55 protein-coding genes and 1 pseudogene (2 of these 56 running past the window's edge) are annotated in these 57671 nt (G+C 54.6%); 7 read left to right on the top strand and 49 right to left on the bottom strand.

Annotated features, from left to right (window positions below):
• From tssM to GIV26_RS04985, 19 genes are all read right to left on the bottom strand, one after another.
• On the bottom strand, nucleotides 1-1240 hold the 5' portion of the coding sequence (gene tssM / locus GIV26_RS05075) for a type VI secretion system membrane subunit TssM (protein WP_236279617.1). Its footprint begins 1970 nt before the window's first position; 1240 of the gene's 3210 nt are visible here — the first part of the coding sequence; the start codon lies at nucleotides 1238-1240; its stop codon lies beyond the left edge, outside the window.
• 45 nt (nucleotides 1241-1285) lie between these two features.
• The gene (gene icmH / locus GIV26_RS05070) at nucleotides 1286-2473 is read right to left on the bottom strand and encodes a type IVB secretion system protein IcmH/DotU (protein WP_236279616.1); all 1188 of its coding nucleotides are present in this window, start codon (nucleotides 2471-2473) and stop codon (nucleotides 1286-1288) included.
• Nucleotides 2474-2505: 32 nt separating this feature from the next.
• Entirely contained in the window at nucleotides 2506-3846 is a 1341-nt protein-coding gene (gene tssK / locus GIV26_RS05065) for a type VI secretion system baseplate subunit TssK (RefSeq protein ID WP_236279615.1), read from the bottom strand.
• The gene (tssJ, locus tag GIV26_RS05060; protein ID WP_236279614.1) at nucleotides 3839-4357 is read right to left on the bottom strand and encodes a type VI secretion system lipoprotein TssJ; all 519 of its coding nucleotides are present in this window, start codon (nucleotides 4355-4357) and stop codon (nucleotides 3839-3841) included. Before tssJ ends, tssK begins: the two co-directional genes overlap by 8 nt.
• Nucleotides 4344-6299: a type VI secretion system Vgr family protein gene (locus tag GIV26_RS05055; protein ID WP_236279613.1), complete on the bottom strand. Its 1956-nt coding sequence runs from the start codon at nucleotides 6297-6299 to the stop codon at nucleotides 4344-4346. The genes tssJ and GIV26_RS05055 overlap by 14 nt, the downstream gene beginning before the upstream one ends.
• A 16-nt stretch (nucleotides 6300-6315) precedes the next feature.
• A complete protein-coding gene (locus GIV26_RS05050) occupies nucleotides 6316-6705 on the bottom strand; it encodes a DUF4280 domain-containing protein (protein WP_178116058.1) in 390 nt (129 codons plus the stop codon).
• Nucleotides 6706-6726: 21 nt separating this feature from the next.
• Nucleotides 6727-7713 carry a type VI secretion system baseplate subunit TssG gene (tssG, locus tag GIV26_RS05045; protein ID WP_268941959.1) on the bottom strand — a complete coding sequence of 329 codons (987 nt, stop codon included), beginning with the start codon at nucleotides 7711-7713 and terminating at the stop codon, nucleotides 6727-6729.
• Nucleotides 7698-9575, bottom strand: coding sequence for a type VI secretion system baseplate subunit TssF (gene tssF / locus GIV26_RS05040; RefSeq protein ID WP_236279611.1), 1878 nt, complete (start codon nucleotides 9573-9575; stop codon nucleotides 7698-7700). The genes tssG and tssF overlap by 16 nt, the downstream gene beginning before the upstream one ends.
• Nucleotides 9568-10041 carry a GPW/gp25 family protein gene (locus tag GIV26_RS05035; RefSeq protein ID WP_082642599.1) on the bottom strand — a complete coding sequence of 158 codons (474 nt, stop codon included), beginning with the start codon at nucleotides 10039-10041 and terminating at the stop codon, nucleotides 9568-9570. Before GIV26_RS05035 ends, tssF begins: the two co-directional genes overlap by 8 nt.
• Before the next feature lie 52 nt (nucleotides 10042-10093).
• Complete coding sequence (locus GIV26_RS05030) at nucleotides 10094-10567, bottom strand: Hcp family type VI secretion system effector (RefSeq protein WP_047710936.1); 474 nt, start codon at nucleotides 10565-10567, stop codon at nucleotides 10094-10096.
• A gap of 65 nt (nucleotides 10568-10632) precedes the next feature.
• A complete protein-coding gene (tssC, locus tag GIV26_RS05025; protein ID WP_236279610.1) occupies nucleotides 10633-12111 on the bottom strand; it encodes a type VI secretion system contractile sheath large subunit in 1479 nt (492 codons plus the stop codon).
• Nucleotides 12112-12148: 37 nt separating this feature from the next.
• Nucleotides 12149-12670, bottom strand: a complete 522-nt coding sequence (gene tssB, locus GIV26_RS05020) for a type VI secretion system contractile sheath small subunit (RefSeq protein ID WP_148854298.1) — start codon at nucleotides 12668-12670, stop codon at nucleotides 12149-12151.
• A gap of 24 nt (nucleotides 12671-12694) precedes the next feature.
• Nucleotides 12695-13705, bottom strand: coding sequence for a type VI secretion system protein TssA (tssA, locus tag GIV26_RS05015; protein ID WP_236279609.1), 1011 nt, complete (start codon nucleotides 13703-13705; stop codon nucleotides 12695-12697).
• Nucleotides 13706-13802: 97 nt separating this feature from the next.
• A complete protein-coding gene (locus tag GIV26_RS05010) occupies nucleotides 13803-14414 on the bottom strand; it encodes a hypothetical protein (RefSeq protein WP_236279608.1) in 612 nt (203 codons plus the stop codon).
• A 266-nt stretch (nucleotides 14415-14680) separates the two neighbouring features.
• On the bottom strand, nucleotides 14681-15886 hold the full coding sequence (locus tag GIV26_RS05005; RefSeq protein ID WP_236279607.1) for an MFS transporter: 1206 nt from the start codon (nucleotides 15884-15886) through the stop codon (nucleotides 14681-14683).
• On the bottom strand, nucleotides 15883-16599 hold the full coding sequence (locus GIV26_RS05000) for a 2OG-Fe dioxygenase family protein (RefSeq protein WP_236279606.1): 717 nt from the start codon (nucleotides 16597-16599) through the stop codon (nucleotides 15883-15885). The genes GIV26_RS05005 and GIV26_RS05000 overlap by 4 nt, the downstream gene beginning before the upstream one ends.
• A 4-nt stretch (nucleotides 16600-16603) precedes the next feature.
• Nucleotides 16604-17974 (bottom strand): ATP-grasp domain-containing protein, encoded by a 1371-nt coding sequence (locus tag GIV26_RS04995; RefSeq protein ID WP_236279605.1) that lies wholly within the window; start codon nucleotides 17972-17974, stop codon nucleotides 16604-16606.
• A gap of 27 nt (nucleotides 17975-18001) precedes the next feature.
• The gene (locus tag GIV26_RS04990; RefSeq protein ID WP_236265649.1) at nucleotides 18002-19156 is read right to left on the bottom strand and encodes a KamA family radical SAM protein; all 1155 of its coding nucleotides are present in this window, start codon (nucleotides 19154-19156) and stop codon (nucleotides 18002-18004) included.
• 203 nt (nucleotides 19157-19359) lie between these two features.
• Nucleotides 19360-19989 (bottom strand): response regulator transcription factor, encoded by a 630-nt coding sequence (locus GIV26_RS04985; RefSeq protein WP_047710944.1) that lies wholly within the window; start codon nucleotides 19987-19989, stop codon nucleotides 19360-19362.
• A 349-nt stretch (nucleotides 19990-20338) separates the two neighbouring features.
• On the opposite strand from GIV26_RS04985, the gene blaPFM reads away from it, so the two are divergent.
• Nucleotides 20339-21100: a PFM family subclass B2 metallo-beta-lactamase gene (gene blaPFM / locus GIV26_RS04980; RefSeq protein WP_236279604.1), complete on the top strand. Its 762-nt coding sequence runs from the start codon at nucleotides 20339-20341 to the stop codon at nucleotides 21098-21100.
• A gap of 32 nt (nucleotides 21101-21132) precedes the next feature.
• Here the strand turns inward: blaPFM and GIV26_RS04975 are convergent, their stop codons facing one another.
• The 11 genes from GIV26_RS04975 to GIV26_RS04930 all read right to left on the bottom strand — a co-directional run bounded on the left by GIV26_RS04975 (nucleotide 21133) and on the right by GIV26_RS04930 (nucleotide 32126).
• Nucleotides 21133-21615, bottom strand: a complete 483-nt coding sequence (locus GIV26_RS04975) for a hypothetical protein (protein ID WP_236279603.1) — start codon at nucleotides 21613-21615, stop codon at nucleotides 21133-21135.
• Nucleotides 21612-22466, bottom strand: coding sequence for a winged helix-turn-helix domain-containing protein (locus GIV26_RS04970; protein WP_236279602.1), 855 nt, complete (start codon nucleotides 22464-22466; stop codon nucleotides 21612-21614). Before GIV26_RS04970 ends, GIV26_RS04975 begins: the two co-directional genes overlap by 4 nt.
• A gap of 40 nt (nucleotides 22467-22506) precedes the next feature.
• Complete coding sequence (locus GIV26_RS27215; protein ID WP_236279601.1) at nucleotides 22507-23703, bottom strand: EAL domain-containing protein; 1197 nt, start codon at nucleotides 23701-23703, stop codon at nucleotides 22507-22509.
• Between the two features lie 367 nt (nucleotides 23704-24070).
• Nucleotides 24071-24406, bottom strand: coding sequence for a hypothetical protein (locus tag GIV26_RS04960; protein ID WP_236279600.1), 336 nt, complete (start codon nucleotides 24404-24406; stop codon nucleotides 24071-24073).
• A gap of 134 nt (nucleotides 24407-24540) precedes the next feature.
• Entirely contained in the window at nucleotides 24541-25407 is an 867-nt protein-coding gene (locus GIV26_RS04955) for a winged helix-turn-helix domain-containing protein (RefSeq protein WP_236279599.1), read from the bottom strand.
• A gap of 127 nt (nucleotides 25408-25534) precedes the next feature.
• Nucleotides 25535-26617 (bottom strand): fimbrial protein, encoded by a 1083-nt coding sequence (locus GIV26_RS04950; protein WP_236279598.1) that lies wholly within the window; start codon nucleotides 26615-26617, stop codon nucleotides 25535-25537.
• Nucleotides 26618-26643: 26 nt separating this feature from the next.
• Nucleotides 26644-29169 (bottom strand): fimbria/pilus outer membrane usher protein, encoded by a 2526-nt coding sequence (locus GIV26_RS04945; protein ID WP_236279597.1) that lies wholly within the window; start codon nucleotides 29167-29169, stop codon nucleotides 26644-26646.
• 44 nt (nucleotides 29170-29213) lie between these two features.
• On the bottom strand, nucleotides 29214-29957 hold the full coding sequence (locus GIV26_RS04940) for a fimbrial biogenesis chaperone (protein WP_236279596.1): 744 nt from the start codon (nucleotides 29955-29957) through the stop codon (nucleotides 29214-29216).
• Nucleotides 29958-30037: 80 nt separating this feature from the next.
• On the bottom strand, nucleotides 30038-30592 hold the full coding sequence (locus GIV26_RS04935) for a fimbrial protein (protein ID WP_223023551.1): 555 nt from the start codon (nucleotides 30590-30592) through the stop codon (nucleotides 30038-30040).
• A gap of 229 nt (nucleotides 30593-30821) precedes the next feature.
• Entirely contained in the window at nucleotides 30822-31349 is a 528-nt protein-coding gene (locus GIV26_RS27315; RefSeq protein ID WP_442962897.1) for a fimbrial protein, read from the bottom strand.
• Between the two features lie 144 nt (nucleotides 31350-31493).
• Nucleotides 31494-32126, bottom strand: coding sequence for a response regulator transcription factor (locus GIV26_RS04930; protein WP_236279595.1), 633 nt, complete (start codon nucleotides 32124-32126; stop codon nucleotides 31494-31496).
• A 288-nt stretch (nucleotides 32127-32414) separates the two neighbouring features.
• On the opposite strand from GIV26_RS04930, the gene GIV26_RS04925 reads away from it, so the two are divergent.
• Nucleotides 32415-32618 carry a carbon storage regulator gene (locus tag GIV26_RS04925; RefSeq protein ID WP_236279594.1) on the top strand — a complete coding sequence of 68 codons (204 nt, stop codon included), beginning with the start codon at nucleotides 32415-32417 and terminating at the stop codon, nucleotides 32616-32618.
• Nucleotides 32619-32818: 200 nt separating this feature from the next.
• Here the strand turns inward: GIV26_RS04925 and GIV26_RS04920 are convergent, their stop codons facing one another.
• From GIV26_RS04920 to GIV26_RS04890, 7 genes are all read right to left on the bottom strand, one after another.
• The gene (locus tag GIV26_RS04920) at nucleotides 32819-33901 is read right to left on the bottom strand and encodes a fimbrial protein (RefSeq protein ID WP_236279593.1); all 1083 of its coding nucleotides are present in this window, start codon (nucleotides 33899-33901) and stop codon (nucleotides 32819-32821) included.
• On the bottom strand, nucleotides 33901-34419 hold the full coding sequence (locus GIV26_RS04915) for a fimbrial protein (protein ID WP_236279592.1): 519 nt from the start codon (nucleotides 34417-34419) through the stop codon (nucleotides 33901-33903). Before GIV26_RS04915 ends, GIV26_RS04920 begins: the two co-directional genes overlap by 1 nt.
• The gene (locus tag GIV26_RS04910; RefSeq protein WP_236279591.1) at nucleotides 34419-37001 is read right to left on the bottom strand and encodes a fimbria/pilus outer membrane usher protein; all 2583 of its coding nucleotides are present in this window, start codon (nucleotides 36999-37001) and stop codon (nucleotides 34419-34421) included. Before GIV26_RS04910 ends, GIV26_RS04915 begins: the two co-directional genes overlap by 1 nt.
• Before the next feature lie 272 nt (nucleotides 37002-37273).
• Nucleotides 37274-37978 (bottom strand): fimbria/pilus periplasmic chaperone, encoded by a 705-nt coding sequence (locus GIV26_RS04905; protein ID WP_223023546.1) that lies wholly within the window; start codon nucleotides 37976-37978, stop codon nucleotides 37274-37276.
• A gap of 47 nt (nucleotides 37979-38025) precedes the next feature.
• Nucleotides 38026-38595, bottom strand: a complete 570-nt coding sequence (locus tag GIV26_RS04900) for a fimbrial protein (protein ID WP_236279590.1) — start codon at nucleotides 38593-38595, stop codon at nucleotides 38026-38028.
• Between the two features lie 79 nt (nucleotides 38596-38674).
• The gene (locus tag GIV26_RS04895) at nucleotides 38675-39208 is read right to left on the bottom strand and encodes a fimbrial protein (protein ID WP_236279589.1); all 534 of its coding nucleotides are present in this window, start codon (nucleotides 39206-39208) and stop codon (nucleotides 38675-38677) included.
• A 256-nt stretch (nucleotides 39209-39464) separates the two neighbouring features.
• The gene (locus GIV26_RS04890; RefSeq protein ID WP_236279588.1) at nucleotides 39465-40820 is read right to left on the bottom strand and encodes an MATE family efflux transporter; all 1356 of its coding nucleotides are present in this window, start codon (nucleotides 40818-40820) and stop codon (nucleotides 39465-39467) included.
• A gap of 1029 nt (nucleotides 40821-41849) precedes the next feature.
• Here GIV26_RS04890 and GIV26_RS04885 point away from each other — a divergent pair.
• Together GIV26_RS04885 and GIV26_RS04880 are read left to right on the top strand one after the other, a co-directional pair.
• Nucleotides 41850-42671 carry an MBL fold metallo-hydrolase gene (locus tag GIV26_RS04885; protein WP_236279587.1) on the top strand — a complete coding sequence of 274 codons (822 nt, stop codon included), beginning with the start codon at nucleotides 41850-41852 and terminating at the stop codon, nucleotides 42669-42671.
• 111 nt (nucleotides 42672-42782) lie between these two features.
• Nucleotides 42783-43160 carry an SGNH/GDSL hydrolase family protein gene (locus GIV26_RS04880; RefSeq protein ID WP_236279586.1) on the top strand — a complete coding sequence of 126 codons (378 nt, stop codon included), beginning with the start codon at nucleotides 42783-42785 and terminating at the stop codon, nucleotides 43158-43160.
• Between the two features lie 346 nt (nucleotides 43161-43506).
• On the opposite strand, the gene GIV26_RS04875 is transcribed toward GIV26_RS04880, so the two are convergent.
• On the bottom strand, nucleotides 43507-44145 hold the full coding sequence (locus tag GIV26_RS04875; protein WP_236279585.1) for an NAD(P)H-dependent oxidoreductase: 639 nt from the start codon (nucleotides 44143-44145) through the stop codon (nucleotides 43507-43509).
• Between the two features lie 112 nt (nucleotides 44146-44257).
• On the opposite strand from GIV26_RS04875, the gene GIV26_RS04870 reads away from it, so the two are divergent.
• On the top strand, nucleotides 44258-44707 hold the full coding sequence (locus GIV26_RS04870; protein ID WP_054898177.1) for a MerR family transcriptional regulator: 450 nt from the start codon (nucleotides 44258-44260) through the stop codon (nucleotides 44705-44707).
• Between the two features lie 154 nt (nucleotides 44708-44861).
• Here the strand turns inward: GIV26_RS04870 and GIV26_RS04865 are convergent, their stop codons facing one another.
• The 9 genes and pseudogenes from GIV26_RS04865 to GIV26_RS04825 all read right to left on the bottom strand — a co-directional run.
• Entirely contained in the window at nucleotides 44862-46721 is a 1860-nt protein-coding gene (locus GIV26_RS04865) for a calcium-binding protein (protein WP_236279584.1), read from the bottom strand.
• Nucleotides 46722-47090: 369 nt separating this feature from the next.
• The gene (locus GIV26_RS04860; protein WP_056783349.1) at nucleotides 47091-47708 is read right to left on the bottom strand and encodes a hypothetical protein; all 618 of its coding nucleotides are present in this window, start codon (nucleotides 47706-47708) and stop codon (nucleotides 47091-47093) included.
• On the bottom strand, nucleotides 47708-48406 hold the full coding sequence (locus GIV26_RS04855; RefSeq protein WP_034127520.1) for a hypothetical protein: 699 nt from the start codon (nucleotides 48404-48406) through the stop codon (nucleotides 47708-47710). Before GIV26_RS04855 ends, GIV26_RS04860 begins: the two co-directional genes overlap by 1 nt.
• 56 nt (nucleotides 48407-48462) lie before the next feature.
• Complete coding sequence (gene pstB / locus GIV26_RS04850) at nucleotides 48463-49224, bottom strand: phosphate ABC transporter ATP-binding protein PstB (RefSeq protein ID WP_019817112.1); 762 nt, start codon at nucleotides 49222-49224, stop codon at nucleotides 48463-48465.
• A 76-nt stretch (nucleotides 49225-49300) separates the two neighbouring features.
• Nucleotides 49301-50194 carry a phosphate ABC transporter permease PstA gene (pstA, locus tag GIV26_RS04845; RefSeq protein ID WP_014718563.1) on the bottom strand — a complete coding sequence of 298 codons (894 nt, stop codon included), beginning with the start codon at nucleotides 50192-50194 and terminating at the stop codon, nucleotides 49301-49303.
• A complete protein-coding gene (pstC, locus tag GIV26_RS04840; RefSeq protein ID WP_003191517.1) occupies nucleotides 50194-51159 on the bottom strand; it encodes a phosphate ABC transporter permease subunit PstC in 966 nt (321 codons plus the stop codon). Before pstC ends, pstA begins: the two co-directional genes overlap by 1 nt.
• Nucleotides 51160-51234: 75 nt before the next feature.
• The gene (pstS, locus tag GIV26_RS04835) at nucleotides 51235-52266 is read right to left on the bottom strand and encodes a phosphate ABC transporter substrate-binding protein PstS (protein WP_054898128.1); all 1032 of its coding nucleotides are present in this window, start codon (nucleotides 52264-52266) and stop codon (nucleotides 51235-51237) included.
• 423 nt (nucleotides 52267-52689) lie between these two features.
• The gene (ycaC, locus tag GIV26_RS04830) at nucleotides 52690-53316 is read right to left on the bottom strand and encodes an isochorismate family cysteine hydrolase YcaC (RefSeq protein WP_003191542.1); all 627 of its coding nucleotides are present in this window, start codon (nucleotides 53314-53316) and stop codon (nucleotides 52690-52692) included.
• A 63-nt stretch (nucleotides 53317-53379) separates the two neighbouring features.
• Nucleotides 53380-53472, bottom strand: a pseudogene (locus GIV26_RS04825) (hydrolase); the annotation flags it as partial.
• 236 nt (nucleotides 53473-53708) lie between these two features.
• Between GIV26_RS04825 and GIV26_RS04820 the strand changes: the two are divergent.
• Complete coding sequence (locus tag GIV26_RS04820) at nucleotides 53709-54605, top strand: LysR family transcriptional regulator (RefSeq protein WP_096144607.1); 897 nt, start codon at nucleotides 53709-53711, stop codon at nucleotides 54603-54605.
• Between the two features lie 66 nt (nucleotides 54606-54671).
• On the opposite strand, the gene GIV26_RS04815 is transcribed toward GIV26_RS04820, so the two are convergent.
• Nucleotides 54672-55130: an Hsp20 family protein gene (locus tag GIV26_RS04815; RefSeq protein ID WP_003191546.1), complete on the bottom strand. Its 459-nt coding sequence runs from the start codon at nucleotides 55128-55130 to the stop codon at nucleotides 54672-54674.
• Between the two features lie 225 nt (nucleotides 55131-55355).
• On the opposite strand from GIV26_RS04815, the gene GIV26_RS04810 reads away from it, so the two are divergent.
• On the top strand, nucleotides 55356-55784 hold the full coding sequence (locus GIV26_RS04810) for a glycine zipper domain-containing protein (protein ID WP_236279583.1): 429 nt from the start codon (nucleotides 55356-55358) through the stop codon (nucleotides 55782-55784).
• Between the two features lie 163 nt (nucleotides 55785-55947).
• On the opposite strand, the gene treS is transcribed toward GIV26_RS04810, so the two are convergent.
• A protein-coding gene (treS, locus tag GIV26_RS04805) for a maltose alpha-D-glucosyltransferase (RefSeq protein WP_186527363.1) crosses the window boundary here: on the bottom strand, nucleotides 55948-57671 show its 3' portion. The gene runs 340 nt beyond the window's last position; 1724 of the gene's 2064 nt are visible here — the last part of the coding sequence; its start codon lies beyond the right edge, outside the window; its stop codon occupies nucleotides 55948-55950.

Raw genomic sequence — 57671 nt, 5'->3', positions numbered from 1 at the left:
CAAGTCCACCCTGGCGAAGGTTAAATAGCGCTTCCCGCTGCTCGGCCAGCTTATCGAGCATGCGCGCCTGATGATGATAATGATGGGCCAGAAACGCACACACACCCGCCACGATCAATATCAAACACACCCGAGCATGCGAGCGCACCCAACCTGCAGAATGCTTGAGAAACATACGCCAGGCGCCATGACGCTCACACTGCTGCAAGGTCCGCAGTAACAGCGTCGAACTCGTAGCCCCTTGAACGTCTTCAGCCAAATCCCCCGCCGTGAAGCGCAGCGACTGCAAACGCGCCTGATCATGAAAGACCGCCTGCAAAAAAACCTGTACGTGCCCACTGAACAGTCGCCACAACGGTGAAAACCCATAAAGCTGAGTCCGCAGCAGGGTCAGCGGCTCCCTCTGCAATCGATCAAGCAGGCTGTCATCAAGGGTCTCAAGTCGATTACCCATGCGTTCGGTCAATCGCAAGAGGTTGGATTGGTTAGTCCCCAAAGGAAAGCTAATCGCCAAATCACGCTCCTCGCCCTGCAATCCCATAATCGAGGGCACATAGCCCGGCAGGCTGGAGCAGTGGCTCACAATAGCCTGGATCGGCAAGCCCTTACCGATCGCGCGCGCCAGCTCCTCCAGGCGCTCGCGCAGGCTCAACGCTTGTAACTCCTGGCCGTCATCGGCTCCCAGCAGCTTCTGAGCATTCAATAACAACAGGCCGCCCACCAAAGCGCATCGGTCACGTTTAGCGCCTTTGAGCCCATCCAACAAACATTGCCAGCGTCGCGACTCAGCCTCGGACAGCAAGCGGCCACTCACCGTCAGCACGCTGTAACGCCCTACCCGCTCAATACGCAGGTCAACGTTCGAGGTGGTATGTAAATCGAAGAGCAAAAATGCTGGCCTGACACCCTCAACCTGTGTCTCCAAGCGCCACTGTGTAAGCTGCTCACGCAATTGCAACTCACGCTCACAGGGAGCTATCCGTTTCTCCAAGTCGACTTGAACCTCCAGAGCGCGGTGTTTGGCGCGCTGCGCATCAACGCTCCATCTCCAGCAAAACCAGATCAGCCCGCCAACGTATAACGGTAACAATACCCCCCATTGCTGCCATGTCTCAGTGAACAGCATGCTGCCATCTATCGACAAGCGAGGGCCATAGTCACGCACCAGCACCGTCACCCAGTACAACATCGCGACCATCACGGCCGCCCGTGACAGCGTTTTAAAGAATCGCAAAAGCATGACGCCAATCATCCACACATAGGAGGGGGAAATTTCATTAGCCCATCAGGGGGTCGCCACAGGCTCTGGGGCATAGATCAAGATCTCGACCCGCCGGTTGCGTGCACGGTGCTCCACACTGTCGTTTGGGAACAGCGGCTCGGCAGCACCACGACCTTCGGCCTTGAAGCGCAGAGGGTCACGCTTGTCGCCCACCAACACCTTCAGGATTGACTGGGCGCGTGCGAGCGACAGCGCTTCATTGGACCCCAGTCGTCCAGCCACGGGGGTGTCGTCACTGTGGCCAATAACCTGAATCCGGCCCTGCCACTCGCCCAATGCCTGCGCAATTCGCAACAGCAGCGAACGCGTCTGTTCGGCAATCTCGCTGCCACCGCTGGCAAACAAACCAGTGGAACTGAGCACGATGCGCACGCTCCGCCCATCATCAATAAGCGTCAGGCGATTGGCCTCGATGTCGGTGGCCAATTTTTCGGCCAGTGTTTGTGCAACCGTGGTCGACTGTGCCGGGCGCAGCGCTTGCAGAGCTTGCAGTTGTTGATAGGAGCGCTTCTCGAAGTAAAGTACTCCGGCCCCCGCCAGCACCAGCAAGCAAAAACAAAAGCTCCACCAGAACAGGCGTTCGCGGCGACTGAAATAGTCGTGGTTCAAGGTGAGCAAGTGCTCATTCAAACGCACCTTCGGATGATGGCCCCGCTGCAACCGAATGGTTTCGTAAAGCTGACGCCTGCGCAACGCCAAGGCCGCACGCCCCTCGCTCTGAATGCGATAGCGCCCTTCCAGTCCGAGTGCCAAACACAAGTACATCAATTCCAGCAGCGCCAGATTCTCCGCAGGTCTGAGTTCAGCTGCATCAAGGTGAACGAAGAAGCCTTCCCCACCGGCTGTCTCGTTGTGAAAGATCATCAACAGGCTTTGCTTGGACCACGCGCCCTGCCCCCAGTCACAGTTGGCAATCACCTCGTCGAGCAGCGTGCAGAGCGCATACTTGGCATGCTCCTGGGTATGCTGATCGATCCCCGCTTCCAGCGCATTGCGCTGAAAACTACGCACTTGGGTAATCAACCGGGCGCGTAGCTCATCGATATCCGGAGCATGATTCAAGCCACGCAACGGCACGACTTCGTAGAGCAGATCGCCTGCCAACTGCACCAGCACTTCATTTGCCGAAACCGAAACGGTACGTGCCGGCTCATCATAGCCATCATCGAGTGGCCGTTTGCGTCGGGACACCCAGCGGCGCCAGTAACCTGGCTTAGCGGTACTCATTGGCCAGCCTTAATAGCCCAGAAAGCCAACTGCAACCCTGGAAAATCCCCGGCAAGGTGCAAACCAAACCCGGCGCTGCTGCTCAAGCCAGCCCACAAGGGATGTTCACTTTCCAGTTCGAAATAACTGAAGCCTGCGTAATACGGCAGCTCACGTGGCGCGGCAGGCAATACATGCACCTTCAGACCGGGTAACTGCAGGTCAACCAGGTCACGCATACACTCGATCGGGCCAATCTTCAGGTTGTGCGGGAAACGTTTACGCAGCTCATCGTCAGGCAGTTGCGCGCGTACAGCCAGCACGAAACGCGCCGATCGATACAGCTGCGAGTCGGGCACCGACGCAAAGCGTACCCCCAACTCTCTGTCACTCAACGCCAGCGGAACCACATCGGAGCCGGCTTCAGCACTCAGGGCATGACGAAGGTCCTGAATCACTGGTGTAAAGCAATCGGCCAGTTGATCGTGGCGGTAGATTGGGTATTGCTTGGGCCGCTTATCCTCTTCAACAAAAATGGCCAGATCACCCGCCAACGTTACCAGCGAACGATAGAGCTGCTCGGGGTGCAATCCCTCACGACTGGCCAGTTGTACCAGCAAGGGTTGAGCGCGATTGAGCGTTTGCAGCATCAAAAAGTCCTGTACTTCGGAAACCCCGCCCAGCCCCTGCACGCCAAGGTTCGCCGCCAGCGTAAAGGCGCGCTGGCGAACACGCCCGATGATGTCATCGACAAACTCCGCAAGCTTTGGCGAACGCCGCCAGGCCATGACCGGCGCAATAAACTCCTCATCCAATAACACTTGCCCCCCGGGTGAACGCTCAAGCACCCTGGCGACTGGTAAAAACACATGGGAGACCACCACATCCTGCTCACGCGCCAACTTCATGTTCAGTTGACCCAACTGCAACGTCGCCGCCTCACTGCCCTGTACGTTGCTATCAGGGACGCACGCCTCAACCACCCGATAGCGTGCGAGGCTGTCGGCAGAAGGCGCTGTTTCCGTGTCCACACCGTGACCGCGTTGCAGCGCCAGCGCTAATACCACTGGCTGGTCCCGCTCCCCTTCCACCACTGTGTAGCGCAACAACGCCAGTTCATCGTCGCCAAGCACAAAAAAACTGCCATCCGGCAGCACGCCTGCGCACTCGGTCAATACTATGGACCCTAGCGCCAACTGCCCCTTGTCAATTTTAAGCGCGGTAAACCCCCAGGCATCGACTTGCAGTGCACGCAGTGCTTGAACCAGTTGAGCTTGAATGTAGCGTTCGTGTTGTTGGAAGTGTTGAGGCTGAAGGAACATGCCTTCGGACCACACGACTTTAGGTTGGTTAATCATTCGTTTGTAGCTCTATCATTGAGGGGGGGGCCATGAACTCGATGGCATGCCGTCCGATCTGGACGGATAGCTCTGGGGTCTTGCGTTGATCCAGCAAGGTGATGGCTCGCCAGCGCGCCTGATCAATATCGCGGTACTCGGCAATGATGCCGATGTAGCGCATGCGTGATTCGGGGATGAAGTGGTAGCGATAACGTTCGCCGGGGCGCAGCACAACCACCTCCTGCCCCAGCCAGTCAGCGCGTAAAACCTGCTCGGCCGCCGAACTCAATTGAGCCAGGCTGGCTTGCTCGAAGGCTTGACGACGCAGCAGTTGAAACACCTGCACCCGCACCGGCGATGGCCTGCCGTAAAGGTTGCGATTGGCGTCCAGAGACGTCTGCAAGGCAAGGGTCAGGTGAGGGTCCGCGACGGGCTCAGGTACGGGCTCGGCCAAGAAGCTGCAACCGGTCATGCACGCCAGCAATCCGCTCGCTAGCCACCACCGCGACAACGACTCAAGCCTGACCATTGTCGGCTTCCTCCGGCAGTGTTGCAGCGACAGGTTGAGCTGCATCAGCACCGGTAGCAGCACCACCGCCACCGCCGTTGATATCGACCTTTGCAGAGCCGTCAATCGTGACTTGGACGCCATTGATCGCCACGCCCGAAGCGCTGAGTACCAAGGAGCTTGAACCGACCTTGAGCACCAACTCACTGCCGGCTTCAAGGGTGATCGTTTGCTGACCTTTGAGGTCCACACTGCCTGCGGTCAAATACTGTTTGCCCTCAACTTGTGAGTGGCTGTCCCCGTCAATACTCAACGAGCAGTCCTTGCTTACCTTGACATTGCGACTGCCTTCCACCGACTCGTGCAGGTCCTTGGCAACCTTGACGAACTGGTTGGCTCCCGTGCTGATATGCCAATCGTTGCCCACACTGACGAACGCGTCATTGCCCACCGTGACATCCTGGTTGCGCCCCGCATAAATCAGCAGTTGTTCTGCGTCCTTCTTGTCTTCAAAACGCAGCTCGTTGTACATCTGCTGGTCGCCAAGCGATTGCGATTTGAAGCCAGAGCGTGAAGCCTGGTCGGGTAAATCCCAAGGTGGCCGGGTTCCAGCGTTATAAACGCCGCCGACCACCAGAGGTCGGTCCGGGCTGCCGTCCAGAAACTGCACCACCACCTCCTGCCCTACGCGCGGCAAGAACATTGCGCCCCAGCGTTTGCCAGCCATCGGCTGGGCGACACGTACCCAGCAGGAACAGTTTTCGTTTTCCTTGCCGCTGCTGTCCCAATGAAATTGCACCTTGACCCGGCCATGCTTATCCACCCACTGTGGCTCGCCGGATTTACCCACCACAAAGGCGGTCTGCGGCCCGCTAATGACCGGCGTTGGCGTGCGAATGGGCGCACGGAATATCTGGCTGGTTTTGATCACCTCAACCGAGCCTTCAAAGCGAAGCTCGCCAAGCCCGCCCGTCGACTCCGGGCAACTGCCTGTCAGGGTTGATCGCACCACCAGGTATTTGGCGTTATGAGCCGACTGCGGATGATCGGTGAGTTCGAAGCGGTGACCAGGCGTCAGGTAGGGTGTCGAGTGGGTCGCGTGCGCCACGCATTGGCGGGTGAGCAGAGCCTGCGCCTGTACCTTGGCGAATGCATCGCCGGCACGCTGATCGGCAAAAAAACCGGGGTACGACGACCGCTCATAATCGTCCAGCTCATAACCAGCAGCGACAGCGCTCTCGCCGCGTTGAACGCTAGCCTCACGGCTATTGGCCTTGCTGAAATCGTAGTCATGCAGCGAGACCTTTCCCGTCGTCATTTCAGACCGCGATACCCAACTGAAAACGCTGGCGATGAAGTGGGGCTGGTGCGGTCTGTAGCTCATTTTGTCGCAGTGAGCTGCCGTTTTGTGGGCGCTCATGGCATCGACGATAACCAACTCGTGGCTACCGTCCTTAAAAGTGAAAAAATAATAGAGCCCTGCACGTTCCATCAGTCGGCTGAAAAAATCGAAATCGCTTTCGCAGTACTGCACGCAGTATTCCATGGCGTCATAGCGCCCCGTCACTTGCCAATCCACCGTACCCGGGTACTCGTCCAGCACCGCCGTCAGCACCTCGACTACCGTTTTTTCCTCAAAAAAACGATTGTGGCTCGCCAGCGTCAACAACCATAGCCACGGGCGCAACGTCAGCGTGTAGCGCCCCTGCTGGCCAAATCGATCATCCTGGGCTACCGCGCTGATATGCCCGTGTACCCAGCGCACACCGCCATCGGAAGCACTCAAGCCGACACCCAGTGTCTGGCCGAGCAACCGATTGGCGTCCAACTCGGTTTTGCTGCCCTGTACCTCGAGGGTGTACTGCGCGAGCATGCTCAGCCCCTCGCTCGCTTCAAAATGAATCAGCGATAACGTGCCGGCCGCTGAAGGCGCCTTGATCTGACTAGCCTTGAAACTGCTCATCATGCGACTCGCTTAATCATGAGATCAGTGTTTTCCGGGTGCCTGGATCCGCAACCTGAATCAGGCCTGCCCAGGTGCAGGAGCAGGTTGCGGTACTGCCCAAAGCTGGGAGTTTGCCAATCAAGGTCTTTGTAACGTCGGGAATCCATGGCGTGACCGTTACCGGCAAACACGGCATCGGCGTCAATGCCCCCATCGCTGCCGATGTCGCCGCCGCGACCTGTGGGTTGGCCAGGGAACTGCACATTCCAAACGAGCAGATGTTGACCATCGGCAGGTGATCCATGATGGTCGCCGCCAATTGCCCCTCGGCAAACACCCGATTGATGGGCAGTACAATCAACTTGGCTTGCGTATTGCCGAAGGAGCAACGCAACGAAGCCCCCATGACCACTTGTGCCGGCATATGCCTTTGCTCCTGAATCAGTCACTGAAAAAAGCGTGCCGCTGTGAAACGCCAATGCCGATACCTGCGCGGCTCGCCGCCAGCCGCCAACCAGGTTGCCTGGCCCAGCGGCAATTGGCTTCCCAGGCGCAACTGCACGACCTGTGCAGGATCGAGCTGTAATTGAAGGTCCCATTGAAAAGTGCGGCCGACATAACGCTCGACCAACTGATAGAGCGGCAAGAGGAACGCTGCGCCGGGTAAAAGCCTCTGGTAATCGCACCACGACAGTGGCCCCAGTTGCAGCGTAAAACTGTGTTGGACATTCCAGGCATGCTTGCCCACTAGCGTTGCCACGCCCAGTTGGCTGGACTCCCGCTGACGTCCGAGCCTGAGGCATTGCTCAGGCTCTAAGGCTGCACGCCGTCCCACCAAGGTTTGCGCACTGACCGGCACCTGCAAAAAGTCCCTGACCATCGCAAGTAAACCGCGAGCACTGCGTCGCTGGTCGACCATCTGGTTGACGTAATAAGTTCCAGCGCCGGGCAATGCGCTCATTCGTGCGGGTGAGAAAGCCGATACGTAGTCGCGAAAGCGATCGTGTGCTGGCCGATCAGCCGACACCACCGGGCGAGCCATGGCCCAACTGCGGTAGAGCAGACTCAACAATCGATGATGAAAGACATCTAGAAAATGCGCGGCGCCAGGGTCGTTATGATTGACCTGCAACGACAATAGCCTTTCACTGAAATGTAATGGCATCGGCCCATTAACGCCGGTCAAACCAAAGAAATTGACCATCAGGCAGGCCGCTTGCCCTTCACGCAAGCGCCAACCGGCAATCATCGCCGGCTGAAACGCCAGGGACACTTGCTGCGCCAGACGCACAGGGTCGTCGCGCAGATGGTCAGCGGTCCCCCAGCGTGGCATCTGCGGGTAGGCAGACTCAATACAGCGCATGGCACTGAAAAATTCATAGCGCCATGGCCAGTGACCTAAAGAGGGTCGGCGAGTCACAAGGTCATGCATTGAGTCGCCCTCGCCCGCCATGTTTTGATATGACCGCGTGTCACACTGTGCAGCTCGGTCTCGGTAAACGAGTTAAGTGCGGAGTAATGTGCGAAGAACGCCTCCAGTATCGAGCCGAACGCGTAGGTTCCTGTGCTCTCACAAGCACCGTCGTCCAGCGTCAATATGAGTTTTAACCCTCGGCCAAACGTCACCGGGCCGGGCCCCGGAAGCCGTCGTGTGGTCACCTGTGCACGCAACGAATGGATAGCCTGTAACAGCCTGCTGCTCACGCTATCGTCGGCGATGTATAAGGACAGCAGATCGCACAGCGCCCGCGCGCCCGCCTTGCCATCCTCTTCGGCCAACGGCAAAAAGTTGCGCGAAAGATGGCGTATCGCTTGCCATTGCCGCTCCCCCTGAAGCGGCGCGGGTACCGGCTTGGAGGGGCCGGCGACACAGCGCACGGACAAAACTGGCGCACTGACATCGAGTGCAAAATCCGTGTTGCCCTGCCCCAGTGGCATCCTCAACGGTAAATCACGATTGGAGCACCGTACTTTCAGCGCCAGTTGCTGAAGGTCACTCTCGCCCTCGGGAAGCGAAGCGATAACCAACGACAGGCTGACATCGCTGCCTTGATAGTTGGACTCACGGTTCATCGCCCTGTCGGGCCTGCGGCTCAGACCGCGATGCAACTGATAGAAACCCGCCGGTTGCACACCGCTGCCAGCCAGTGCCTGAGGCGCATAGAGAGGCAAAAACACCAGCCGTTCCCTGGACCCAGCGCAATAACCATGCACCGAGAGAACGTCCAGCACCTCGTGGGCCAGACGATTGGACTTGTCGACAACCACCGGCAACTCTTGGCGGTGCGGGTCGTACGCAACGTGATCGGTATACTTGGCAAACAGGTTGATCGCCGGCGCACAGAACAGCGCAAAACTGCTGACATCCAAACGTGCGGGGAGCGGTAACGTGAGTGGCCGAAATAGAATTACCAACTCCAGCTGATCAGTGCGACATGCGCGCACCGCCGGCCCTAATCCGCCTAAAGTCACAAATCTTTGGGCAGGCGCGAACGCCAAAAACTGTCTCAGCTGGGCAAACGCTGAATTGCTCAACGATAAGGGTACTTGCCGCCCCTCCTCGCCTGGCTCCCGATAGGTTTGCGTTATCTGGTGCGGTTCGATCAAATGTTCCCATGGTGCATCACTTTCGGCCGGTCGCACGAGTACGCCACACGCATGTGCCAGCAACGCCTCCTGTAAAACCATCGGCAATGAATCGCTGCCAGGCAGAAACAATGTCAGCGCCTCAAGTGCCAATTGCTCGAAGCGTAGGCCCGAGGTCGTGCGTACATTCAAGCGCAACGCAGACACGGCTTGATCGGCCAACGCCGACGGCAAGCCTTTAAGCAATCGGGAGCTGGGAAGGTAGCCCACAGATTCCAGACGAATCGGCCACAACGTGACCGGCGCAAGGGTTCTGAACTCGCAACGAGGCACTTGCCCCTCGCGATCCAGGCTTGACCGCAGGGCCGTATCGCTGGGGAGGGTATAGCCCGACGCCAAGCTGCCCTCTTGCAGGTCCGGAGCAAACTGGACCACCGCCATCGAGGGCACCGGCAGCAAAAACTGTGGTTGAATCAACGCCAACAGGTTCTGTGTGAACGTTGGAAACTCTGCCTCCATTTGCAATTGCACGCGGGCGGTGAGAAAACTCAAGCCTTCGAGCAAGCGCTCCACCGACGGGTCCGTGACCTCGTCATGGCCCAACCCCAAAGCGCTGGCCACCTTCGGGTAATCCTTGGCGAACTCACTGCCCGCCTCGCGCAAAAAACTCAGCTCGCGCTCATACAAACGTAATAGGCGATCATCCATGGTGCTTGCCGTATGGCTGGACGCTCACTTCACCGCTCTCGGTATTCCACGAAGCCTGCAACCGAAACGACCACTGCGAGGCGCGGTGGCGGGTTTCGCCTTGTAACAAAAACTTGAAATAGCTAGAGCTACCAGAACCAGGCAACAGTTGTACCTGCAAAGTATGGCTGAGCACCCGGGGTTCAAAATCCCGAATCAAGGTACGGATACGAAGTTCCAGTGCTTTGAGGTCAACGCTCGACAACAGCACACCCGCAAAATTACCGAGACCACAATTGAGTACCGAGCGGGCAACCCGCGGCTGCCCGCTCAGTTCATAAAAGCAGCCCAACCCTGTTGAATTGAACAACTGTGCCAACTCATGACATAACCGCCCTACACCGTCTGGAGGCGCCGTCAGGTCATTGCCATAGGCACCGGTAGAGCTGGTCAAACGATCCAGCAGTGATGCTGTGGCAATAGACATACAGAAACCTCAACAGACTATTGGGCGGTTATCAAACAACCGAAGAAACCTATCAACCCGCTTTTTTGGCCAGCAAATCGTAGGTTTTTTCAACATCGCCGTTCTTGGTATTGCCGTTGAACTCAACGTATTTGAATTTGATTTTGGTGAAGCTCAAATGAAGGCGCTCGGTCGGGCGACTCTTGGAACCTTCAATGACATAGCTGGTGAGCAGCGCATCACTCAAGGTAATAATCAAATACGGCTGCGTATCTTCCGTACTGCCGCCGGTCTGCAGCACCGTGAGCGTGGCCACGCCCAAGGACTTGCCGTTGGTCGATTGCAGAAACAGATCGGGGGAAGAAATATCGGTGGACTTCGTCAGGCTCATTTCCGAAATATTCGAAACGCCGGTTTGACGCTCGCCGTCATTAATCGCTACATAACGGGAAGAACCAAAAGAATACGAGTCAATAACGATCTCGCCCTTATGGTTCGCTTCGGTGCAGGTGCCTTTAATCTCGGTTTCAAACTTGAGAGCAATCATGATGAGCCTTCTGGTTCAGGAAAATAGTGCGTTAAATAACAGTTCGAGCGCTAAACTCGTCGGCCTCAGTTCTTGACGGAGGGCAGTTGAGAAACCAGGCGCAGCGAGACGGTCAGGCCTTCCAATTGGTAATGCGGGCGCAAATAAAATTTGGCTTGGTAAAACCCTGGATTCTCCACAATGTCCTCGACCACAACCTCGGCACTGGCCAATGGTTTGCGTGCCTTATCGGCATCCGTCGCGGTACTTGGGTTGCGCTCGACGTAACGGATAATCCAGTTGTTAAGCCAGGTCTCCATTTCGGCGCGTGATTTGAACGAACCGATCTTGTCGCGCACGATGCACTTGAGGTAATGCGCGAAACGGCACGTGGCAAACAAGTAAGGCAGGCGCGCAGACAGCTTGGCGTTAGCTGTCGCGTCGGGATCACTGTATTCCTGGGGCTGGTGCAGCGACTGCGCACCGATAAAGGCCGCCAGCGTCGAATTTTTGCAATGCACCAAAGGCATAAAACCGTTCTTCGCCAACTCCAACTCACGTCGGTCGCTGATCGCGATTTCCGTGGGGCACGTCATGTCCACGCCGCCGTCTTCAGTTGGGTAGGTGTGCAGGGGCAAATCACTGATCGCGCCGCCCGATTCAATCCCGCGAATACGTGAGCACCAGCCATATTCTTTGAACGATCGGTTAATACTGACGCCCATGGCGTAAGCCGCGTTGGTCCACAGATAATTGTCGGCCTGCCCATCGGTCACTTCCTCGAAAGCGAATTCGTCCACCGGGGCCGTTTTAGCGCCGTACGGAATTCGCCCAAGAAATCTCGGCATTGTCAGCCCCACATAGCGCGAGTCTTCACTAGTGCGCAGGTTGCGCCACGCCGCATAATCAGCGGTTTGAAAGATCTTCGTCAGATCACGTGGGTTGGCCAGTTCACGCCAGGAATCCATCATCAGCACGCTTGGCATGGCCGCACTGATCAACGGCGCATGGGCCGCCGCTGCAATCTTGGCCATAGAGGCGAGCAACGCCATATCCGGCGGGCTGTGATCAAAATAGTAATCGGCAATCAACACTCCAAACGGTTCACCACCAAACTGCCCGTATTCATGCTCATAAATTTTCTTGAACAGCGGGCTTTGGTCCCACGCCGCGCCTTTGAATTTTTTCAACTCATGAGCGACTTCAGCCTTCGATGCATTGAAAAACCTGATTTTCAATTGCTCGTCGGTTTCCGTGTTGCTGACCAGATATTCCAGGCCCCGCCAGGCCGATTCAACGGTTTGAAAATTGGGGTGATGCAACACAACATTGACTTGCTCGGCGAGTTTTTGATCAATCTCGGCGATTAACGCTGAAATGGTACTTAACGTGTCATCGGCAATCAGCTGAGTATTGCGCAATGCATGCTTGGCCAGCGTATGCACGGCCGACTGAATCAGGCCCCGGGCCTGCTCACTGCGAGGTTTGAATTCGCGTTGCAACAGATCATTAAACTCACTGTTGGAAACGACGACTGGAATGGACTGCTGAACAACACCAGACATGGATTACACCTGTTCAAATAAGAATGGAAAACATGCGTCAAACATCCACTGCCGCATCGGCAGGCGGATTGCTCTGTGCCAGTAACGAGGCCATTAACACCGGGTCTTCCAGCAATTGAGCCAGCAATTGCTCAGCACCGCTTTTACCATCCATATACGTCAACAAGTTTGCCAGTTGATTGCGCGCTTCAAGCAACTCGCGCAACGGCTCGACATTGCGTGCGACCGCACCTGGGGAAAAATCTTCCATCGTGCTCATGCTCAGGGAAATCGCCAGGTGGCCGTCACCGCTGAGTTTATTCGGCACCGTCATTTTTACTTGAGGGTTGATCGCACCCATGCGGTCATCAAAGTTATCAATATCAATATCCAGAAACTTACGTTCAGAGAAAATTGGCAACAGACTGCGGTTCGCCCCTGACAAATCAGCAAACACACCGTTAACAAACGGAATGGCGACGGTTTTTTCTGCGCCGTACAGTTCAACTTCATACTCAATTTGCACGCGTGGCGCACGGTTGCGGCCAATGAATTTTTGACCGCTGTTATTACTCGACATACGACTCGACCTGGTAAAGTTTAATTAATCCGCGACGCGGCCGCCCAAGCGGCGCAAGTCGGTAACAGAGTTAGGTGCCAGTTCCTCGATAATATCGATGAAACTCATGGTGGTAACTCGGCGAACCCTGGCGATCAAAAAGGGAACCGGGCTTGAAGGTTCATGCCGTTGGTAGTACGAGCAGATCGCATCCAAGGCGCGAACCACGTCCTCCCGAGACTCACAAGTGGAGCCAGTGCGTTCGTGGTTTTGGGCCCTTGAGACCGAAGATGCACGTTCTGAGGGTTGTACCGATGGCCGTTTCGTCACTACTAAACGTAAACGGTCTTCGACCACCCGCCCCCACTTTTGCAACGATTTGCTTAAGCCAAGAAAAGGTGAAATCCCCTGCACAGCGGTTTTTTCGTCCAGATCCGCCGTCATTTCATCAAGCACAGTACGCAAAGCATTTATCAGCCCAAGACTGCGCATTAATTCAGTCGAGCAGTTGGGTTCTATCAACTGGGTCAACAGTGCCAACTGCTCGTTATGCTGCGCGCCCTCAGTGCTACTAATAGTATCCAGGTCCCCAAGGCAGAGGGTTTGGCCGTCCTCGGTGCGTGCCAATACCTGACGCTTGAGCACGCCAATCACGGTGGACGGTACCACCAGCTCTGCCAGGGTATTAATCCGAATCAATGGATCGAACTGATCCTCGGCGACTAATTGCGGGTGCACGCTTTCCCAGCGTTGCCGCACCAGCCAGGCCACCAGGCGCAAACCGCCCAGATAACCATTCAAGCCACAGCGGTCAAGCAACGCACGCGCCAGAATCACCATCACCCGCAGGTCCAGTGTCTGCTCATACAAACCTCGACATAGGGCCTCAACGTGCGGCCAATCTATAGCCTGGGTGACATACACATGCTCGCCGTATTCAACAGTTTCGGCTGTGCGTGAAGCTTGCTCCAGCTCGACGAATTCGGCCGTATACTCAAGGTCGCGACCACAGGAGCGATTACTGAGCGCGCTAACATATTCATCTACATAATTCATAAGCGCAGAGCGATCTCAGTGTTTACTTATTACAAAGCTTAAAGTTGCTTGAAGCAGCGTTCAGTACAATATCAACTTGTGCCAATATTGAATGGGATTAACCCATAGTCTTTCGACGCGTCGATAGTATGCGAATAATGGCAGACATACCAAACAGTGAAATATTCGAGACCACGGCCTTCGCTCCACTCGAGTCATCAAGAGACTCCCCTAGCGTTGTGTCATTGCGATATTCAATATACCAAATGGGAGTGGTCAAACAGCCGCCATCAAACTCACTCGGAAAATCGTAAAAAAACCTTAAATCGCGCTGGGCCTGACAAGGGTTGTCGTATTCTTTCAGCTTGATCAACTTTTGCCCCAGCGCCGTGCCTTCTATCAACTGACACCGCCAGTCATGAAAGTACTCAAACAGAGGGCCGCACTCCAAAAACTGCGCGGAGGTAGGATCGACAATGAATGGCTCATCCGGATTATCGCGCTTACGTGAATCATCCAGATCATAGACAGCCACGACAAAGTGCGTATCGGTCGCTCGGGATAAAGTTTCCCAGATCAACATGCCTACTATGCGGTGTCGTACATTGTTCGCGCGTAATATACGCGCCACGTTAACCGCGCAGTCGAAACATTCATCTTGAGGATTCAGCATGCACTTGGCGATTTCAGGATCTCCCGTGATCAGCTCCTTTAACCGTTTAGATTCCATCATCCAGACCCTGTACAGCTGCCTGCTTGCCGCTCACCTGAGTAGCCACCGTCCGTATGGCTACAGGTCTTAATAGTCAGCTGCGCAAAGAAAGCAATAACGTTTACGTTTCCTTATCCAATCATCATAAACAGCCGACACAACGGCAAGTGAATAGCTGTGATTGTGCTCAATTCAGCCTGCCGTGTCTTTGCAAATCAAGTAGTTAGCGTTATTGCCTAGCCTGTCGGTAGCATCTAACACACGCACCGAGCCGGCTCACGCAACTAAGCTCGCCTTCTCATCCATAGCGCCATAATGACCAGCGCAGTTAAAGGCAAACCATGGAATAAAATTATCACCTGGGCCGGCGTCCAGGCCAAATAGAACGGCCCAGCCACCAGCATCCCCACGCCGAAGCCCGCCATCTGAATCAGCGTCAATAAGCTGAATAACGGCAAACGCAGACTATCAGGCTCGCTTTGCGCACGAGAGATCAGCGCCACCTCGGATAGCCCATCCCCTAACCCCGCCCACACTACCAGCAGCAGTGCCAGCCATAGCTCGGTTTGCTGAAAGGTAAGGACAAAACCGCTGGACATCAGCGCTACGCCGAGCATGAATAAACGCTCCATGCTGTGGGTGCTACGGCCTCTCAATACGACGCTGGCCAGTCGTGCCCCAACGAACTTGCCACAAGCCCAGACCGCCAGCAGATAGCCCATGACCGTTTTCGCGGTGTCAGGCGAAATCAGCTGGGACAGTACCGGCCAGCCGACGTTATGCGCCGCGCTGCCGAGGGTGTCGAGCATGCTGATCAGCAACATGGCGGCCAGCACCGGCGCGCCACGTAGCCCCTTGGTCAACTCCCGCCATTCGGCGGCGAGCCCGCGATGGGCGGCAACGGTCGAGCGGTACAGCGCGCGCAAAGGCAAAACCAGGCAAGCGGCGATCACATAGGTACCGATGTTGGCGGCAAACACCGCTTCAAATCCTCCCGTGGCGATCAGCAAGCCGGAGAGCAAACTGCCGAAAACCGCACCGGTGGCCGCCGCCGAGGTGATCCAGGCATTGGTATTCACCCGTTGCTCTGGCGCGACCCAGGTGGGCAATTGGCTATTGAGGCCGATGGCGAACAGCGAATTGCACAGTCCGATACCAAAGGCGATAAAAGGCAACAGGTTAAGTTGATGGGCCGGTATCAGCACCAACAACGGCATCAGTAACAACGCCCTCGCCAAGTCCAGCCCAGCCAAGGTGCCACGGCCGGCGAAGCGGCGAAAAAACGGGATGCCAAACAGGCTGGCGACAATTCCGCCGGTGACCCGGCACGCCAGGAAAATGCTGACAAACACCACGCTTTGACTAAGCCAGTACACATAGGTGGAGAGCGCTACCAGGTTGAGGAATGCACCGAAATCCGAAACACCGCGGGCAAAGATGATCAGGCGTGCGTTGCGGATCGATAGGTACAACTGTCGATCATCGCTCATGTCGGCTGCGCCTCTTCGACCCTACGTAGACTGACCAGAAGTACATCGCGCCAGGCGGGCCCGGTGTCTACCAGCGCTCTCACGTCACCGGCGCGGTGGTAGTAAGCACGATCATTGATCACGATGGTTTCGAGAAACTGCTCCATTGCCACGTCGAGCATGCAGCGTTGCTCCGTCTCGTCAGCAAACACCTGCGATACCACCGGCACTGTATTGCGCTCGCCTATAAAGTGCATGAACACCCAATCCAAACCGTCCTGATGAATCCCTGAGGTCGTCGGGCTCCTCGACTGCCCATCCGCCCGTACCCGGAACTGATGAATATCAATCGTGCAGGCCTGATCGCCAAGATGCGGTGCAATCACCGCAAGGTCGGTGGCCAACAACTTCCGCATGAGTGGATGCTCGATAAAGCCCTCCTCGCAATAGCTTAGGTGGTTCACGCCCTGGCGGTAATTAACGGCATAGGTGACCGTCGATTTGAACGCGGCATCCCTGTCGATCTGTAACTGGCGGGACGGCGACAAGCGATAGCGCAAAATGCGCCGCTCGCGATGGGTGTACGCCCTGAACGCCTCGTCGCGCACCAGATTGTTCCAGTACGCGCGAAAGCTTTGCTCGTCGCCGGGCTGAGCATCGATCAACTCGCGAAAGTCTCGGCGATGGCAGTACTGATGCTCGCGCAGGTGCGCTGAAATCTGTGAGATGTCCATAGCGCTATCCTGCGTCCGGCATATCGATGATTACACGTAAGTGTTGTTTTATCGCATCATGCAAGGCATGGGCGTCTGCGGCATCGTCAACCTTGGCCCAGCATTTGAGCAAGTAGTGTTCCTCGATATCTGCATCGATACAAACGCCGGCCTCTTGCTGGGCATATTCGAGTACCTGCTCGTTTTCAGCCAGATAGCCCGTACCTTCAATACCTTTAAAGTGACCACTGTGATCCGGATAGATCGCCAACATCGCGTAACGTTGCGGGGCGTCGGCGACCTTTTGCACTGCGGCACCCAGCTGCACATCTATCCCCTGCTCGCCCAGCAGTAGCGAGAGATACACGTGGTAAGGGTTGATTGCCGCAATGTCACGGAATGCCGCGTTGACATAGAGGCCGCCCAGGCGCGGGTTGATCTCAATGGCCACAGGCCCCGCCTCAGTCATCCGGAACTCGAAATGCACCACGGCGTTGGTCAACCCTGTAGCGTTCAAGCAGTCAACGGCATACTGACGGATCTGTGCGCACTGAGCCTGGTTGAACGACGTCGGTGGAGAAATCAGCAGGTTCTCGAGGACCGTGCCGCTGCGCTCGGTCAGCAGTAATTTTTCATTGATCAGCAGCGGGTAGACCCGTTCGCCCGCAATCACACATTCCACACTGCCTTCAATGCCGGGAATATAGCCTTCCAGCAAGATGCTACGCCCTGGCACATAGTCACGCCCAAGCCCATCCTCAGACGGCAAGGCGTGCGCGCAGCCGTAGAAGTCCGCATAAGCCGCGGCGCCATGATCACTTACAAAATGCGCGTAGTGGCTGCATAGCTCCGCCCAGTTGGAACACTTCTTGATAAACGCCGAGGCACCGCCAAAGGGAGGTTTGGCGATCAGTGGATAGCCCACGTGCGCAGCACCTTGCTGGAGTTCCTGTTCGTCGTTGCACAGCGCGGACGGCACCGAACGCAGCCCATGCTGTTTCAACACACCGCGCATCAGGAACTTGTTATTGCACGCTGCTATCGCTTCCGGGCGGCTGTACACCAGACCGAGCTGCTTGCAGACGCGCGCGACTATGCAACCCACCTCACCTTGAGCAGACGGGTGACCTGCCTGGCAGAAGATCGCGCGCACGTTGTATCGCCCATCCAGTTCACCGATTAACTCAAGAATGGCCGTTTCACTGAGCGTTTCCAGCAAGAACACTTGATCACTGTCATCACACAGCCGTTGCAAATGACGACGTCCCAATAATCCGGCCGTCAAACATTTCAGCCCTTGCTCACGGGCGACGGCAAAGTGTGGTTCACGGTAGCGGTAACGAGTAGAAGCACTGTCATCGATATCAATAAAAAGAATAGCGTCTTGGTTCATCATGGGTACTGTCTCAATCCGTAAGTCCGTTCAGGCGTCATGCCAACTGCACCATTGATTTTCCCAGTTACGAAAGCAGTAATAGCGCTGCCCGTCGCGGATTTCGAAGTGCGGCAGATCTTCAGGTTTCTCAAAATCCAGCAGCGGGACGGTGAACTTGCCTTGTGCGTGCGGCAGCACATATTCGGGCATTGCGATGTTGGAGACCCGTCGTTTGAGACGTCCCATGATGGCGATGGCGTGGCTGATAGAGGCCTTATACTCGGATGCGCCCGGGGAAAACGGCATGAAGTGGTACAGGTAATACGGTTTTACACCCAAGCGATAAAGATCGATGAACAGCTTATGCAACGTGGCTTCATCATCATTGACACCCCGCAACAATGGCATATTGGAGAAGACAATCGGCACCACACTCTGGATACGTTTAACCGCCGCGGCAAAATCGTCGCTGAGCTCCAGCGGGTGACACACATGCACGCCGAAGGCATTGACCTTGTACTTCTCCAGCATCGCGATCAACGCATCGGTAACGCGAAAGGGGTTGAAGCTCAAGGCACGTGAATGAATTCGGATCAACAGGTCGTCACTGATCGAGCGTAACGCTGCCAGGTTCTCTTCCAATCGGCGGTCAGCCAGCATCAGCGGGTCACCACCGCTGAGGATGACCTCTTCAATGGCCGGGTTGTTGCGTACGTACTCCACCGAGTCCAGGAACGAGTTGGTGTTGGCATTGGCCTTTTCGGTATCGACCTGCAAGGTACGCAGGGCTTCGAAGCAGAACTGACAGTACGCGTTGCAGGTGTTGGTCATCCGCAAGATAACGCGGTTATCGTACTTGTGCTGGCAGATGGGGGTTTTCATCTCATGATGCAACTCCCAGTTCTCCGACGTGCCGTCATAGTCACCCGGCACGTTTTCATTCCAGTAAGGCACAACCTGTCGCCACAGCGGATGGTCCGTCACCTGACCGCTATCGAGCGAACGCATAATCAAATCAATATAGTACGGCGTAATTTGCATCTTGCGATCTTGCAAATTGCGTTCAATATGAGCGGTCACCTCTTCACTCCAACCGCCGCAAGCCTTGCGAAGCGAGGGCTCATCGCGCACGGCACTTTTCTGCTGCCAACGCCAATCAGTCCACTGAATCGAACGATGGGATATCTGATCCAAAATCGACATTTTCTCTGAAGCCTCTAGTAAGTGGCGCGTGTGCAGGGAAAGGTAGGATGAGCATGAACGGTTACGTCGAACCTGTATTACTCTTGAATTCAACTCGCGCCTGGGCAAGGTCAACGCTAAATTAACGCTCAGTATGTCACTAATCATAAGTTGCGAAAAAACAGGACGGGGTTGATATCAGTGTCGACATTTCGTAAAGCAACCTAGTCCGCGAAGCCATTACGCTTGGCAACTTCGAACAAATGAACGAGAGAAAAGACATTGAGCTTTTCCAGTAGCCGTGCCTTGTAGGTGCTGATTGTCTTGTTACTTAGCTGCAAATGGTTGGCTATCTCCTTATTACTCATCCCCCGCACAAGCAGCTCAAATGTCATTAACTCGCGGTTGGAAAGCGTATTGATAAGTAGCGCCTCATTGGCGAAACTGTCACTAACCGCAGGCAGTCGATCAATGCCATGAGGCACATAAGCCCCGCCTTTCATTAACAGGTTGACGGTCCTTTGCAACTCTTCAACCGTGCATGTTTTCGACAAAAACGCCGACGCGCGCGCCGCACGGCAACGATTGTAATAATGGCGCGCCGCACAGGATGTCAGCACCAGGATTTCAATACTCTTATCGAAGCTGTAAATCTTCTGCATCACCTCCAACCCCGCGATTCCGGAGAGCTGGATATCCAAAATCACTAAATCAGGTTTATGCTCACGTACCAAGGCAAGGCCATCGGTACCATTACTAGCCTCTGCTACCCAGGCGAAGTCATCCTGACTTAGAATGGATTTAATAGCCGCTCGCACAAGCGGTTGCCCATCAATAACAATGACTTTGAACATCAGTACCCCAGCGTTTCAGTCAGATAAACTATAGGAAACTTTTTATCAGACAATCCTACACACGCGGCGGCTGCTACTTAACTAAAATACTAATCAACCAAAGAAATTAACAACTTATCACCCCCCTTGTGCAGCCAGAACCCTCAAGCAGCTCAGATTAATAGCACGCCTGCACTGACGCCCGGAATTCGCAGTCGAGCCAGCCACGTGCTGGCCCCGCATTAATTCTTAATTCACGGTTATTCACTTTGCAAGGGGTGGAACATGCCTGAGTCTAGTCGCGCCCTCACTGCTGATCAGAACATGTGAGGCATGCTTCCGTGTTGTATAACTCTTCTCTGAGAAACTTATGAAGCTTATTAATATCCTGTCAGCCATCAGCCTGGCCTGCATCACCTCCCAGGTCTTCGCTAACCAGAGTGACTTGACCCTTACCCACTTCAAAGGCCCGCTCTACATCGTTGAAGACAAGGAGTATGTGCAGGAGAACTCAATGGTCTACATTGGCGCGCAACACATTACGGTTATCGGCGCAACCTGGACTCCCGCCACCGCTGAAAAGCTGGAGCAGGAAATCAGAAAAATCAGCCCCCTGCCCATCAAGGAGGTAATCAACACCAACTACCACACCGACCGGGCGGGAGGTAACGCCTACTGGAAGGAGCTCGGCGCCAGTATTGTCTCCACACAGATGACCTATGACCTGGAAAAAAGCCAGTGGCGCAGTATTGTCGACTTTACCCGGCAAGGGATGAAACATTATCCGGTCCTGGAACAAAGCCTTCCGGATCAGGTTTACCCGGGCGACTTCGCCTTGCAAAGCGGTCATGTTCGAGCGCTGTATTTAGGCGCGTCTCACACGGAAGATGGGATTTTTGTGTACTTTCCAGAAGAACGTGTCTTGTATGGAAACTGCATCCTCAAGGAAAAGTTGGGTAACATGACGTTCGCCAATCGCAGTGAGTACCCGAAAACCCTGAAGAAATTGCAAGTGCTGATCAGCAGCGGTGAATTACCCGTTGAAACGATTATCGCAGGGCATAACTCACCGATACAAAGCGTTGAGTTGATTGACCATTATCTGAACCTGCTCGAACACGGCGAGCAGTAACACCTGCGGGGATTTTGCCAGTGTGGGTGAGCTCAGCGTGATGAAATATCGCGACTGCGCTCACTCCCCAGACACAATACGCGCTCCAGCTCTTTGATATAGAAACATGGCGTGTCAGGGTTCAGGTCTAACTTATAAAAGGTCAATTGTGACGCATAACTGGATAAATAAGCGTAATTAAAGGCGACATCTCGATCCCGCATTGACATGCTTCTAAGCAGCTCATTACCGCCTGTTGGGTTAGTCATAAATCGTGCACTACCGAAGAAGTTATTAACCAGCTCAAACGAAAACTTCTGGCTATCATAGTTGATTTTCTCAAAATCATGAATTTGATTTCCATGCGACTGAAGCCTGATCAGCACATTTAAGACTTCACCACTGCTCATGATCATCGAGCCGGTGGTGAAACAAGCGCCTTTAAGTAAATCTTTATGCGATGCTGATGAATACATCAAATGCAAGGCCACGAGTACCACGATGCCCACCAGCAGTCCAATGCTGCGCTTGCTCACTTCAGGCACCTGTCTAACTGTTCGTCGGTCAAGAGGGCTAACTTCGAATTATGCACTGAAACAAACTCCACCGTACTGCCACTGATGCAAAGGATTTCGTAAAAGCTGTGCATCGTATTTAAAATCACTGTGCCAGGCACTTCCAACAAACTTTCCATGCGCCGTAGCACCGGTGCCATGCTGACTTTTAGCCTCTCGACTTCCGGCGTAGTTGCACCGGTGTACCACACGGTCAGCAAACCTTGCGTGTCTGTTTCTTTGACAAAGTCCGGCTGCAGCCAAAGGTTCCAATCAATCCGCCAAAGAAAACTCATCGCCAATATCAGCGTCGCGCCCATCAAAATACTCTCAGTGCTTAGCCGGCTTCTCAGCCATGAGAGCCTACCCTGCGGCACTTGCGGGCTTGGTACGACGCCCAATGTTAAAGGAACCGGAGCGCTCATGTCGCTAACTTGCCCAGGCGCAACCAAGAACTCGGAGTTGAACTGGTAACCCCTTCGCGGAATGGTCTGGATGATCTCACGATGCTCATCATCGGCCAGCAGCTCGCGAATGGTTGAAATAGCCTGGTTCAGGCTGTTCTGCCCAACGATACGGTCAGGCCAGCCAAAGGCAAAGATTTCATCGCGACTGACAATGGTGTCTGCCCGGTCAATCAGAATTTCCAGGATGCGACTGGAACTGTACCCCAGCTCAACTTTGCGCTGGTTATTATGTTCATGAATAACCAACGTATTGTGCGAGGGCCAAAATATAACTTGCCGCCCTTCAGAAGCACACAGGATTAATACTTTTTTAGCTTCCGCTTGAATACCCTTATCGCTCGACGTCGGGTCAATCGATGACTGCATGCTCATTTCCTTGCAATGATAACGGTGAGTACCTATGTCTTTAGATCACTCGGTTCATATCCGGATGAACTAACGAGAAATACCCATGCACCAAGTCTTCTGCAGTCAAGTCCTTTGAATAAAACCAACCTTGGGCGGTGACTGCCCCTAAGGCAAGCAGACGCTCCACTTGCTCGGGTGTTTCGACCCCTTCGACGATTACGTTGAGTTTCAGGTGCCTGGCCATATTCAGCAAATGGACCAAAATCGTATTGGCGCGGCCTTGATCTTTTTTGCTCACAAAGCAACGGTCAATCTTAAGAATATCCAGAGGCAGGAAATCCAGATAAGACAAATTGGAATAGCCTGTACCGAAGTCATCCAGGGCAATCTTATGACCTTGGTCGCGCAATTGGTTCAAATGCATGATGGCTTCGCGTTTATCAAGTACGACACCTTCAGTGACCTCAAATACAATGCGTGACGCCGGGAGGCGATATTGACTCAATAATTGTTGAATAAACGCAGGAAACGTGGGGTCGGATACATCTTGAGAGGACAAGTTTATATTGATATAAAACTCATCACATGCCCACAGCAGGCACGAGTAATCTTCAATAACGCGCTGACAAATCCAACGGGTTGTCAACGGCATGATGCCGGAACGTTCGATCAACGGTATAAATACCGCAGGACTTATCACCTGTCCTTTATGGGTCCAGCGTAGTAATGCCTCAGCGCCTACCCAAAGCCCAGTGTTCATATTCACTATCGGCTGATAGTGCACGCTCAACTCACCGTTAACCAAGCCTCTGCAAAACCTTGCTTGCATCGAAAAATAATACGTATAGACCGAGGTGAAAACCTTATAAAGGCCAATAATGGTACATGCCCCAGTGACCGACACAAACAATAAAATACAATACTCTATAAAGGCATATGTTTTAGCCAATAGCGAAGGCCACTCCTCACCTGTGGCCTCATAGTTACCCAAGGTTTTCAACTCACTCAACATGCCGGGCTCAAAACCAGAGAAGTTACCATTACTCAAATCGACAATACTGCTCAGGCGCTCAAAAACATAGATTTGCGCCAAATGTTCCACCGAGTATAGCGACGCCCAGACCATCAGTAACGCGACGATCAACCAAAGCACGACTTGCGCGACTACTGCCTGAGGCCACATTGAAGACATAGAGTTTGCCCATGAGCGCTCAACAGAACGCCCACGCTTAAGAACGCGCTTGATTGCTTTCACGTATCAACCTGTTAGGTAAAGTCGTTTCTAGAACTGCGGGGCTAAATCTGAATAACGCTCACAAGCAGGTGAATGAAGTGACCCGGTCGCTTCATGGCTACGATAATGATTTATTGACTGCCCGATTTGGACGCTAAGGATAAGCCAGATTGGCGTAGAGGCGGGGTGATGAGTGGTGAATTCATAGTTATTCACCTCTCAAGCTTACTATAGACGCCGCGTAGAGGCCGCGGCGGCGTGCCAAGGCCGCCCATCCCAGCACTGTAATGCCTAGGTTCTCAGCAACATCGAACAATGAGGACATAACTCAAACAGGTTCCGACAGCTATCGATTAGCACCCGGAAAGTACGTTTCAATCTAAAAAGGTTAGCGTTCGGCACCAAAGCAACGTACCGTCTCCAACTCTTTCACATAAAAACACTGACTGCCTATACGCGCCTTTATTTTATACAGGCTCAATCTGGAAAATTCGTTCGAATAGTAAGCGTAATTAAAGGCAATATCCCGGTCTATGTTGATTTTATCTTTAATCCATTCGCCATCCCGCTCTTGATTCGTCACAAACCGAGCATTACCGAATAGACTACTCACTTGGGTCAGAGAGAAATCCTGGCTATTTTTATTAATCGCTTCGAAGTCGTGCAATTTATAGCCATGGGACTGTAAGCGCTGGCTGCTTTCATACACAACGCCGCTGCTCATGATCAGTACTCCAGAAGCAAAAAACGTCCCCTGCAATATCTGCCTACTCGACTGAGCCGAATAAACAATATGCAAAATCACTAATATCACGACTAACCCAGACCAAGTGATCATCCATCGAATATTTAATGATTTCAATTGACGCACCTGTTCAGTTGTTCATCTGTCAACTGGGACAATTTGGTTTTATGTACTGTCACAAACTGCACCGATCGCCCCTGATCAATACAGACAATCTCATAAAAACCATGCATTTTATTGAAAATGATTGTTTCCGGTTGTTTGACAACCCCCCTCAGGCGATCACGCAAAGGTTTGGTATCGGCCTGCAACTGCGTCAGCTCTTCTGGGCTTTCCGAGACATACTGAACGTCTAACTCGCCCAATGTTTCACTTGCACTGAACAAGCCGTGCTGCAACCAAAGCGCCCAGTCGATACGCCAGACTAACGTTGCTGCCAGTGCAATCGTCAGCACTGCGAGTAGCAGATTGGTAGAGCGTGTTAGACGGCCCAATGCAAAAAACGCTTGCGGCTGAGTGATACCCTCAGCAGCATCTGCTGCTACCGGAGGCGCTGGGGCAGTGTCATCACTGACGTTAAACTCTTCACGGTTCTCGCTCAGGTATGCCGAGTTAAATCGATACCCACGCCGGGGGACCGTCTGGATGATCGTTCGCTGCACATCATCGCCCAGCAGATCACGAATATTGGAGATCGCCTGGTTCAGGCTGTTCTGCCCCACCACCCTGCTCGGCCAACCGTAGGCAAACATTTCCTCGCGCCCGACGATCAGGTCGGCGCGGCTGATCAGCAGTTCAAGCAGTCGGCTTGAGCTATAACTCAACTCGTGTCCAGTGATAACGCCCCCCTCACTTACCCTCAACAGGTGTTGGCTGGGGGAAAACTCTGCATACCGCGAAACCTCATGAAGCCTGAGTATGACCTTTGTGGGCACCACCGACGGAAGACCACTGCCATCGGCACTTTCAATGGGTTGCATTACTGTCAATACCCCGCGTCTGTCTTTCAATCACGTCCATGAACTACGCTTGCCCAGGAGCATTCGATAGTCGACGTATCAGCGGGAGTATAGACAGGTTTAAACGGGCCTCTAAGTGCTGTTTCGTTTATTGATAGTTGATTGTAAAAATCGCCGTCGCATTCGCCGGACCACTGTGAATCGCTGAGTCCGGCAGCCTGAGGTAACGCGCCTTGAGCGCAATGAAATAGCTGCCGCCCTCTTTGGGCTGGAGTGGAATGCCACTGTCAAGCAACGTCGAAAGCCTGATCGGCTGGGCATTTTCCAGTGCAAGCTGTACGCCGATACCTTGCGCCGCCCTCACACCCCCTGGGCCCTGCGCTGTGAGGCTCAAGACTCCCTCTTCAGTGGATACCGCCCGCTGGGTGGGGTCGATACGGAATGCAATTTTATTGGTTTTGAATATTACACCTGGCTCAAGTAGGTTGGCCCCGGCGGAGTAGTACCCGTAAAACCCTGGGCACTGATTGAGCACGATAGAAAAGTCCTGCCAGGGCGTGTAGCCGGTTTTCTCGAGAGTGCCTACAGCGTGTTGGCCCAGATTGACCTGAATGCTCGGCGCCTGGCAGGTTTGCGCCACCACCCTCAGTTGGCCCGACAGTCGCACCTTGCGCACCGGCAACTCCCGCCCTCGAATGTCGTAGCTAATGCTTACAATTGGCAACGACGCGCTTGAGACAGGCCCCGCTTCGACATGGGCGCTGACCTTGACAAACGAAAGGATGAATTTGTCCAGGTTCGGCTCACGAAACATGCAGGCTTGCGGCCCTGGGCAGTCAGGTAATTTTGCAGTGAATGGAAAGGCGCGGTTATCGGCGTCCAAAAAACGCAATCCGATGCCTGCAAGGTTGGTGGGATAGGTATTGCCGTTCGCACCGGATTGATAACCGGGGATAGGCCCAGAGACCATCTCCAGGTTGCGCTTGAGGCTAATATCCCGGGTTCCGGGTGTACATCGGATAGATGTGACACCACCTGGAGTGAAGACTTGACGGTAAACCTCGGTGCCGACGGGGATATCGCGGCCGACGGTAATCTGACTGATGCGCAGCGGCATTGTCGAATCAATTGCCCCGCCCGCCTCGACACGTTCGCAGTCCGCCAGCGCGTTACCGGCTATCCATAGGAGGCTCCACACCAAAAGCGATTGAGCCCCGACGTTGCCAACCATATTTCATCTCCTCAGGCCAAACCGGATTAGGGTTGAACCGCTGTGCATAGGCTGTTTCGACTTTGCAAGCCAGACCCGCCAACGTCGGGCGCCGGCAGCAGCATCAGGCACTGCTGAGTGGCCTCTCGCCCCCAACTGACCCTTACTTGGTCCACCCCTTCTGGTACCCGCGCGTAAAGCTGCCCCCCCTGCCCGACCAAACCTAACGACGGACCGGCGGCAAGGCTCACGGTGGCACCAAAAGGTACGGGGCTGCCGTCGGCTAAATGCACTGTGAGCAACAGCGCGCGTCCCGAATTGGTTGCAAAATCCACCGCTAAAACAGCCCCGGCAGTGGGCACCACTTTGCGGCTTGATTCGTTCAGATCCACACTCGAGGATGCGCCGCGAGGATCGATGCCCACCTCGTTGAGTTCATAAGGGCGCAGGTAAGGCACCACAGCATTGCCCTGACCATCCAGCTTGATGCCCGGGAAGCCCACTACTTCAGCCCCTTGGGCGCCCTTGGCACTGATTAACGCAATGGTGTCGCTGCGAAAAGGACTCAGCGTAAGCCCCTTGGGATGCCCAACCAGACTGCCGCCTACACTGACACCCAAGGTGGCATAGTCATCGCCCTGACTCAGCGAGCCGCCGAGGGAGGTTTTGGCGCCTTGGTACTGGCCGTTCCACGAAGTGCCCGACGTGCCACTTGCACCATCACGCTGGAGCCCAACGCCGTAACTGTATTGATTGCCCTCGCCGGCGCTACCGCTGAGGTATAGATCTTCGCTGAGTTGCCCTTGGGCATCGCGTGCCAAGCGCGCCGACAGTTGAGCGTAATTACGCGTTGAGCCAAATGCCAATGGCAGGTTAGCGGTGAGCAGGTAGGTGGTGTCCATTGCCCCGAGCGCCTGGCGGCTGCGGTTGGCATTAAGACTCAACCCCACACGCCCCAGTCGGGTGCTGTAGCTGAGTTGATACTGCAAGTCACTTCCCGCCGTGTTCCTGTACCACTGGGATGACGCGCTGACCCCTAGCTGCCCCCACTCTCCGATCTGCTGATTGGCGCTAAGTGTCACACGGCGGCTCATCCGCGAAGCCAGGTCCATGGACGAGAGCACGTTCTTCTCAAACTGTAAGCGCTGCGACGCATCGTTGAGATTGTGAGCGCCAGTGGCCGAATACCAATAGGATGCTGCCGTGAAGTAACTGCCGGTCTCCAGCACACTCTTGCTGTACAACAAGCGCAGGGTATTGCCGTGTTCTGTGCCACTGAGGAAGCGGGTCTTGGACTGCGTCAGGTCAAGCGCCAGTGCGCCCAACTGGGTATTCATGGCCACGCCGGTCAACAACGCGGTGTATTTGTCGCTCGCCTGCAGGCCGCCTTCTCCAGTGAACATATTGCTCAAGCCATGCTGGAAGGTGGCCTGGGTAAAGTTGGGCGGATCGTCAAGGTACTGATTGCGTAACTGCCCCGCCGTCAAGTTATATCGCGATACGCCGGGGCGTAACAGTTGACTGACCGAAGCGTAGGGTACGGTGAAGCGTTGCTGGCTTCCATCGGCCTCGATAACGGTCACGCTCAGGTCGCCGCCATAGCCACTGGAGTAGAGGTCGTCGATCACAAACGCTCCAGGCGCGATAAGCGTTTCGCGCAAAATGTTGCCCTCCTGACGGATGATCACGCGCGCGCTGGTGCGTGCGATACCACGAATCACCGGCGCATAGCCGCGTAGCGATTGCGGCAGCATCCGATCATCCGAGGCCAGTTGCACGCCTCGGTAGAGCAAACCGTCAAATAACTCGCCCGTGGTATGGGTCTCCCCAAGCGTGAGTTGGCTTTTAAGACCCGCCAGATCACGTTGCAGGTAGGTGTTCAGCGCCTGGTAAGCGGCCCCATCTGTCGGTTGCCAACTCACTGAACCATTATGGCGAGCACGCCAATGGCTCAGGTTTATTCCGGCGTCAAAGCTCAAGTAGGCTGAATCTTGGCCATTCCCTTTGAGATTGCGGGTTGCGTTAGCGGAGTAGCCGAAAATTGCTGCGGTGGTGCCGCGGCTCCATAACTCAGGGCTGACATACCCGTGGGCATCACGGCGCAATGCGACTTGGGGAACACTCACGCGCAGCATCAGGTCTTGCAGGTTGAACGTCGCACTGGCGCCCTTCACTGTTTCAGGTAAGACCAGACAGGTCGGATCTCCTAAAGGCGTCAGGTAGGCTTTCGGGCTGACTCCCAATTCATCCAGCAATTGCGGGGTGAAGCAGGGCAGCACGCTCCCGCTCGTTGCAGAGAACAAGACATTTTTACGCCCGATGGGCTGCTCATTAACAAACACGTCTGCCCTGTATTGACCCGGCAACATCGCATTGCCCTTCTGAAAAGGCGCCAGGTCCAGGCTCTCTGAGCCTTCAGGCAGGAAAGCACGGTTAAAAAGCACCTCCTCCGCCACAACCTTTTGCCCACACGACATGCCCAGCGCTAACAGCCAACCAACAACAGGTTTGGATAAACGCGAGGCACAGAAAAACCGAGCCTCTTCAGCCCAGGAGTCAAAAAAAATGTTCATGGATTACTCGTATGCACTGTTCGCAGCGATCGCCACTACCGCGACTAAGGCGTTAGCGGCCGCTTGATCAACACATCCGCGCCATAGTCATTGATAGCGCTGAGTTCCACTTGAGCCTGAGGCCCCGGCAGGTTTTTTAGCGTGGGCAAAGCAAAGGAGTGCCTGGACCCCGGCGCGAGCATTTCACTGCCGGCCATAAACCGCTGTTTGCCATCCACCACACCCACTTTGGCTACGGTTACATAAAACGCCGTGGGGTTATGCCCTTCCAGTGCCAGACCACCGGCCTGGTGGACGATGCGCCATTGAACCTGATCAATAGCGTCGGATGCGTTGCCGCTCAACGTTTCAGGACGATAGAAAATCTTGATTCGCGAGCGAAAAGCCATCTGTAACAAATTAACCGGCCTGTCAGTCGCCGCGGGCGCGGTGGGCACTTCGAGCAGGTTGAAATAATAAACCGACTCTTTATCTTCGGGCAGGCTGGCACCGGTAAACATTAACCGTACAGTTTGGCCTTGGTTTGGGTCCATGCGAAAGACGGGGGGGGTTAACAAAAAAGGCGCCGTTGAATGGGTGGGGCTAGAGTTAGGGTCTCCGCTGTCGACCCAAGTCTGCACCAGTACCGGGAGCGCTCCGTTATTGTCCAGGGTCACGGTGATTTCTGCTTCTTGTGCCGGGTAGATCAAGCGTGTGCCGGTAATGACCACGCTGGCACTCACCTGAGAACACACCATTGACATCAACACCGCGGCCATTGCGAAGCGTATCGATATAAGGTAAGCCATAGAATCCCTTGCTTGGCTGATCAAGTTCCCAGTGCTGTCTTAATTACAAAGACAGCATTGGGAGTTCGAGCGGTTACAGCTTATAGATAGCTGATCGAGTAGGTGACAGCACCCGCAAAACTACCCGCTTGCACCGGGATACTGGTCGTTAGATATTGAACAGTATATGACTTAGTCATGCCGCTGCTAGCAAGAGGGCTGTAGTCAGAGGAGATTGGTGCATTACCTATAACCACTGCCTCGTTATTGGAATTTTTAATTTGCAGAGCAATACCTTTCGCAGCAGAAGCAAATGGTGTGTATGTATTAAGCACATTACCGCCTGCAATGCCGTCCCCGCCCTGGAAGGCGATTGCGGCACTCCCTGCTGTTGCTCCCGTTGTAGACGAGCAATTCGTCAGGGCAAAATTCAGTGCCGTAGCGCCTTTGGTAGCATTTACGGTCTCCATTCCTGTCGAACTTATCGTCGGCAATGTAACGGTTGTTGTACCCGCAGCAGCACCATTCACTGTGATGGTGCAGGTGGTAGAACTGATACCCCCGCTAAAATTAATAGTACCGTCAGAGGCTGCATTCGCAACCTGGATAGACGAGGCGATCATCAATAACGAGACAGCGATTACTTGACGTTTCATTTTAATAACTTCCCTGGTTAAACTTTAAGTCGGGTGTGGCGCAACAAAAGCGAGCCATACGCACTTCCTATTGCGCAACACAATCAGCCAAACACATGCAACAACATCAAACAACTCAAAAGCCATAAAACATGTTTTTCACAAGCTTTCGGACTCGCCCCTCCCGCAGCGCAAAGGTGCATGATTTCTACCTTGATCAGCATGCGACACTCATCAGATCACACCCCACTTACTCGTAACTGATTGAATACGTCACACTGGTTTGAAATGGACCAGAACCTATCGCATCACTATCAGCGATATACCGAACGAAATACTCCATCAAGCCAGCCAAGGGCATGGCGGTCTGATTTAGTTGAGAGGGGTCTCCTACCCTGATGGGGTTCATCGACGCGTCGTATAACTGGAGTGCGACCCCGGTAGCTGCGTGGGAAGTCAGTTTGTTTTCCAGCGTACCGTTCTCGCTTACGTTCGATCCACCCTGGAAGTACACACGGGCCTTAGTCACCAAACTGGACGAGCACCCCGAGAACTTAAACGTGAACCTTGTGCCTCCCTTGGTTTCCCCTTCCACCGACATTCCTTTACGGCTCACTCTGGGCAATTGAACTAAAGGCGCAACAGATGTTGAGTTATTGACAGCGATCGTACAGGTTTGCGCCACCAACCTACCGCCAAAGTTAAGTGTACCTTCACCCGCAACCGGTGCGGCTACTACTGGCTGGGCCAGCGAAATCAACGTCGCTATTAGTGCCATAACCCTTACACCGGATTTATATATCATCACTCTACCTCCCTGGCTGTATTTAACGCGTCGTTTAGCAGGCCGTTAGACACAACCTTAGCCCTCAAGCAGCACACCGCCAATGAAGAAGAGTGATTCACGATTAGTCACACGAGATCACCCCAGTTTATTGCGAGCCGCTAACGCTTGCAGCTGCGATATCGACTGCAATAACATTTTTTCGAAGATATTGGTTTTATGCACACTGATATGACGCCTGCCAACATTCATGTGCTCGGCAATTTGCCTATTATTCAACCCCCTTGCTAACCCTTGAAACACCATTAGCTCGCGATCCGTCAACGTAGCAATCAAGTCAGTTTCATTGGCAAACGACCGCTCTCGCGTTTTGATGGGTGCGTTAATAAATTCGAAATAAACGTAGCCCGAGCGTATGGCCCGAAGAATAAATGCAAGCCCCCACACATCCCTTGAGATACGTAACAACACCGTGGCCCCCACCCGACTGTAACGCGCAGAAAAATGCTTGGGGTCTTGCTGTGTCAGCACAATAATTTTCAGCTCGCGGTTGCCGGCACGCAGCTGCCTGATCAACTCAAGGCCCTCAATATTGAAGGCGGCAAGCTCCAGGATTGCAGTATTCGCAAGCCGTGTTCGCGCAGCCTCAACAACCTGTGCCGGGCACTCGGTGTTGATCAATACGTTGACAGATTCCGCCTCTAAAATATCGGCCATTTCGCCGCCCATACACCAACGGCCCGACAGCACAACGGCTGATATTGTTTCCATCACTCTTTCCGCCTCTAACCCATACTTTTCGAGAACGCTATAAGTGGGCTGCCCTGTGACCAGGCAAGCGCTCGACAAGACGGTCAGCCTAATTCAACACACGCTCCGATTAACCTAAAACATGCTTATTTTGGCTCATTCATCTTGAGCCGCACTTCAAATCCAATCACGTCAGTGTGCGCGATGATCAACCGAGCGCATGCCAGGTTTTTCACGGTTTTTGACTTAAGTTGAACGATAGCCAGGTAGATCATGTTCGAACGGAAAAATGTCATGGAGGAATCACACGTGAAAATTATTACACTCAAGGTCGGTGACGCCGGTTGCCTGGGTAGTGACATCAAGATCCGGATACTGACGATCCAAGGTAAACAGGTCCAATTAGGGTTTGAAGCGCCGAGAGATATCCCTATTTATCGCGCAGAGCTGGTCCTGGCGCCGGAAAAACGCCAGCGGCAAAACGATAAGTTAAAAGATGTAACCTCGGAATAGCCGCTTCTTAGCCCTGCAACCTATCCTGGTAATTAATCGACCAGGATAGGATCTTTTCCCCTTGCAGGATGCTGGCACGTAAGCCCCAGATTGCTGTTCTTGCTTAATCACCTTCTGTGCTCAGGCATACGCATCTGCAATCCGCTGCACCGGTAACTATCTATTGCCATTCGACAAGAGCGTACCAAGACCATCTCGAATCAATCATAGGCAAAGGTAATGCTGGCTACTGCGTTGGCTTCGCCAGGGGTAATGGAATTGGCAGTCTGAATATACTGCGGTGTCAGCACAAACTGGGCAGTGTTGCTAAGCGTGGATTTTTCCTTCACCCGCCATTGGGCTGCGGAGCTTGAATCGACAAAGCTCGAGTCAGGTCCAAAAGTCACCAGTGAACCACCCTCCCTCAGAAATTGGATACCTACTCCGGTGGCAGTAGTTCCGGGTGTTAAATGCAGTGTCTGTGTAAAGTTACTTGAGTTATTTTGATCCGTCATGGTTGCCAAAACCCCAACGTCAGCATCGCCATTGCATTCAAGCCTGATGGTCACGGGCGCGTTTGAAGCAACGGTACTGTCCTTCCCAGTGAACAGTAGAGGAGAAATGACTCCCATATTAATGACGGGTGGCGAAAGACTGGCCGTACAACCGCTCTGTTGATACTTCAGTGTGAACGCACCTAAATCCACATTGGCGGTCTCTGTATTGCCGCCAATAAAACTGCCGTAACCTATAGAGTTCCCACCAAGGTTATATGATCCAACAGCAATATTATGACTTGTGGCAATGAACTTTATTTGATATGAATAATAAACGCCATCATTTGCGAAAATGTGATTTCGAAACTGCCGGTAGCCGTTACCAGCATTTTGCACATGAGGCCCTGTACTCTCACACCCGATAATAAGTCCGCAATCTCTTGAGTTTGTCCTCAAGACAAATCCTATACCTGATGAATTTCCCGCCGGCCCAACAACATCGTATACGGTATAGCTAGCTCCAGATTCAGAGTAAGTAATATTTGCCAACGGCGAATTTATTGTCAGACCAAACTGCCCATAAATTGTGCCCGGCCCACCTGCCACGTGCTGTTCACCACTGGCAATCCAACCGGTTAACGCCTCACCAATTATCGAACTATTGATCACAGGCTTTTGGATGATAATGCTCTGGGCACTTACTGCTGAATTAATGCCTGCGGCCAAAGTGCCATTAGACATAGTTAACAGTAGCATCAAAAAAACAAGGGCACTGCCTTTGCTTGGTGGCCTCAAGAAAGTTTTCATTACTGATACTCCAAAACAAAATTTGCGGTTGCATTGGCGGCACCCGCGGTAACCGCGCTCGCAGTGGAGCGATACTGCGCATAAAACAACAGCTCATTTTTAACTGCTGTCGGGGTGATCGTAAGAGCCGATGTCTGGGTGTTAATTGGAATGACTTCACTATTCACGCCGAGTATTTCGATCGCCAGGCCCGTGGCAATGCCGTTCCCCTGGGTAAGTTGCAGAAGATCGGCGTTATCTGTATCAGCAGCGCCTTGAAAAGACACTTTCACTGCCGTTGCATCACCACCACATCTTTCAAGGCCAATCACGAACTTCTGTTTACCCCAAGGAATGTCACGCGCATAAAACTGTTTAGTAGCAACATTACCAAAGTCCACCGTCATCTGCTGCGAAGCGAACGAAACCATACAACCGTTAGCAGCGATCGCACCGTTGATATTGACCAGCACGTCATAGGCTGCGGCGTGATGACAGAAGGTCCACCCTGCAATCACCCAAAGAAAGCGCTTTCCCATTACACACACTCCGCCGCCAGTTTGCTGATGTCTTTAAGTTCACTGCCCTCGTCGAGCTGGTAGTTAACCGTGCACTGCCCTTCAGGGCCGTCTTGCCACCACACCTTCAACTGCCCCTCAAGAGCGAGGCCGGACAGGAACACCTGACCGTTGTTACCCACAATGTTATCTCCAGGGTTTGCCGACTGGGTCACACTCGCACCAAAGGGCACGGGCATACCTTTATAGGTAATATTCATAAGTGCACGCACCCCGACTCGCACAGCGAAGGTGCTACGCACCAGAGCACCTTGAGTCGGCACGGCGTAGGCAACCGGGTTGTCCAACTCGATGTTATTGGCCAGGGAATTGATATCCAGGGCTACCCTGTTTTGTCGGTAAGTCGAAGCTGAAGGCACCACGGCATAACCGCGAGAATCGGTTTTTATCCCCACACCGCTGGCAAGCTTCACTTCCTTGGCCAGTGGAGCTTTCACCAGAATGTTGGTTTCCCCCAGCGGCTGGCTGAACGTCATACCATCCTCATGAGCCACGATACCGCCACTGAAACCATAGTTAAGGCGACTATTGCTGTTGCTGTTGTTGTAGCTATAGCCGACATTGGCGTTACCGGAAGCCCCCCGATAATGTGCATTCACGTTACTGCTGGCCACATGATCCTTGTCGCTATAACTCTGTTGTGCGCCATAACTCAGATTATTGTGTTCCAGCGCAGTACCGGTCACACCCGCGCTGTATAGCGCATGGCCTTTGTTATCGAGTGTCTGCCCATAATTGGCATACGCAGAATTATTTCGCGGACCTCGTTTGCCCGTCCATGCGCCGTCGCCCAATGGCAGGGAGACACTCAGCGCAAAGACCTGATCCGTACTGTCAACCCAAGCGCTTTTGTTATAGCTATAAGAAAGGGAATAATTGACCCCTTTCAGCGACGTGTGATAGCCAGCCTGCAGCAGGTCGGTAACTTCCGGCGTATTCCAAAAGGTCTGGCGATGACCGCTGACATACACAGAACCAAAGCTGCCCAATGGTTGAGAAATATTGAGCTGCGCACTGCTGCGCTTTGGGTAGTTCAAATTGTAATAATCGTAGAACTCAGGTTTTTGATAAACCTCGCCGTCTTGAGTCATAACCGACGGTCGCCTTTCCATCATTTTACTGGCCGTGTCACTCAGGTTATAAAAGCCACGAGTGGAATACTGATAACCCGCCAACTTGAAATTGGTACCGGAGCCTATCAGGGTTTTGGCATACAACATGCGGATCGAATAACCGGTATGCTGGCTATCGTCCGCCAGAATGCTGTGGGCCGAAGTCACATCCAGCGACAACGCTCCCAAGTCTCCTAGGTTCTGGCCCGCGCCTAAGGAGTACGCTTTGTATTTCTCTGCATTCTGTACACCGCCGTATAGGGTCAGGCCATGGGGCAGGCCCCATGCCAAGGTGCCCTGGAGAATCGCTGGGCTGCTCTGGTAATCAGCGCCCCGTAGCGTACCGGCAACCAGATCGTATTTGAGCCGACCTTCGCGCTGCAAAACCGGCAGCGAAGAATACGGCACGCTGTATTGATTCACCCGACCATCCGCTTCACGCACACTGACTTGCAGATCGCCATTGGACGAGCTCGGATAGAGGTCGTTGATCGTAAAAGGCCCGGCGGCTACGTAGGTTTGATAGATCACGTTCCCGCCCTGACGGATAGTCACTTCGGCGTTGCTGTTGGCAACCCCTCTGACGACGGGAGCGAAACCTCTTTCACTGTCCGCCAGCATGTTGTCATCCGACAACAGCCGCGCCCCTTCAAAGTTGAAGTTGTTGAAAACCGTATTCGATGTCGATGTCTGCCCCAGTATCAGGCTGCTTTTGATCCCCGGCAGCGCACGTTGCGCGTAACTGTTCAAGGTTTTCCAACTGACGCCGGCATCCGAGTAGTAGCCATTGCCCTTGTCAACCGTCGAGTCATTCCTCAAGCGCCAGGCACCGATATTCAGGCCGGTGTTGAGGTTCAAGAAATAGTTATCACTGGATGCACTGTTGGAAGCGGTACTGTGGGCGCCCGTGAAGTTGTAACTGACCAAGAGTGCACTAATGCCGTTGTCCCACTCTTCAACAGGTACGAAGCCTCTGGCCTTGCCGGTCAACATTGCCTGGGGCACGCTCACGTCCAGCCGCAACTGTTCCAGGTTCAAGCGACTTTGCGCTTCAGCCATCAACGACTGTAATTGAACGCAACTACCCGGCAATACAGAGTCCAAACCCGGGACAGCGGCAGGGTTGATATTGAAGTCCTTGATCTCCTGAGCACTGAAACACGCAGCAAGCGCAGGAGCGCCGTGTGTGGAGTATGTATTTTCCTCAAACACCACATCACGAGTATTGAAAAACGCGCCATTCAAGTAGACGTCGACTCGATAGGTGCCTGGCTGAATGGTGTCCGCCGCTGAAAATCTGGAAAGGTCTGCAACTTTCGTTTTGGTGTCGGACAGAAAGGCCGGATCAAAGTATTGATCGGCGTGTACCCAACCCCCATAAATCGAGGCAATCAAATACACATAGATCTTGGTATAACGAAAAGCCGTCACGTTGACTGCAGGACACTTAGTGGCTAAATCAATATTAGCCGGTCGGGGACACCATCTCATTCCGCACACCCTAGTTATTCTATCCATATAAATATCGAGGTTTGTAAACCTTCATCCAGCGAACTATCTGACAGGCACCTCACACGAAGTGGCCGGCTTCAATCCGTATCATGTTCAGTAGTGGCTCATGGCTTATTCAAGGACGAACACATACGAGCCGTCATTAAGAAGCTCATTGAAAAAATGCACAAAGATCAGGATTTACCGCTGCTTTATTTCAGCTTTATCAAAGCGCCGTAATCATTTACAAAGGAATAGTGAATTTCACCTTTGGCATTTTCCGGCACACGGATCTTCCCTTGTTCATAAGGTGCGACCATGGTGTTGTCCAACACATGCTCGCCAACTGATACTTTGATCAGACTGATGAAATAAGGTGTTGGATTATTAATGGCCAAGGTGTTACCCACACGCTTGACTTCTACTTTCGATGCGGAGTCCTGAAGCCCGTTTACCAACGCTTTAGGTCGGTAAAAAAGCTTGACGCGACTGACCACCGCCAGCCGGAGTTTGCTCTGCCCATCATCTGCATCCCGCTTTGTCGAAGGGATCGCCTTGACATTGACCCAGAACAGCGTCTCACGATCCTGTGCCAAGGGCGGACCAGCGTAGACCAGGCGTAAGGTATTCTCGGCGGGTGCGCTTTCTGTTGCTTGCTTGATAACGAACAGCGGTGGCGTCATCATGAAGTCTTGCGTGACTCCACCTTCAGCGGTATCGATCCAGGATTGCAGCAAATAGACATTATTTTTATCCGTATTACTAACAGACAGAGAAACCTGCTTGCTGTCTGCCGGATAAACGACCCGTGTCGCTCCCAGCCCTACTCCTCCGGCGAAAGATACGGTCGAGACTAACGACACCAAGAGAGCAACACAGGCAACCATCTTTTTTTTGTACGCATTAAAAACGTCCAAACTCTATTCCTCATCAATTTCCACAATGCATTTTTACATCTTTGCGCTTACTGATAGACCAGGGTGAAGTCGACTGTCGCGTTGGCAACCCCAGGGTGGACAAATTGCTCGACCAATCGATACTTCGCAAAGAAATTTAAAGTATTGACACCTTTGCTCAACGACGCATACTCAATGGGGCCGGCATTGACTGCTAGCAACTGGTTATCAGCATTAAATAACGCCAGACCAACACCTTGCGCTGCGTCGGCGCCTCCAGTAATTGCCAATACCTGTAAATCCTCCTCATTGGCGATGCCGCTAAAGATGATGCCGACAGACTCACTGACATTACTGTTACAGTCATCCAACTGAATGGAGAAGGGTACTGCCTGACTGTCGCTGCCGACCCCCATAAACTGATTACTTCTCACAGTACCCATGAGTACTATCTTGTCGGTATTACTGATACTGACGGAGCAGGCCCCGGTGGTCACCGCGCCAAACACCGCGACTCTGCCACCGGGTAGTGTGACGACAGTATTAGAACCGCCTGCAGCATTGACCACTGAATGGGCCGAAATCGTCAAAAAGGCTATCAAAAACGTGACCCATATAGACACTCTATAGACGTTCAAGCTTATACACTCCCTACCAGCAAGTTAGTTTAGTTATAAAATGCCCGTCTGGGCACTTTATAACCACTTATCGCCTCCGTTACTGATAGTTCACCACGAAATCAATATTGGCGCTTGCATCGCCTGCTTCAACAGCAGCCAACACGGAAATATAGCTCACGCTAAATGGTAAAATGTTACGGCCTGGAATTAACTGAGTCTGCGTACTTACCCCGGTATTTGGAGCAACAATAATGTTATTCTGGTCCCTGATCTGCAGACCAATGCCCGTCGCTTTGCCAGCCCCGATACCCGCATCAAATGCTTGAGAATTAGCGCTGGCGGTTGCTTGAAATTTTACAGTCGCAGTTTGCGAAATAGCTGTATCGCAGTCCAGTAGCTCAATATTGAAGCGTGTTTTGGATGCCTCAACCCCCAGCCCCGTAAAAGACGCGAGTCGTACCTGCCCCATATTTACTGTCAATTCTGAAGATGCTGCACTCACTGCACAGGCCGCGTTGACCACGGAACCGGTGAATTTGATTGTGCCTCCCGTTACGCTCGTGACAGCGCTGGCCATGCCACAAGACATTGCTAAAGCCACACCACAGAATGCAGAGATTCCTTTATTCATTACTGATTTCCATCCATTATTGATTGTCATTAAGGGTGTAAGCCTCCCCCTTCATATGAGCGCGGACACCAATGTGGTGTTATCTCCGACCTCATAAAATATGACAGCTAAACAACACGCAAAGAAATCAATAAAAACATTTTCACAGCTTTTCACACCAAGACACTTCTTTCTCGGCGCTTTTAATGCGCCTTATCGAGCGCAGACGCTACAAGTCTCTGCGTTCGAGGGGGCGACGTAGGTCGTTATCGAGTTGTTATCTATTTACGCCAACACGCCGTGAGAACTGCCGACGTAATAGCGTGACCACGCCCGTCGCCAGCACAATGGTCGACAGCGGCAATGCCAGTAATATGCCGTTAACCCCGAGCCAAGGCGCTAGTATCAGCAAAAACGGAATTTGAATGCACATATTTGCCAGGGTAATCATGGTCGCCCTTCTGCTGTCGCTGATCGCTTGATAATACGCCGCGGCGAGCACTAGGAATCCGTCCAGAAACAGCACAAACAAATGCAGGCGAACAGCGTCAATGGCTGCCATATCCAACGCGGGGTCTTCGTCGCTGATAAATATTCGCGTGCCAATGTGTGGGGAGATCAGAATCATCAGTACCAACACCACGCCCGTGCCCACCACCCAGCGCATGGCCAGAAAGAACACCTTACGGACTAAAGCCGATTGGCCCGCACCATGAAAGTAGCTGACCAGAGGTTGCATTCCACTGGCCAAGCCTTCGGCCAGCAGATAATAAACCGTCATCAAATACCCGGTTATGGCATAGGCTGCGACGTTCACAGTGCTGCCGTAATGCATCAACGCGGCGTTGTGCAATAACGCTGCGAAGCTGGCGTAAAGGTACATCAATAAACTGGAAAACCCATTAAGCAGAATCTGCCGACAGGATGCCGGCTGTAGGCCGAACTCGCCCAGGGCCAGGCTCAATGGCAAGGAACTGTAACGGGTGAATAGAAATACCAAGCCGATCAGTGCCGAGAGCGACTCGCCGGTGACTGTCGCAATGGCCGCCCCCTGCAGACCCCAGCCCAACTCAACGATAAATACGTAGTCCAGCACTATATTAGTGAGTGCCCCTACGAGCATCATGATCGTGGCCAACATGGGAGCGCCCAGGTTCCTGACCAGAATGGGCATGGCAATACTGGCCATTACCAACGGTGAGGACCAGCCGATAATTTGCAAATAGCCACTACCATGGCGGTGCACGCTGGCATTGGCGCCTTGCAAAGCAAGCAAGCTATCGCGCCCAGCGATAATCAACAGACCAACGACAACGCCTAATAATGCCAACAGCCACAAGCCTTGTATGAGAAAGGCCTTGGCCCTTTGGAAGTGCCCTTCGCCCTGGGCTATTGAACAATGAGTGCCCGCCCCCGCACCAATCATAAGGCCAACACCGGCCATCAGGCCGATCCAGGGCCACGCCATGTTAATGGCTGCCAGTCCTTCGGCGCCCACTACATGCCCAATAAAGATCCCGTCGACGATCTGATACAAACCACTGACCAACATTGCCATGACCGTGGGCAAGGCATAACGCCAATAGGCTGCGGCCACGTTATCAGGCGTAATAGCGATTGAGCGCCTGTTCATAGTGCTGACCTGAGCTGATTTGAGAGTAAGGAGTTGCAGTCGCTTGCCATATGCATAGTCCAGTATTGCTCTCGTTGAAAATAGACCCACCTCAAATTCAAACAACGTACGCGCGGCGCACGCTACACTAATCTCGAGAAAAAAAGGCTAAAAAGTCATTAATTCACAGTTACTCACATGCCTGGCCAGGGGTGCCATTGTATACGCCGCGGCGAGACGCTTTTCATAGAAAATAGAGGCGACCATTAAAACCAAGCACAAACACCCCCATTCACCGCCAATAATAATTCTTCATAAGATTATAGACGACAAATTAAAAACTCGGCCTAAACTGCGTATAGATCGAAGAGTTTACGGCTTACGATTTATGTGCACCCAAAAACTAACTGTGGGGTAAAAACCTCCAACCCTCGCAGTTATTACGTTGGCTCCAAAAAAGAGCAGATTCTTTAAAGCCCTCGCCTTCGAAACCATAAATCAATGAGCAATCTATTCCTATGCCGCCACCCACCATCATTGTCAACATGGGAAAATCCGTTTCCCTGATCGGAGGGGACGCTGTCCTTTCCACCAGCGGGCTCTCTGACTGTTCTGCCTTGGCGATATTATCAAACTGGAACGGGCATACTTACCATAGGCGCACATTGATGCATTTAGTCGGTAGCAGCCTCGACAGAGGGTTGTGGGGCATAGATGTTTACTCTGTAATCTCACGACTTAAAACTTCACTAAGTGCTGGTGGAAAAATCATTCTTGTGGGCGGCCTCAGTTCGCAATCCAATTGCGGGCTAGCGTTGACGATCGGACAATCTACAAACTCGGACAGCATGCCATTAGCGGATCTTTTAAGAACAAGAAATGTGTCAATTGTCATGGCCGGCGCGTCCTCAGTCTCAATAAGTCCCAACGGTGAGTTTGATCTGCTCGACAACGGGCGGGGTGTACTAGACGAGGCCAACGTAAAAGCTGTTTTTGATTCCATCTGACACCGGCCAAAACAACGCAATAGTCTTCAGGAGCAAACATACTATGGATACTCAAGCCACATTGAGCTGGCAGCATTTCCCTGCTGACTTACAGGGTTTTTTCCGAGCGCCTGTTTTAATTTCCGGTGAGCGCGAGGCTATTCTGATTGACGGTGGCTTTACGCTTTCGGATGGGAAATTAATGGTTGAAGCCATTAAAAACAGCGGAAAGGTCCTTACGACGATTTATATCAGTCAAAGCGATCCCGATTACTACTTCAGCCTGCAGCCCATCAAGGCCGCGTTCCCGGAGGCCAGAGTAATCGCGGCTTCAGCGACTATTGCCGCGATCAAGGACAGCGTCGAAAAGAAGCTGGCGACCTGGGGGCCTCAGCTCAAAGAGAACGGCCCGCAAACCTTGGCAGATGTGGTGATTCCCGAAGCCTTTGACGAGCCAGCCCTCAACCTGGAAGGCCATACCATTGAGGTCGTCAAGGCCGATGGCCTCGTCAATCGCAGCTATCTGTGGGTGCCATCGCTCAGCGCCATTTTCGGCGGCGTCCTGGTATTTTCGGGGGTCCACGTATGGACCGCTGATACCAAAAATCCTGGTGCCCGTGCGGCTTGGGTGAACAACCTCGACGCCATGATCGCACGCAAGCCTCAAGTAGTTGTCCCTGGCCACTTGCCCCCCAATGCTCAGGTAAACGCCTCAGCAATCCACTATACCCGCGACTATCTACTCGCCTTCGAACATGAGCTTGCCAAGGCCGTCGACAGCGCGGCAGTGATAGAAGCCATGACCCAATTATATCCCGATGCCGGTATGGGTATTGCGCTACAACTTGGGGCCAAGGTGGCCAAAGATGAAATGGAGTGGGGTTGAGAGCAATAAAACCCAGGGCGACGATCCGCTATTTCACTTAGCAACGGGCGTTGGAGAAAGCAGCTTTTCTCCCCCGCCAGAAAGCTAAGCTATTTTTAATTGGAGAAATCAATGAGCAAAAAAATTAACGTACTTCTCGTCGGCTGGCACCCTAACGCAGTGGATTACAGCAAATGGCCGGGGCTGACGCACGAGAAACTTCAGGCCGCGCTGGACGCCGATAAGAACACGTTTGAAAGCCACGGCTACGAGACTGAACTAGGTTTAATACAAAGTGAACAGACCGCAGAAACGCTCCTTCTCAGTCTTCTTCAGGAGAAACCACGTGATTGCGTCCTGATCGGCGCAGGCGTTCGTACTGATGCAGCGTATCTAAGCCTCTTTGAACGCCTCATCAACACAGTTCATGAACATGCACCCAACGCCAGAATATGTTTCAACAGTGGGCCATTCGATTCGCTTGAGGCTGTGCAGCGGTGGGCTCCTTGAGCACAACCGCCAATATGCAACGCCGCTCATTGTCACTTCTCGATTTCAATACACGCGTATTCTTCTTAGCCAAGGTCCAGCAAAGCCATTCCGAATAGGATACTTTTAGAGATAGCACTCTCAAAAACGCCGCACAAAAAACAAGGTTTTCAATCGTTTGCCGTGTCGTTCGATTCCGGGTTCGGCACCATAGATATCAAGGGCTTGCCAGGGAAACCTGGGCAGGCCCTTATCTTTTCTGTTCCGCAATTCTCATCAGCGGCGTCCTGCCGACCGAATACAATCCGTTCGGCCCATGAAGCGCCACCCCACTACTGCCGCAATGTGGGGCGGCTGCACGGTCTCCCTAGTTGATTTCAGTGACGAAGTTTTCGCGAGACCGCCGTACTTTTTTCAGGTTTACCAGCCAGTCAGACTCTGCTGCCCGATACCCCAACGGCAGGAGCACCACACTGCGCAGATGCCTGGCCCCCAGTCCCAGAATCTCATCGACAGCCGAGGGATCGAAGCCTTCCATGGGCGTTGCGTCGACTTGCTCGGACGCTGCGGCGATTAAAGCCGAGCCCAGTCCAATATAGGCTTGGCGCGCAGCCGCTTGATAATTGGCCTCCTGCCCACGCTCGGCGACTATGCCGAGGAGCATTTGACGGTAATCTTCCCACCCCTGGTTGACAGTGGCTCTTACAGTATTGGTCAGGTCGAACATCATGTTGACGCGCTCAGGCGTTATGTCATCCCAGGCGGCGAACACCAGTAAGTGAGAGCAGTCGGTCACCTGGGACTGATTCCAGCTGACCGCCTTGATCTTTTCGCGAATGTGCGGATTAGTCACCACCAGCAATTCAAATGGCTGGAGGCCGCTCGAGGTCGCCGTCAGTCGTACCGCTTCCAGAATTCGCTCCAGCTTTTCAGCCGGCACGTTCTTGGACGGGTCATAACTTTTCGTCGCATAACGCCAATTCAGTAACTCGGTTATTTTGCTCATTCTTCATATTCCACGTAGGTCAACGGTCTTTATCCAGCCCAATCCGAATAACTTCAGGATTGCGCTCCGGCTTATACTGCGGATTAAAGTCAACTTGAAGGTCAAGCAATAAATGAAGATCGGCGAGATTTCGCGACGCACAGGCCTTGCTGCTTCAGCAATACGCTACTACGAGGAGCAAGGCCTGCTGGACGCTCCCACGCGTGACGTGAACAACTATCGCTATTACAGCGAAACCACCATTAAACGCTTGGAAGTCGTGATCCACGCGCAAAGGCTGGGGTTTTCCCTCGACACCATTCGTGGCCTCTTCCTTCATGACGGTAGCTGCTCCAAATCCCTCACTCTGGAACAGATCAATGTACGCCTGGAGGAGATACAGCACATCGAAGCCACGCTAAAAGTGCAGCGTGAGGAGTTGTTGATGCTGCAAGAAGTCCTCGAAGAAAGCCTTCGTACGGGCATCGCACCTGGATTGGATTGCCCAAGCAGCGTGGAGCGATTACGACCTGATCGAGCCGTAGTCATGCGAAGCAAACACATGATGGCTACCAGCAAGTAAAGAAAGCGCAATACTGCGAGATCTGGATCTCAACCAAATACAAACCTGATGCTGCCTCTCGCACTGACAGATTGCTATAAAGCGATAAGCAAGAAAAAACCCCACAGCATCAACGATCCTGTGAGGTTTTATCACCGGCTTTACCGATCCGGCATCAAACCACGCTGATCATCTCTGCACTCAACTGCGCCGCATTGAACCCCACCAGGGTGACACTGCTGTCCCCCGCCAGAATCACGCTGTCACTGCCGTGCTGGGTAGTCGCACCGAGCACAGCATCGGCGCTGGCAAACAGCGACTTGGCGAACACCAGCAGGTCTTTCCCATTCTGATGAATGTTGAAGTCACTGATCACGTCGTGGCCGAACCCGCGTTGGTCGAAAACAAACAGGTCGCTGCCTACGCCACCGCTGAGTTGGTCATTGCCTAGCCCGCCGATCAAGACGTCATTACCGTTGGCGCCATACAACGAATCGTTACCGGTGCCACCCAGTAGCGTGTCGTTGCCGTCGCCGCCGTGCAGCAGATCATTGCCGGCGCCACCGTCGAGCCGGTCATTGCCGTTCTGGCCGAATATCAGGTCGCGAGTGGCGGTGCCTTTGAGGGTGTCGGCCAGCTGGCTACCTTCGATGGATTTGGCATACGCTTTATCGGCGCCGAACAGGCCATCAAAGTCCAGCTTGCCACTGGTCACCGTGTAGGACGGCGTCAACGCCTCGCCAATACCGCTGAAGAAGCCACCGAAAAGAGGCAATTGACCGAGGCTGTTGGCCAGACCAGTTTCGAACTCTACATGCTCTACGCCGTGCAATTCCTTCAGGCCATATTGGCCGCTGCTGTCGTTCAGAAACAACGTGCCATCGCTGAGTTTCACCGCTTCGTAGGAAGATGCGGTGCCTTTGAGGAAGACTTTATCGTTGCCTTCACCGCCGGCGACGATATCGGTACCGGTACTTACCCGGAAACTGTCGTCACCCTTGAACCCGTCGAGGAAGTCATCGCTGCGGCCGTCCTGCAGCTTGTCCGAACTGTCGGTGCCCAGCAGGAAAGCTGGTGTGCCGTAGTGGTTGGACGTGGCGGTCTGTTTGTCGCTGACCCAGGTAAAGCTGCGGCTGATGGCGTCGAGGTTGCTGATGATGATGGTGCTGTCGCGCTCGATGTAATCGTAGAAGGTCGATTGGGCGATACGCTGGATAGGGTTGATGAAAATGCCTTCCAGGTGCGCGGCCCATCCTGACAGGTTGGCAATCGAGAACGGACCATTGGGCCAGGTTGGCAGCGCGTAGATTGTGTCGAACAGCACGATGTTGTCAGTCGTCGAGGTGTAACTGGCATCACTGCCTTGAAGCGCATCGATAATGGCGCTGCCCACGTTGGTCTCTTGACCCGTGAGACGGTGGACCACATCGTTTTCGAATCCGAAGTTGAAGATGCCGTCGCTGTTGCTGGACTTGGGCGACTCCATGCCAAAGTAGTCCGAATCCTTGAAAAAACCGTCGGCCAAAGTGTCCTTGCCGATATACATGCTGTTGGTAACGGAGCCACCCTGGCTATAGCCGGTGACCAGAACATCCTTGCCGCTCAGGTTATGGCCGGTGGCGTAATCCTTGATTGAGTTGAGCAGGTAGTCGTAGCCGTTGATATAAGAGTTATCGATCATCGCCGGCCAACCCAGCAGATCAATTGGCGAGTTAGTGCCGGCAATGGAAAAACCCATTTTGACTAATTGGCCGCTGTCATCGTATTGACCAAACACCCTGGCTTGAGAACCAAAGACGCCGTCGCCGGTAAAACTTCCAGTGATGTCGGTGTGACTGCTATCAACCTGCAGTTCGCTCGCGCCGATCTCACGCCAGCCCTTGGGCAGCGCGAAGGTGTTGCCCTCGCCGAGCACAAGCCCCGGAATGTTGTAGAGCGCGCCTACGGTGGCAACACCGCTGGTGTAAGTGGCGAGGGTCCAGGCATCTGAAATCAGGACGCGGGCGTCTTGCCCCTTGTAATCGAATATAGCCATGTCAGTACTCCTTGAGCCCAGCGATCAACACCGAAAGTCAACGGTAGTACCTGATGCGTCGGGCTAAACAATATGCATTGAAGTTGTTGTTGTGCATTCTGTTCAGGCTGCTTCGTTGCTTAATATCGAGGTTGACCATTAAGGAAGCTCGTCAACACTAGCCTAGAAGTGCCGCCTTAAAATGACCGACTATCGGATAGCAAGGGTATGTACTTAGGGATATAGACGACAAAAGCGCCATAAGCGCTGTTTGTCGAACAAGAAGAGAAGTTCCGTGTTGTTCGTGACTAATGAGTCAAAGACAATTAAGCCCTTATAGCAAGTTGTGAACTGCAATAAGGGCTCGAGCAGTTCAGGTTTCTCTGAACCTCAGGAAGAATAAACCTCAGCACCTTGGCATACAGGCTGCTTGAACCTGGGCAATTGCTGTCGGGCCAGTTGCGCCTGCACGCCCGCGACCGCTTCAAGCACTCTTTGCGCCCAGTGCTCATCCTGCGGGTCAACCACAACCACGCGAAAGCCGTGGTCGTTACCTTCAATGCGCACGCCCTCGGAATCATCCACGTGCAAATCAATATCGAAGGCCGGCGGAAATTTCGAGGGGGTGTTCGACAGCCCATGCACCGTGAGGGCGTGGTTATGCCGCTCGCTATTTACTACGCCGTCGACACGGATGCCGTACAGCATCAGCCAACGCCTGATGTAGGAAGGCGCCCTGCCAGATGAGGTGTAAACCCAGATACTGCAACCCTGGCGCCGCAGCTCCCGTGTCAACGACCGGGTGCCGATACGCAGCGGTTCTCCCCACCAACGATGAGCGCAGGCCGGCAGCCAACTGCTCTCGACATCAGCGTGGTCAAGTTGGCAAGCCAGCGTGTCGTCGATATCAAAGGAGATGCGTACGCGCGGGCGCTTGGCGGCACGCGTGAGGACCGCTTGCTGGACGGCTTGCACGGCTCGGCTGGCGAGTGTTGGATACCAGCGCATTAATGGCCTCCCTGATAAATAGGCTGTGGTGCGTCGCTCAAGAAAAACGCCTTGGGATCCGGGGCCTGTTCCTCCAGGAAGGCGGCGTACTTTTTCTTGATTTTGGGCAATTCATACAACGCCTTGACCCCATGTTTGGCCGAGTTGCGGATTACCGAGGAAGGATTGAAGTAGCCCTCGGCATTTTCCAGCGTCAGCACGAACGGTGGCAACCCGGCCCGCATCAGCAGATAACTGACGATCAGCGAACCACTGCGGTTGTTGCCTTCGATGAACAACTGCGGCTTGCTGAGGATGCGCACATACACACCGGCCGCACGCTTCCACACCGATTCACTGCGGTACGCGCAATACCAATTGAACAAGTCCTTGATACCGCCTTCAACGTTGTTGAAGAAGTGCTCCTCGGTGGCGGCCAGGTGCTGCGCGTATTCCACGCGGCGCGCCGGGTCACTACCGCAGAGCACCGTGGCGTTGATCTCCAGCATCAAGTCCAGATGATGAAGGTCAAACAGGTCAACGCCCCGTGCGACATAGTCGTCAACCAGCGCATAGCCTTCAAGCACGTTGTGCAGCACTTCGTCGGTCAAGGGGTCGCGCGGCTCGGTAAATTGCGTGCTGAGCTGGGCAAAGCGGCTCTGCACTTTGCGGAGCGCGCGTTCAATCGCTGACAAATCAAGACGATGCGTTGCAGACATTGGCATTCCTGGGCTGACGGTGGCGCACGTGCGGTTTCTATCGGAGATGGAGTTACTCAGCTGAACTTGCCGCTGATGTAATCCTCGGTCATCTGTTCACGCGGGCTGCCAAAAATCTGCGCGGTCGGGCCCATTTCCACCAGGTAGCCGGTACGCGTGCCCTGGGAAATATCCACCGAGAAAAACGCCGTGGTGTCCGCCACGCGGATCGCCTGCTGCATGTTGTGGGTGACCAGGGCGATGGTGTAATCCTTCTTCAGTTCCACCATCAGTTCCTCTACCCGGCGAGTCGCAATCGGGTCGAGTGCCGAGCAAGGCTCATCGAGCAACAGCACTTCCGGCTCGGTGGCAATCGCACGGGCAATACACAGCCGTTGCTGCTGGCCACCGGAAAGCGACAGGCCGCTGACCTTGAGCTTGTCCTTGACTTCATCCCACAGCGCAGCGCCTTGCAGGGCGTGCTTGACGCGGTCGCCCAGGTCGCCTTTGTAGCGGTTCAAGCGCAGGCCGAAGGCGACGTTGTCGAAGATGCTCATGGAAAACGGGTTCGGCTGCTGGAACACCATGCCGATGTAACGGCGCACCACCACCGGGTCTACACCCTTGCCATACACGTCCTGCCCCAGGAAATGCACGTGGCCTTCGAAACGGAAGCCCTTCACCAGGTCGTTCATGCGGTTGAGGCTGCGCAGTACCGTACTTTTGCCGCAGCCGGACGGGCCGATGAAACCGGTGATCTTGTTTTTCTCGATCGGCACATGGCTGTCACGCACTGCCATGAAGTTGCCGTAGAAAATCCTGTCCAGCTTGCAGTCCATGACCACAGGCGATTGGGTAACAAACGGAGCGGCTATTTGCGCAGTTGAGACGTTCAAGATTCAGATGCTCCCGTTCTTAATACTTAGGCTTGCCGAAGATACGGCTCACAATATTCACGACCAGCACGATCATCACCAACACCAACGAGGCCGCCCAGGCGAGCTCCAGCTGGTTGTCGAAGGGCATGCCGGAAAAGTTGTAGATCAACACTGCAAGGGAGGCCGTGGGGTTCATCACCGCCAAGTCGCCGTCGTGGTAGATCCAGTAGTTGCTGAACAGCGCGGTGAACAACAACGGCGCGGTTTCGCCTGCGGCACGTGCCACTGCAAGCATTACGCCGGTGAGGATCGCTGGCAGGCCGGTCGGCAAGATGATCTTCCAGATCACTTGGGAGCGGGTGCAGCCCATGCCATAGGCGGCGTCCTTCATGATCTTGGGCACCATGCGCATCGACTCTTCAGCCGTCAGCACCACGATGGGCAGCATCAGTACCGCCAGGGCCACGCCACCGGCCGGTGCCGAGTAGGTGCCAGTGGTCATCACCACCAAGGCATAGGCAAACACGCCGGCCAGGATCGAAGGCAAGCCAGTGAGCATCTTGGCGGCAAAGCGTGCAGCGTTGGCCAATTTGCTGTCCGGCCCCAGTTCGGCCAGGAAGATCGCGGCCATGATGCCGACCGGCACCGCAATCGCCGCAGCGATACCGACCATCACAAAGGTGCCGGCCATGGCGTTGCCGAAACCGCCGCCTGTTTCGAAGCCGGTGGGCGGCAGTTCGGTGAACACCTCCAGGCTCAGGCGTGCGCCGCCACGGGTGATCAGCATGTAGAGCACGGAAATCAGCGGCACACTGGCCAGCAGCGCGCCAAACCATACCAATGTGGTCAACACCAGACTGCGCAAGGCGCGGCCTTCGAACTTGCGCTGCAGGCTCGGCACAGCGGTGATAGGGGATGTGAGATTCGTCATCATCGGTTACCCCGTTGGGCGTAGAGCATGATCATGGAACCGATGACATTCACCAGCAGCGTGATGAACATCAAGACGAGAGCGGCGTACATCAATACCTCCACCTCGTTGGGCCCGGCTTCGGGGAAGTTCAGCGCCAACAAGGCTGCCAACGTATTGGCCGGCGCGAACAGCGAGAGTGAAATGTTGTTGGCGTTGCCCACCAGCATCGCCAGCGCCATGGTTTCGCCCAGCGCACGGCCGAGGCCGAGTACCAGGGAGCCGAAAATACCGGTGGCGGCGGATGGCACCATCACCTTGAGAATCGCCTCCCAATGGGTGGTGCCCATGCCGTAGGCGGCCTGCTTGGTCTTCATCGGCACGCTGGTGAGCGCGTCCTGGGATACGGCGGCAATCGTCGGCAGAATCATGATGGCCAACACCAGCGCCGCCGGCAGCAACCCCGGCCCGCTCAGGGACGTGCCGAAAAACGGTATCCAACCCAGTTCGCTGTTCAACCAGGTGGTCAGTGGCCGAATGGCCGGGATCACCACGTAGATGCCCCACAGGCCGTACACCACGCTGGGGATAGCCGCGAGCAGCTCAACGATGGTGCGAAACACAGCGGCCAGCTTGGCCGGCAGAAAATCCTGAGTCAGGAAAATCGCCATGCTGACACCGAAAAAGCCTGCAATCAGCAGCGCGATGAAAGCGCTGTAGAGCGTGCCCCAAATGGCCGGCAAGATCCCGTACTTGCCCTGGTTAACGTCCCAGACGCTGCCAAAAAGCACATCGAACCCGTGCTTTTCCATGCCCGGCAAGGCCTTGCGTCCCACCTCGAATACCAAGGCTGCGACCAACGCCAGAATCAGTACCACCCCGATTCGCGCGAGCCCACGGAAGGTGCGATCGACCAGAAAGTCTTTGGCCGAGGGAGGTTGGCAGGCAGAATCCCGGTTAACCGGTACGACGAAAGGTTTGTTCATTGGCTAATTCCGGAACAGGGGGGGAAACGCCCCCGGCGCGGCAAACAGCCCACACCGAGAGCGGCCTCACGGGTGTTACTGAATGTTGGCGGAGGCTTTGCGAACCTGCTCCACCACCGATGGCGGCAGCGGGATGTAGCCCATGGAGTCGGCGATTTTCTGCCCCTCGGTCAGGCTGTACTCAACCATTTCGCGCATGGCCTTGGCCTTGGCAGGGTTGCCGTTGTCCTTGCGGAAGATCATCCAGGTGTAAGAGGTGATCGGGTAAGACTTGGCACCGTCCGGGTCCGGCAGCCAGGCCACCAGGCTTTCCGGCATATTCACTGCGGCCAGGGCCTCGGCGCCGCTTTCGGCGTTTGGCACCACGTACTGGCCGGCCTTGTTCTGCAACTGGGCGAAGTCAACCTTGGCCAGTTTGGCGAAACCGTACTCGATGTAGCCAATCGCGCCTGGGGTCTGGCGTACGGTGGCGGTCACACCATCGTTCTTGGGCGACTTGATGAATTTGTCGCTGGCCGGCCAGTTGACGGTGTTGCCCTCCCCCAGTGCCGTTTTGAATTCAGGGTTGATGGTCGCCAGGTGCTTGGTAAATACCGCCGTGGTGCCGCTGGAGTCTGCGCGCACCACCACGGTGATCGGCGTGTCGCCAAGCTTCAGGTCCGGGTTGGCGGCGACGATCTGTGGGTCGTTCCACTTGGTGATCTTGCCCAGGAAGATATTGGAGTAAACATCACGTGGCAGCTTGAGGCCCTTGGGATTGCCCGGCAGGTTATAGGCCAGCACGATTTCACCGGCGGTCATTGGCAGCAATTGCACGCCCTCGGCGACCTTGGCGATGTCTTCGTCTTTCATGGCCGAGTCACTGGCGGCGAAGTCGACGGTTTTATTCAGGAAGTCCTGCACACCTGCGCCGCTGCCCTTGGACTGGTAATCCACGGTGACGCCAGCGGTCTTCTTGCTGAAATCCTTGAACCAGGTGAGGTAGATCGGTGCAGGGAAGCTGGCGCCGGAGCCGGTGAGGCGCACGTTTTCGGCGGCGAAGGTCAAGGAGGAGGCACACAGGGATACCGTGACGGCGAGTGCTGCGGACTTCATCAAGCTTTTCATTAAAAGGAACTCGTTGTGGTGACGGGCTCCCGAACTGTGAAGCAGGGTTGTTACATTTTTATGAAAATTGAATGGCGAGAGGGTGTTTTGTCCCGCTTTGCCGCCACAGCGTTGTATTTTTAGGGCATTGGTTAGTAACAAATTACGACTAAAGTGCTGTCATCCCTCTAGCGGTACTGATCTTGCTCCCGCGACGGTCGACGCCGATCCAACTGTGGGAGCTGGCTTGCCTGCGATGACGGCCCGACAGCCAACGCCTATTTACCTGACACCCACAGTTGGATCGCGCGGTGTCAGATAAATAGGTGCCAGGCGCAATGCCGCCATCGCAGGCAAGCCAGCTCCCACATGTGGACCTAGGGGTGTCAGTGAAATAGGCGCTCTACCGTCCCCCTCAGGGCTAGCGGCAGCCTCGCGTCAGGCTTACTTGCCTTCAGTCAACGCGTTGTAGCTGGTGAACAGGTTGCGGTAGTCCGGAATGTGGTTGGAGAACAACGTCCCCAAGCCCTCAATGTCGTTGCGCCAGTCGCGGTGCAGCTCACAGGCCAGGCCAAACCAGGTCATCAGTTGCGCGCCGTTGGCAGACATGCGGGCCCAGGCGGACTGCTGGGTCAGTTCGTTGAAAGTGCCGGAGGCGTCGGTGACCACAAACACTTCAAAGCCTTCGGCCAGGGCCGACAGCGCCGGGAACGCCACGCACACTTCGGTCACGACGCCGGCAATGATCAATTGCTTCTTGCCGGTGGCCTTGATGGCCTTGACGAAGTCTTCGTTGTCCCAGGCATTGATCTGGCCTGGGCGCGCAATGTACGGCGCATCCGGGAACAGTGCCTTGAGCTCGGGCACCAGCGGGCCATTGGGGCCGGTTTCGAAACTGGTGGTCAGGATCGTCGGCAACTTGAAGTACTTGGCCAGGTCAGCCAGGGCCAGCACGTTGTTCTTGAATTTGTCCGGGTCAATGTCGCGGACCAATGACAGTAAGCCGGCCTGATGGTCGACCAACAGCACAGCGGCGTTGTCTTTGTCCAAACGAACGTAAGGTGTAGACATCTTCATACTCCTGATAAAAAGGCAGCGCCCAACATGGGCTCGCCGCAAAAGACCCCAGCGTATTTACTTGCGCTGTGAGTCGAGTACTTCGTGGTTGTTTGCCACTTCCTGAGCCTTGATGTAGCTCTCGATGAGAAGCTGATAGTGCGGCACGGCCTGGGTGTAGACGTTGGCCCATCCAAAAAACAGTGGAACCACCTTAATCATCGCGTTCAGGGTTAGGTAGTGGCTGAAACGGGCCGCTCCATCTCAAAAATGGAACAATGCAGCCGCACGGTGGCAAGGTCACTTGGACGTGCCGGTCGTTACAATGCGATCATCGGCTCCACCCCGTGGGTTTCAGGCACTTGCGCCAATCATGACCGTTCACTTATTTCCAGGCAGGTGCCTTCATGGACATCAAGCAGCTTAAATTCCTGATCGCGCTGGAGCAGACCCGCCACTTCGGCCAGGCCGCCGCGCGCTGCAACATCACCCAGCCCACCCTGTCGATGCGCCTGCGCAACCTGGAGGAGGAACTGGGCCTGGAGCTGGTAACCCGCGGCCAACGCTTCGAAGGTTTCACCCAGGCCGGCGAACGCGTATTGGCCTGGGCCAGGACCCTGCTCGCCGCCCACGACGGCCTGTTCGCCGAAGCCGCTGCGTGCCGCGGCCAGTTGGTCGGTAACCTCCGCCTGGGCCTGGTGCCCCTGAGCGGCTTCAACCCGATCAGCTTTATCCAGGGCTTGTCCCACAGCTTCCCGGAACTCAAGTTCAGCCTCACCTCCATGAGTTCGGACAAAATCATCGAAGCCTTGGGCACCAACCAACTGGACCTGGGCGTGTGCTACCTGGACCACGTCAGCCCCAATTACCTGGAGTTTTTCGAGCTGGGCGAAACCCGCGTCGGCCTGCTGTACGACACCCGCCACTTCCACTTCGAAGGCACACAGATGAGCTGGGAAGAAGCCGCCGAACTGCCCCTTGGGATGATCAGCAATGGCATGCACTACCGAAAATCCATCGACTTGAGTTTCCGCAGCCGCGGTCTCGATCCCCAGCCGATTCTGGAAAGCGACTCCACCTTTCAACTCTTCCAGGCCATCCACGAAGGCTTCTGTTGCGCGATCATGCCGTTGGACAGCGGCCTGGAAAGCCCCATCGAGAACCTGGCGTTTATCCACCTGCCGGATGCCAGCGTCCTTGCGCCCCTGGGCATGGTGATGCGCAAGACCGAACCGCGCTCGGTCATTGCAGAGAAGTGTTTTGCCGAGGCCAGGCAGTTGTTTGCACCCAATACCCAGGCTTAGCCGGCCTGCGTTTGCGGCGTGCACAAAAAAGGCGCTCCGTAGAGCGCCTTTTTACCGCCGATTGTTTTACTGCAAGCTGACCTGACGCAGCTCGGGTTTGGCCTCACCACCAATCATGATGCGTTTTGGCTTGGCCTCTTCAGGCACTTCACGCAGCAGGTCGATGTTGAGCAAACCGTTGGTCAGGGATGCGCCACGTACTTCGATATGGTCGGCCAAGCGGAACGACAACCGGAACGCACGTTGGGCAATGCCCTGGTGCAGGTAAGCGACCTTATCGTCGGTTTCGCGTTTTCCGCCGGAAACCGTCAATACACCCCTCTCGACCTGGATATCCAGATCCTCCTCGGTCAGGCCAGCGACGGCGATGACGATGCGGTACGCGTCGTCACCGTGCTTTTCCACGTTGTGAGGTGGATAGGAATTCGGAGCCTCGCTGCGCAGCGCCGACTCGAACAGGTCATTGAAGCGATCAAAGCCCACCGATTGACGGAACAGTGGGGCCAACGACAGGGTAGTAGCCATTTTAAAATCTCCTGAGTTTCTCCAAGTGATTTAGTACGCGACCCGGATTCGGCATCGCGTGATGAAAAATTTATGGACGCGCAAAAGGAATTCAAGAGGGCCGAAAAAATTTTCTTGTGCAAGGGGCTATCACCCAAGCCCAAGTGTTATGGCGTGTGCTCTAATCAAAATGCCAGGCGTGCTTTACCCCGTGAGCGCCTGAGACAGCCCTTGAGGTACAAAAAAATGAAAATGACATTCCCGGCCCTGGCATTGGGCATTCTGATCTCCCAAGGGGCCCTGGCCGCTGGAGATGGTACGGCGGCGCTGGGAGGCGGTGTCGGCGGTGTATTGGGCAACGTGGTCGGCCAGCAGCTTGGTGGCTCGACAGGTGCGGCCATCGGCGCCGGCGTGGGGGGCGCAGCCGGGAGTGCAGTGGGTGCGCAGAAGGGCAACAAGACCGAAGCGGCGATTGGCGGAGGTTTGGGCTCGGCAGGCGGTTCGCTGATTGGCAATCGCCTGGGCGGCACCACCGGTTCAACCGTCGGCGCCGGCGTGGGTGGCGCAGCCGGTGGCGCGCTGGGTAACAACCTGGCGGATGACGAGAGCGGTCATCGTTCGGGTGGCGGCAAGCACAAAGGCAACAAGCATAAGCACAAGAACAAGCACCACTGATCGCGTGGCACGGCGCTGTTAACCAACAAACACTGACCTGTGGCGAGGGAGCTTGCTCCCGTTGGGGCGCGAAGCCGCCCCGCTCTTTTGTTCAAAGAGGCTGGGACTGCTACGCAGTCCAACGGGAGCAAGCTCCCTCGCCACAGTTACCGTTTCGTCGCCTTTACATCGGCGTGCTGCTCACCACCCGCAACGCCAACCCTTCATAAGCGTCCAGCGTAATCGTGAACGCGCCCTCCTCGGTCAAATCGCCTTCCACCCGCTCATTGATGATATCCACCACCGGCCCCGGTGCGATGTTGGGCAGGTGCAGGGTTTCGGTGATCGGCGTGGCGCCAAAGTTCAGCGCGGTGATTTGCGTGCCCTTACCCGCCGGTAGTTCGTGCACCATGATCAGCAAGCCTGGGTGCTCGACGTCCGGCACCAGGATCTGGCGGCTGGCGGCGATGTCGTAGGCGCGGCGCACGGCGAGGATTTTTTGCAGTTGGGAGGCAAAGGACTCCGGGTCCTGCAGTTGGCTGTTCAGGCTGCCATACAGGCTTTTCGAGCGCGGCATTTGCCCGGCTGACAGTTCGGCGTCGGGGTTCAGGTCTACCAGATCATAGGCGCCACGGTGAATCCAGCGTGTGTCGCCATCGGCCATCAAATGCGCCACCTCTTCGGCCCCCAACGGCAGCGCGCCCACCAGGTCCCAGCCGGACAAGGCAAACACCCCAGGTTGCATGGCGTTGTACATCACCAGCAGCAAGTGGATCTGGCGTATCTGCTGGATATCCGCCGAGGTGATCGCCTCCAGGTCACGAATACCCAGGGCTGCGGTGATGATACTGGCGGTGGTGCAGGACACGCCGTTGGTGACGAACTTGAGGTTATACGGCGCATGTTCGCCGGTCAGGCGTTCGTACATCTGCTCGCGGATATGCTCGCGCAGGATGTTGCCGGGGAAGGTCTGGCCCTGGAACAGGAAGCTGTCATGGGCGTGTAGCGTCCAGAAGTGCACCAGTTCCAGGGTCAGTTCATCGTGGTTCTGGAGCGCGTGAATCAGCGAGCCAGGGTCGATGCCGAGGCTGTGCATCTGGCGCAGCATCAGGCGCAGGAACTCGGTGTCGCCCATCAGCAATGCATGCTGGTAGGCCGGCCGGGTGATGAAGTCATAAGACAGATCAGCGCCGCCGTGGGACATGGACGCGATGTCATCCACAGTGAGGTTGAGCTCCTGAAAACTGAACCCGCCCGCCTTGCGAATGGCTCCGCCGAGCAACTGATTGCCGGTGATCGACAGCGGATGGCTTTCGGACCAGGCCGTGCCATCGAGCTTGCGCTCCACACCGAGAAAGCCGTTGGCATCCAGGCGCAGGATCTTTGCGCCCATTACATCAATGGCATGCAGCGCATCACCGATGATCATCTGCTGCGCAGCAAACGAAGGGTCGAGCCAGTTGAGCGACGGCTGGCCTTCCTTGAAGTAGTGCAGGTACACCCAGCGCCGCGGCTTGCCATCTACGCCGAGCACTACCGGGGTGGCGCTCCAGTCGGTTTCTTTGACGCCGGGCTCGAAGAAAATCACCCGCTGCAATTGGCCGACGATGTAGTGCTTGTCGCGCAGTGCGTCTACCTGGGAGGGGCTGAGGTTTTGTGCATCGCGTCCGGCAGCCACGTCGGGCAGCAACGGCCAGTCTTCCTCGCGGATTTCGACCATGTGGTACAGGCCGGGATAGTCCTCATAGGCCATTTCAGCCAGGCGAAAGTCCGCGCCCTTGCCGGTGTGCGACGGGATCACATCGTCGATGATCACCGCATTGTGCGCGGCAGCCATGCGCGTCAAGGCCTGCAATTGTGCCTCGGTGCCCAGTTGCGGGTCGATGTCGAAGCTGATGCGGTCGAAAT

Origin of the sequence: Pseudomonas sp. PA-1-3F, assembly GCF_021609665.1 — a bacterium.
GTDB classification, from domain to species: Bacteria; Pseudomonadota; Gammaproteobacteria; order Pseudomonadales; family Pseudomonadaceae; genus Aquipseudomonas; species Aquipseudomonas paracarnis.
Note: the sequence above shows the minus strand (reverse complement) of the source record. Positions and strands in the feature narration are given on the sequence as shown.

Excerpts from the sequence above, each read along its gene's own strand:
- GIV26_RS04810 (WP_236279583.1), top strand. The coding sequence starts at position 55,356 with ATGAAAATGACATTCCCGGCCCTGGCATTGGGCATTCTGATCTCCCAA.
- pstC (WP_003191517.1), bottom strand. The coding sequence starts at position 51,159 with ATGAACAAACCTTTCGTCGTACCGGTTAACCGGGATTCTGCCTGCCAA.
- tssC (WP_236279610.1), bottom strand. The coding sequence starts at position 12,111 with ATGTCTGGTGTTGTTCAGCAGTCCATTCCAGTCGTCGTTTCCAACAGT.
- GIV26_RS04880 (WP_236279586.1), top strand. The coding sequence starts at position 42,783 with ATGAGCAAAAAAATTAACGTACTTCTCGTCGGCTGGCACCCTAACGCA.
- GIV26_RS04855 (WP_034127520.1), bottom strand. The coding sequence starts at position 48,406 with ATGTCTGCAACGCATCGTCTTGATTTGTCAGCGATTGAACGCGCGCTC.
- GIV26_RS05000 (WP_236279606.1), bottom strand. The coding sequence starts at position 16,599 with ATGGACATCTCACAGATTTCAGCGCACCTGCGCGAGCATCAGTACTGC.
- GIV26_RS04930 (WP_236279595.1), bottom strand. The coding sequence starts at position 32,126 with ATGGAAACAATATCAGCCGTTGTGCTGTCGGGCCGTTGGTGTATGGGC.
- GIV26_RS04865 (WP_236279584.1), bottom strand. The coding sequence starts at position 46,721 with ATGGCTATATTCGATTACAAGGGGCAAGACGCCCGCGTCCTGATTTCA.
- GIV26_RS04955 (WP_236279599.1), bottom strand. The coding sequence starts at position 25,407 with ATGCAACCCATTGAAAGTGCCGATGGCAGTGGTCTTCCGTCGGTGGTG.
- GIV26_RS04820 (WP_096144607.1), top strand. The coding sequence starts at position 53,709 with ATGGACATCAAGCAGCTTAAATTCCTGATCGCGCTGGAGCAGACCCGC.
- GIV26_RS04935 (WP_223023551.1), bottom strand. The coding sequence starts at position 30,592 with ATGAAACGTCAAGTAATCGCTGTCTCGTTATTGATGATCGCCTCGTCT.
- GIV26_RS04990 (WP_236265649.1), bottom strand. The coding sequence starts at position 19,156 with ATGTCGATTTTGGATCAGATATCCCATCGTTCGATTCAGTGGACTGAT.
- GIV26_RS05035 (WP_082642599.1), bottom strand. The coding sequence starts at position 10,041 with ATGTCTATTGCCACAGCATCACTGCTGGATCGTTTGACCAGCTCTACC.
- GIV26_RS04915 (WP_236279592.1), bottom strand. The coding sequence starts at position 34,419 with ATGGGAAAGCGCTTTCTTTGGGTGATTGCAGGGTGGACCTTCTGTCAT.
- GIV26_RS04860 (WP_056783349.1), bottom strand. The coding sequence starts at position 47,708 with ATGCGCTGGTATCCAACACTCGCCAGCCGAGCCGTGCAAGCCGTCCAG.
- tssG (WP_268941959.1), bottom strand. The coding sequence starts at position 7,713 with ATGCATGACCTTGTGACTCGCCGACCCTCTTTAGGTCACTGGCCATGG.
- GIV26_RS04945 (WP_236279597.1), bottom strand. The coding sequence starts at position 29,169 with ATGAACATTTTTTTTGACTCCTGGGCTGAAGAGGCTCGGTTTTTCTGT.
- GIV26_RS05055 (WP_236279613.1), bottom strand. The coding sequence starts at position 6,299 with ATGAGCAGTTTCAAGGCTAGTCAGATCAAGGCGCCTTCAGCGGCCGGC.
- pstS (WP_054898128.1), bottom strand. The coding sequence starts at position 52,266 with ATGAAAAGCTTGATGAAGTCCGCAGCACTCGCCGTCACGGTATCCCTG.
- GIV26_RS04940 (WP_236279596.1), bottom strand. The coding sequence starts at position 29,957 with ATGGCTTACCTTATATCGATACGCTTCGCAATGGCCGCGGTGTTGATG.
- GIV26_RS04870 (WP_054898177.1), top strand. The coding sequence starts at position 44,258 with ATGAAGATCGGCGAGATTTCGCGACGCACAGGCCTTGCTGCTTCAGCA.
- GIV26_RS27315 (WP_442962897.1), bottom strand. The coding sequence starts at position 31,349 with ATGGCACTAATAGCGACGTTGATTTCGCTGGCCCAGCCAGTAGTAGCC.
- GIV26_RS04895 (WP_236279589.1), bottom strand. The coding sequence starts at position 39,208 with ATGAATAAAGGAATCTCTGCATTCTGTGGTGTGGCTTTAGCAATGTCT.
- pstA (WP_014718563.1), bottom strand. The coding sequence starts at position 50,194 with ATGACGAATCTCACATCCCCTATCACCGCTGTGCCGAGCCTGCAGCGC.
- blaPFM (WP_236279604.1), top strand. The coding sequence starts at position 20,339 with ATGAAGCTTATTAATATCCTGTCAGCCATCAGCCTGGCCTGCATCACC.
- pstB (WP_019817112.1), bottom strand. The coding sequence starts at position 49,224 with ATGGACTGCAAGCTGGACAGGATTTTCTACGGCAACTTCATGGCAGTG.
- GIV26_RS05050 (WP_178116058.1), bottom strand. The coding sequence starts at position 6,705 with ATGCCGGCACAAGTGGTCATGGGGGCTTCGTTGCGTTGCTCCTTCGGC.
- GIV26_RS04960 (WP_236279600.1), bottom strand. The coding sequence starts at position 24,406 with ATGAGCAGCGGCGTTGTGTATGAAAGCAGCCAGCGCTTACAGTCCCAT.
- GIV26_RS04890 (WP_236279588.1), bottom strand. The coding sequence starts at position 40,820 with ATGAACAGGCGCTCAATCGCTATTACGCCTGATAACGTGGCCGCAGCC.
- tssK (WP_236279615.1), bottom strand. The coding sequence starts at position 3,846 with ATGATTAACCAACCTAAAGTCGTGTGGTCCGAAGGCATGTTCCTTCAG.
- GIV26_RS04815 (WP_003191546.1), bottom strand. The coding sequence starts at position 55,130 with ATGGCTACTACCCTGTCGTTGGCCCCACTGTTCCGTCAATCGGTGGGC.
- GIV26_RS05005 (WP_236279607.1), bottom strand. The coding sequence starts at position 15,886 with ATGAGCGATGATCGACAGTTGTACCTATCGATCCGCAACGCACGCCTG.
- GIV26_RS04995 (WP_236279605.1), bottom strand. The coding sequence starts at position 17,974 with ATGATGAACCAAGACGCTATTCTTTTTATTGATATCGATGACAGTGCT.
- GIV26_RS04920 (WP_236279593.1), bottom strand. The coding sequence starts at position 33,901 with ATGAAAACTTTCTTGAGGCCACCAAGCAAAGGCAGTGCCCTTGTTTTT.
- ycaC (WP_003191542.1), bottom strand. The coding sequence starts at position 53,316 with ATGTCTACACCTTACGTTCGTTTGGACAAAGACAACGCCGCTGTGCTG.
- GIV26_RS04950 (WP_236279598.1), bottom strand. The coding sequence starts at position 26,617 with ATGGTTGGCAACGTCGGGGCTCAATCGCTTTTGGTGTGGAGCCTCCTA.
- tssA (WP_236279609.1), bottom strand. The coding sequence starts at position 13,705 with ATGAATTATGTAGATGAATATGTTAGCGCGCTCAGTAATCGCTCCTGT.
- tssJ (WP_236279614.1), bottom strand. The coding sequence starts at position 4,357 with ATGGTCAGGCTTGAGTCGTTGTCGCGGTGGTGGCTAGCGAGCGGATTG.
- GIV26_RS04875 (WP_236279585.1), bottom strand. The coding sequence starts at position 44,145 with ATGAGCAAAATAACCGAGTTACTGAATTGGCGTTATGCGACGAAAAGT.
- GIV26_RS05030 (WP_047710936.1), bottom strand. The coding sequence starts at position 10,567 with ATGATTGCTCTCAAGTTTGAAACCGAGATTAAAGGCACCTGCACCGAA.
- GIV26_RS04970 (WP_236279602.1), bottom strand. The coding sequence starts at position 22,466 with ATGCAGTCATCGATTGACCCGACGTCGAGCGATAAGGGTATTCAAGCG.
- GIV26_RS04885 (WP_236279587.1), top strand. The coding sequence starts at position 41,850 with ATGGATACTCAAGCCACATTGAGCTGGCAGCATTTCCCTGCTGACTTA.
- GIV26_RS04985 (WP_047710944.1), bottom strand. The coding sequence starts at position 19,989 with ATGTTCAAAGTCATTGTTATTGATGGGCAACCGCTTGTGCGAGCGGCT.
- tssF (WP_236279611.1), bottom strand. The coding sequence starts at position 9,575 with ATGGATGATCGCCTATTACGTTTGTATGAGCGCGAGCTGAGTTTTTTG.
- tssB (WP_148854298.1), bottom strand. The coding sequence starts at position 12,670 with ATGTCGAGTAATAACAGCGGTCAAAAATTCATTGGCCGCAACCGTGCG.
- GIV26_RS05010 (WP_236279608.1), bottom strand. The coding sequence starts at position 14,414 with ATGGAATCTAAACGGTTAAAGGAGCTGATCACGGGAGATCCTGAAATC.